Origin of the sequence: Lysinibacillus sp. 1 U-2021 (genome assembly GCF_029916965.1) — a bacterium.
GTDB lineage: Bacteria > Bacillota > Bacilli > Bacillales_A > Planococcaceae > Lysinibacillus > Lysinibacillus capsici.
Genome location: NZ_CP123966.1, coordinates 2,533,837 through 2,591,507, shown reverse-complemented (window position 1 = coordinate 2,591,507; position 57,671 = coordinate 2,533,837). Strand labels below are relative to the sequence as shown.

Sequence of the window (57,671 nt, the reverse complement as noted above, 5' to 3'; positions counted from 1 at the left end):
ATCGGAGCAAAATTGGTTTGCTCATTAGTAGGTTATGTCCTCTTCACTATCCTTTTCACGAGTATAGCCATTTTCAATATTAAGGATGAGCTGATCGCGAGCGCTGGACAAATTTTATTAGTTTTGGTAATAATCGTTATTATATTGACAATTTTACAATTAATGCTATTTATCGTTCTTTTATTCTTTTTAGCTTTTTATTTGCAATTGAAGCGCATAATAGGTCGTTTTTCAATTGTGCTGACAATGATTGTGTTTTATGTAACCACAGCTGGTTGGGCGCGGGTAACGGAGAGTCAGCTGTATCGAACGATCTTCCTCCATGGGGAAGTTTCGCTTCAAAACATCGAACACTATCTACCAAAAGCGAAAGAATTGACGATGGAATGGATGCTTGGCTCGATATATGTCGTTGAGGAAATAGCCATTACGTTATTACTACTACTGCTGTTTTTAGCAGCATCGAAGTGGCTTGAAAGGGTGGTTTTACGATGACGATGGATTTTTCGCGTGACAAACCCATTTATAGCCAGCTTGTCGATCGAATTTGTGGAGACATTTTGAAGGGGAAGTTGGAGCTAGGTGATCGACTTCCCTCCGTTCGAGAATATGCAGTAGAAACAGGTGTCAATGTCAATACGGTGCAACGTGTATACAAGGAGTTAGAGGCAATGAATATAACGGAAACCAAACGAGGACAGGGTACATTTATTACGAGCAATGAGGAGCGCATTGAGTTATTGCGGGAAGAGATGAAAAATCAGCTGGCTGAAAATTTTTTAACATCGATTGAGGCATTAGGCTTTTCGAAGGAAGAGATGCTTGTAGTTTTGAAAAATAAAGCGTGAGGTGAAGGGATGTTACAGCTATCAAATGTATCTTTTCAATATAAGAAAAAGCCAGTTTTACAGGATCTATCCTTCTCCTTTCCAATTGGACAAATCATTGGACTAGTTGGGGAAAATGGTAGTGGTAAATCTACGCTTATGAAAGTTTTGGCTGGTTTACTGAGACCCACTGCTGGTGAGATCACACTAGAGGGTAAGCCAGTCACACGTAGAAGTGCTGACAAAATTGCTTATTTACCAGATACAGATTTATTTTTTGAGTACTACACGGGTGAACAGCTTTTCCAGCATTATGCTTCGCAATTTGAAGATTTTTCCTATGACAAAGCCTGTATCGTCGCACAATTTTTACAGGTAGATAAACGCACAAAGCTACGCCAATTATCAAAGGGTAATCGTGGTCGCATGAAAATGGCTGCCACCCTTGGACGAGAGGTTCCTTATTATGTCATGGACGAACCATTTGCTGGGCTAGACCCAATTGTGAGAGAGCAGTTGATTAAAGGCTTAATTCAATTTACGGACATCGAAAATCAAACGATTTTGCTATCTACACATGAATTATATGAGGTAGAGCCTATTTTAGATCAAATTATTTTATTGCAGGCAGGATCAATCATGGCCTACGAGAATGTGGAAACATTACGCGATGTGGCTAATAAGGATGCAGTTGAGTGGATGAAAGGGTTTTATCGTCCTTCAGTAAAAGACAGCTAAAGGTGAAGAAAGAATCGTCAATAAAGCAATGTTGTCGTGCCAGACTGCATAATGCTCAGGCGAAATAGATTAGAAAGGGTGAAAAATATGACAGAACCGATTGTACAATTGCAAAATTTATCGAAAACTATTCGAGGAAAGCAATTAATTCAACAGTTAAACATTGATTTATATCCAGGCCAAATTACAGGATTTTTAGGACCGAATGGAGCGGGGAAAACAACAACAATCCGAATGATGACAGGGCTTATGCATCCAACAGAGGGCAATGTCATCATCGACGGGCTTTCACTGAAGGAGCATTACGAGGAAGCCATTAGTAAGGTTGGTGTGATTGTTGAAAATCCAGAAATGTATAAATTTATGTCAGGCTATAAAAATTTACTACATTTTGCACGTATGCATAAAAATGTAACAAAGGAACGAATTCAGGAGGTCATTCAACAAGTTGGGCTCGAAAATCGTATACATGAAAAGGTCTCTACGTATTCACTTGGTATGAGACAACGACTAGGATTAGCCCAGGCGTTATTGCACAGACCGAAATTTTTAATTTTAGATGAACCAACGAATGGCTTAGACCCTGCTGGTATTCGTGAGTTTCGTATGTACCTGCGTAAGATTGCTTCAGAAGAGGGCGTATCCGTCTTTGTCTCAAGTCACTTATTATCAGAAATTGAATTAATGTGTGATCGAGTGGCCGTGATTCAAAATGGGCAGCTAATTGATCTGCGCGATATTCACAATGAAAGCTCATCGTTTTATTATGTGGAGGCTGAGCCAAAAGAGCAGGTGTCTGCTTATCTGGAACAGTGTGACTTTAACTTTGTAGCAGAGAATCAAGGCTATGTGGTGGAAATGAAGAAAGAAGATGTTCCAGCTATGACTACACAACTAGTCCAAGCGGGTATTCAATTATTTGCCGTACAGCCACATCAAAAAACATTAGAGGATCAATTCTTAGAAATGACTGGAGGCGGACAAATTGCTGAAGCTAATTCAAAATGAGTGGATGAAATTATGGCATAAAAAAGGAACATGGGCAATGGTGGCTATGCTGATTGTTGTCATTATTGTTCCTGCTGGAATCACCAAATATTATGAAGTAAAATCCCCGACGGAAGGCTCATGGCAGGACATAGAGCAGGAGGCCATTCAATCCTATAAAGAGACGCTAGCAGGTGAGGATTTAACGGAGGAAGATAAAGCATACTTTCAAGAGCAGATGGCTATTTCTGAATATCGTTTAGCGAATGATGCACCAAGTCAAAAAGATAGTAGTCTTGCAAGCTTTATGTCCTTTACAAGCGGTATGCTTACGCTTGTTACTTTATTTACAGTCATTACCGCAGCTAGTATTGTATCGAGCGAATTTTCAACAGGGACGATTAAAATGCTCTTAACGCGTCCAATGTCCCGTGCCAAAGTGTTGACGTCAAAATTACTGACAACATTCCTTTTTGGTTTGCTATTGTATGTGGTCAATGTGGTGGTAAGTGCCCTTATCGGCTTAGTCTTGTTCGGCATGGGAACAGGTGTGGAATTAGAAATGGTCAATGGACAGATCGTTGAAAAGGCCGTATGGAGTGATTTAGCCTATCATTACCTATTATCTGGTGGCGATTTTGTGATGTCTACATTATTTGCCTTTTTGATTGGTTCAGTATTCCGTTCAAGTTCATTAGCAATCGGTTTAACGATGTTCCTTTCTTTTACAGGCGGCATGATAGTTATGTTCTTAAGCCGATACGACATCGTCAAATATATTTGGCTCACACATTCTGATTTAACACAGTATGAGCATGGTGGTGGCTCCATGATTGCTGATGTGACGTTGCCCTTCTCATTAACAGTACTTGCTATTTACGCAGTAGTTTTCCTTGTCATTAGTTATTCAACCTTTATGAAACGTGATGTCACGGCATAAGCTAAAGAAGAACTGTGCCCTAATTTTGGATTAGGGTGCGGTTTTTTTGTTTAACATCACGAAATATTAAAAAAGTATTTATTTTTTTTTGAATTGCGCCTATAATAATAGCAACTTAGTGAAAACGCTTTTTTTTTTACTAAAGTGGTCTAGACAACTATACCAAAGGGGGATAAAGAATGTTTGCTTTCTTACAAAAAATTGGTAAGTCGCTCATGTTTCCAATCGCAACATTACCAGCAGCAGCATTACTATTGCGTTTAGGTTCAGCGGATATGCTTGGGGCCATACCGAATGAAGCCATCCAGTACATTGCTAGTATTATGGCCGCTTCTGGTGATGCTATACTAGGGAATTTACCAATTATTTTTGCTATCGGTATTGCGATGGGATTTGCACACGATAGTGGTGGCGGCGCAGCTCTAGCGGGTGCGATTGCGCATCTTGTTTTAGTCGCCGTTTTAGAGACTGTTAACGAAGAATTAAATATGGGTGTGTTTGGTGGTATTATTGCCGGTATTACGGCAGGCTTATTATATAACAAATATTATAATGTGAAATTTCCAGAATGGTTATCATTCTTCGGTGGACGGCGCTTTGTACCGATTATTACGTCCATCACCATGGCAATTTTAGGTAGTATTTTAGCGATTGTTTGGGGACCAATTCAAGGTGGCATTGATGCTTTCGGCAATTGGATGATCGGTGCAGGATCACTTGGCGTAGGGATGTATGGCTTTTTCAACCGTCTATTAATTCCAGTGGGTCTCCACCATGTAATCAATACAATTATTTGGTTTGATTTCGGTGAATTTACAAATGCTGCAGGCGAAATCGTGAAAGGGGATATTAACCGTTTCCTAGCAGGAGACACAACAGCTGGACATTTCCAAGCTGGTTTCTTCCCAATCATGATGTTTGGCTTACCAGCAGCCTGTCTAGCAATGTATTTTGCAGCGAAAAAAGAAAAGCGTCCAATCGTTGGAGGGATGTTCGTTTCCATCGCTTTAACAGCCTTTTTAACGGGTGTTACAGAGCCTATTGAATTTTCCTTTATGTTCTTATCACCAGTTCTTTATGGTATTCATGCTGTATTAACAGGTATTTCATTGGCTGTGGCCTATCTTGTTGGGTTCCGTGATGGCTTTGGCTTCTCTGCAGGCTTAAGTGACTACCTACTAAACCTTGGTCTGGCAGATAAACCATGGCTCTTATTACCTTTAGGTTTAGGCTTTGGGGCGATTTACTTTGTAGTATTCTATTTCTTAATCAAAAAATTAGACTTAAAAACACCTGGACGTGAAGACGATGAGGATGAGGATGGCGAAGTAAATGCTATTGCTGATGATATCGATTTACGTGCATATTATACAATTGAAGCATTAGGTGGAAAAGACAATATTAAGCAGGTGGATTATTGTACAACCCGCTTACGCTTGTCTGTACTGGATTCTGCTAGCGTCGATGAAAAAACATTGAAGCAAACAGGTGCAAGAGGAGTTATGCGTATTAGTAAAACCAATGTCCAAGTAATCATTGGGACATCCGTGGAGTTTTTAGCTGAAGCCATCAAAGAACGTTTGAAAAAAGGCAATCCAGCACCAGCCAATGCAGGACTTCCAGTTGCACAGCCTGTCCTGGAAGAAACGGTGAAGAATGACACGGTGACATTCCGTGATTTCGAAATGCCAATGACGGGCGATTTATTACCTTTAACAGAAGTGCCTGATGAGGCATTTTCAGCAGGCTTGATGGGCCCAGGTTTCGGGATACGTCCGACAGATGGTGCAGTCTATGCACCATTTGATGGTCAAGTAGTGATGGTGTTCCCAACAAAGCATGCAATTGGCTTAAAATCTGATACGGGCATTGAAGTATTAATTCATGTTGGCTTAGATACAGTCAAACTAAATGGTGATGGTTTTGATCTGTTCGTTACAGATGGTCAAAAAGTTAAGCGTGGGGATGCGTTATTAAAAGCAGACATTGTACAGATTGAAGAGCAAGTACCTTCTGTCATCACACCAGTTGTCTTTACAAGCTTAATGGGGCAAGAGATTACACTTGAAAAGACTGGCTATCAACGAGCAGGCTCAACGAATATTATTACAATGAAGAAGTAACGACTAATGGGGCTGTTAGCGAAGGTATACAGAGGCAATGCGCTATTGCACACGGATGCCTTTTCGACAGCCCTTGTTCAAGAAGGAGATGTTTTTCTTGAGTTTACTCATTCGAAATATCACAGTAGTGAATGGCAATGGACGAGATGAGCAGGTTGATGTATGGATGAAGGATGGTAAAATTGCGCTAATTGCTCCTCAGCTTGATATCCACGATGTAGAACAGCTTGATGGTTCAGGGAAGTTTTTATTGCCAGGATTTATTGATATGCACATTCATGGATCCGCTCAAATGGATACGATGGATGCTTCTGATGAAGGGCTTCATACAATGGCTCAATCCCTTTTAAAAGAAGGAACGACAAGCTTTTTAGCTACAACGATGACACAAAGCTATGACAACATTGAACGAGCTATTGAAAATGTAGCACAGTTCCAGCCACAGCCAGACGAAGCAGAGGTACTCGGTATTCATATCGAAGGGCCATTTGTTTCAAAGCAGCGAGCAGGGGCACAGCCGCTTGAATATATTGTCGAGCTAGATTTGGCTATATGGACAAAGTGGCAGCAACTAAGTGGCCATAAAATTAAGCAAATTACGCTAGCACCAGAAGAACCAAATGGCATGGCAGCTGTGCAAAGTATTTCTGCTAGCGGTGTCATTGTTTCAATTGGTCACTCGGATGCGACCTTTGAGCAAATGCAACAAGCGGCTCAATTAGGTGCCACACAGGGGACACACTTATATAACCAAATGCGTCCATTCCACCATCGAGATCCAGGTGTAGTTGGCGGTGTCCTGTTGCTAGATGCGATTAAAGCAGAACTGATTGTTGACTTTATCCATATGCATGAAGGCGCGGTGGAAATGGCCTACCGCTTAAAGGGAGCAGACGGGCTTATTTTAATTACCGATGCCATGCGCGCAAAGGGAATGCCTTACGGAGCATATGATTTAGGTGGTCAAACAGTTCATGTGACAGAAGCAGGCGCTCATTTGTCAAATGGATCATTAGCAGGCAGTATTTTAAAAATGGATCAGGCTGTACGGAATATGCATCACATTACGAATTGTACGCTGGAGGAGCTTGTCAAAATGTCCAGCTTTAATGCTGCCGAGCAATTGAAGCTAGGTAATAAGGGTCAGCTTATACAAGGCTTTGATGCGGATGCAGTGATTTTAGATGAACAATTAAAGCTCCACCAAACGATTAAGGCGGGCAAGGTCTTATATGATGCAAATTCAAGTGGACAATAGTTACTAATATGCAGCAGGTATACAAACATCTTGCATGAAACGATGGAAATGAAAAGGTGATAGAACATGAATACCTATTTTCAACAAGTAAATCGATATTTAACAATGGTGGCACAGCAGGAAAGCAACCAACTTATGCATATTGCCAAGCAAATTGTTAAACGTCTCACAAAGGGAGGCATTATCCAGCTCTTTGGCTCTGGTCATTCCATGCTATTAGCACAGGAATGTTACTACAGAGCAGGTGGCTTAGTGCCTGTCAAACCGATACACATAGAATCGTTAATGCTACATCAGGGTGCACGGCAATCCTCACAAAATGAAAAAAAACAGGCTTTTTTAGCCTTCTATAAGGATCAGATGCAATTTGATGACCAAGATGTTTGTATCATCATTTCAACCTCTGCCAATAATCCAGTGCCCATTGATATGGCTATCTATGCAAAGGAAGCGGGCGCTTTGACCATTTCACTGCAATCACTGGAATATCAGCACCAGCCATCGCGCCATCCGTCAGGCAAGCGTTTAGAACAAGTAGTAGATGAAGTTTTGAATACGCATGTGCCATTAGGTGATGGTGTGTTAACCGTTGACCAATTGCAGTATGCCCCTGTATCAACGGTGTTAGGTGCGACTTTATTAAATGCTTTATTCGCTCAAATCATTGAGCTTATGCATGCACAGGGCACTAGTGTACCAGTGTTTGGTAGCAGTAATTTAGGGGAAACTAATAACGATGCGCTTATTGATCAGTATGGTCAGCGTATTCATTTCTAGGATACAAAGGAGGATATGTGGTGAAAGTAAAAAGATTTTCCTCAATGGATGATTTATATTCACATGCAGTAGCGACCATCGTTGAAGCCAAAAATAATGGCGCCACAACGTTCGGGTTAGCTACTGGTGGAACAATGGAACCACTATATGCTAAAATCTGTAAAACAGATATTGATTTTTCACATTGTATTAGCTTTAATTTGGATGAGTATGTTGGGCTTGAGGCAACTCATCAGCAAAGCTACGCCTATTATATGAACAAACATTTATTGAACCAAAAACCATTTTTAGCATCGTATTTACCAGATGGATTAGCAGTAGATCCTTTAGTGGAAACAGCTCGCTATGAAGGATTACTGCAACAATATCCCTTAGATTTCCAACTGCTTGGTATCGGTCAAAATGGTCATATCGGCTTCAATGAGCCTGGTACGTCATTTGCTTCTTTAACACATCTTGTAACACTCGAGGAATCTACTCGTCAAGCTAACGCGCGTTTCTTTTCATCCATTGACGAAGTGCCAACACAGGCATACACGATGGGTATTCAATCGATTATGCGGGCAAAATGCATTTTGTTACTCGCAGTGGGAGAAGCTAAGCGTGAGGTGTTAGAGCGTTTACTGGCATCTGATTATACAGAAGACGTACCTGCAACTGCTTTATCAAAACATCCAAATGTAATGGTTTTAACAGACTTACAAGAAGAGGAGAATAAATTATGAAAACACAACAATTTACAGTAGTCGATCCTTTAGGTATTCATGCACGACCAGCGAGCCAGCTTGTGGCAAAAGCAACACCATTTTCTTCATCTATAGAAATACGCACAGAAGAAAAAGCAGCTAACTTGAAATCAATCTTAGGTGTGATGGGATTAGCCTTAAAGCAAGATTCACAATTTACACTTGTTGTAGAGGGGGAAGACGAAGAGCAAGCATTAGCAGCACTAACGACACTCATCACGGAAATGGGGCTTGCACAATGACACGACTCACTGGTATTGCCGCTTCAGACGGCATTGCCATTGCGAAAGCATATCGTTTCGTCCAACCAGATTTAACATTCGCTAAAACAACTGTTCATGATATCGAGGCAGAGCAGAAACGTTTAGCAGCCGCTCTTGCCAAAGCAGAGCAAGAACTGATTGTCATTCGACAGCAAACATTCGAAAAATTTAGTGCAGAAGAAGCCGCAATTTTTGAGGCACATTTATTAGTGGTTCATGATCCCGAATTAATTGGGCCTATCAATCAAAAAATTGCAGACGAAGCGGTAAATGCGGAGTATGCATTGCATGAAGTAAGCAATATGTTTGTGGCATTATTTGAAGGTATGGATGACGAATACATGAGTGCCCGTGCATCAGATATTAAAGATGTGACAAATCGCATATTAGCACATTTACTCGGAGTACATATTCCAAATCCAAGCAATATGAACAAACAGGTAATTATCGTAGCGAATGATTTGACACCTTCAGAGACAGCCCAATTAGATCGCAACTATGTTCTCGGTTTTATTACCGATATTGGTGGGCGTACATCCCATTCGGCCATCATGGCTCGTAGCTTAGAAATCCCAGCAGTCGTAGGGGCAGGGGTTGCTACGACAACAATTCAGGATGGCGATACTATAATTGTTGACGGTTTGACGGGTCAAGTCCTAGTGAATCCAAGTGCCGATGTGATTGCAGACTATCAGGAAAAGGCACAAAAATATCGGGTACAGCAGGCGGAATGGTCTACTTTAGTGAATGAGCAAACCGTTTCTAAAGATGGCGTGCATGTTGAGCTAGCGGCTAATATTGGATCGCCAAATGATTTGGATGGTGTATTGCGTCATGGAGCAGAGGGAATTGGCTTATATCGAACAGAGTTTTTATATATGGGCAGAGAAAATTTACCCTCTGAGGAAGAACAATTTACAGCGTATAAAACAGTCTTGGAAGGAATGAAGGGCAAGCCAGTTGTTATTCGAACACTCGATATTGGTGGCGACAAGCACCTGCCATATTTACCTTTGCAAGAAGAAATGAATCCATTCCTTGGTCACCGTGCCATTCGTCTATGTCTTGACCAGCAGGAGTTATTCCGCACACAATTGCGAGCACTACTGCGAGCATCTGTCTATGGAAACTTAAAAATTATGTTCCCTATGATAGCGACCATTCAAGAATTTCGTGCGGCTAAAGCCATTTTGCTTGAGGAAAAGGAAAAGATGATAGCTGGAGGGATTGCAGTAGGCTCTTCCATCGAGGTCGGGATGATGGTTGAAATTCCCTCGACAGCCGTAATGGCAGATACTTTTGCCAAAGAAGTGGATTTCTTCTCCATCGGCACAAATGATTTAATTCAATATACAATGGCGGCAGATCGGATGAATGAAAAAGTTTCTTATTTATATCAACCCTATAACCCAGCCATATTACGTTTAATTCAAATGGTCATTAAAGCTGCCCATCAAGAACAAAAATGGGTAGGAATGTGTGGAGAAATGGCTGGCGATGAGCATGCTGTTCCACTATTGCTAGGCCTAGGCTTAGATGAGTTCTCCATGAGTGCTACGTCTATTTTAAAAACGAGGGCCTTGCTAAAGCAATTATCTGTCCCAGAGATGCAGGCTTTAGCAACAGAGGCATTACAGCTAGCGACAGCTGAAGAGGTGCTAGAAAAAGTAAAGCAAGCTGTGACATAAGATAGAACAAAAACCCATCTACTTATTGGTAGATGGGTTTTTTTAGCATGATGGGCTGAAAGAGTCAATGAATATCGGTATTTCTAATAAATCCTCCACGATGGCATCCGCTTGAACATGTTGCCATTGTTTATCTTTTTTCCAAATGCCCTTCATTCCCACATGTTGAGCACCTTTGACATCATTCACAGGATGGTCGCCGATAAAAACGCATTCATGAGGAAGGACATTTAGCTTTTCGATGGCATTTAAAAACAGTTGAGGATCGGGTTTTTTCATTCCTGCCCATTCAGAAACGAAAATGACATCAAAATAATGTTCAATGGCTAATGCCTTTATAGTGTCCATCTGAAAATGCCCATAGCCATTCGTAATTATGCCTAAAGCCAACTGATCCTTTTTCAATTGTTCTAGCATAGGGATAAGGTTAGGAAAAGGGACACAGCTATATTTAAATTCGTTTAGGTAATCTTGAAGAAGTTCTTCCCACGTAATAGGAACAAGTTGAAATTCTTCTACTAATTGCTGATAGACATGGTCCTTCCAAACGTAGCCCCGCTTATCTAATTGGATAAAACGAGTTATATATTGTTCTTTTGGAATGGAGCCTAGTACCTCCTTTAACCGCTCATATTGCTGCTCAATGAAGAGTTCGACAGATGCATCTCTATTTAATAATGTTCCGTCTAAATCAAATAATGCCGCTTTCATCATCATCCTTTTCACCCCTCCTATTTGATCATAAAAAAAGTAGCTGAAGTAAGGCTTCAACTACTTTTTAGTTCATTAGGCATGCTTTGAAATGATTTGCTGAAGCTTTGCTTGCAGTGTCGGTAGGTCATGCATCGTAACCGTTGTGCGAACATAGCTTTCATCCATATCTAATGCTTCAGCAAAAAAGCTACCAATGCCCTTTACTTTGCGATCAATTTGCATGAAAATCTCTGCAGAATGGTTGGATTGAGAAAGGAAAACTAATTCAAGCTCATCTAAATGGCCTCTATATTGTCCAGTGGGTACAAATTCAAATTCCTGGACAAATGGATAGTAGCCGCGGAAGCGTGAAGGAGCTTGTTCACATTCAGCTTCACGTAAACGGAAACCTAATCCACGAATCGCATCTAATATATGACCTGCTAATGCTGTTGGCTCGACACGAATATAATCCTTATCACTCGGATCGACCGCATTTTTAATATCAAGGCCCGTTTGAATCCATACCTGTGTTTTACCTGCACTAATTGGTGTTTCAAATGGCAATGTTAGTGAAATAGGGAAGATTTTTTCCTCGCCCGCGCCCAGTGTGAAAGGCTCTGTTACTTTAACCTTCTGCAGTGCGGCAACCTCTGTATGTTTGTGATCATTCGACTCACGGATATACGTCGTATTGACGGATAGGTAAATCGTGTCGACCTGTTGCTCAACTTGACCGCCACGTACAATGATTTCCCCCTGCATGACCTCTCCAGCACGATAAGTATCCTTCTCCAATCTTGTATCCACTGTCGCTGAACCTATACCAATACTTGCTAATGCTTTATGAAAAAAAGACATCTTTCATTCCTCCTACTGACATCGTTAGCTATACATACGCTTATGTTGAAAAAAGGTTTCAAGACTTACAAATTTTTCGTTATACTAGTTGAAAACGAAAGAGGGATGGCGATGGAGACAGAGTGGCTACGCACATTTATAGTGGCAGCACAAACTGAAAACTTTCGAGAAACAGCTGAAAAACGATTTATTACACAATCGACTGTAACGAAGCATATCCAACATTTAGAAAGGGCATTGCAAACCCCATTATTTAATCGACAGAGCAAACAGGTGACGTTAAATCAGCAGGGTGCTTATTTTCGTCTGCAGGCACAAAAAATCCTGTCCGCTTTAGATGAAGGGCTACAACAAATGGATTCCTTCGTAAAAGGCTACACCGCTAAGCTTACGATTGGCGTTGCTCCGCAAATAGCGAATTCAACATTACCAGCTATTATTACAGCATTTCAGCATCGAAAGCCCTCTACTCAGATAGTGATAGAGCTTTTAAAATCCAATGAAATTGGGGAAGCGGTATTTACTGGTGTAATCGATATGGGCTTATCCAAATTAACCTCAACTCGTGAGCTTCACACAGTGATGCTCGCACAAGAAGCATTGCATTTAATTGCTCCTATTGCTAAAAAGGAATATGATGCTTTCACCCTTTTACAGCAGGAAACGCTTCTCACACATGAATATGCGCCCTATTGGCAGGAAGTACAACAGGTGCTACAGCAATTTACTAGCCATCAAACAATGCATATTAATCAAACAGAGGTGATCAAGCATTTCGTCAAGCATGGTCTTGGTATTGCCTTACTGCCTAAGAGTGTAATTGAACCAGATTGTCAGCAAAATCTTCTGTATAGCTATTCAGTAAAAGAATTTTCTCATATTGTATCGAATACTTACTTGCTTGCAAAGTATGTCTCGGCTGATTATGATGATTTTTTAGTAGCGTGTAAAAGCGTGTATGGGTAAAGCCGTTTTCTGCACTGTTTATTCATAATGTACCTTTATACTATTTTAGTATAAATGATAGATAGAGGGTGTTTATATGTATAGTTTGTTGTCTAGCATAAGTCAGTTTATTAGTGAGCCTCTTACGCAATTTGTACAAGGCTATGAGCATTCTGCCATGATGATGGCTATTCTTCTTGGCTTGATAGGCGCCTTTGCTCCATGTCAGTTAACAGGAAATATGAGTGCCATTACATTTTACGGCAATCGAACACTTCAAAAGAGCGGTAATTGGCACGAAATTGTGTTTTTTATTGGGGGGAAAGTGGTTGTTTTTAGTGTGCTTGGCTTTTGTGCTTGGCTTTTTGGGCAATCATTTGAAACAAAGATGACCGTTTATTTTCCGATCTTTCGTCAGGCTATTGGGCCGATGATGCTGCTAACAGGGCTGGTGCTAATCGGTTTATTCAAATTAACCTTTCTACAACGCTTCACATCGCTGCTGCCGCCTGTAGTAAAAGAGGGGAAATTTGGCTCGTTCTTAATGGGTGCTAGTTTTTCTATTTCCTTTTGTCCCACTATGTTTGTTCTATTTTTTGTATGGTTAATGCCCCTTGTGGCGAGCACTTCCTATGGGTTGCTTCTACCTAGTATTTTTGGCGTAGCGACCGCTGTACCGCTCATCATCATGCTTCTGTTGATCTATGTCTTTGATGCCAAGCGTATTATCCTACGAAAAAGTATGAAAATGGGAAGAGCTATTCAACTAACAGCAGGTATCCTATTAATTTTAATCGGAATAACGGACACCATTACATATTGGAGTATGTAAGACATGTATAATAGAGTGAAAATGAGAAAGAGAGATACAGTATGATCGCTATATTATTATTTATTCTTGCGGGAATTGGTGAAATAGGTGGGGGCTATTTAATTTGGCTTTGGTTACGAGAGGGTAAACCTTTTTATTGGGGCATTATGGGCGGTATTGCACTTGCTCTGTACGGCGTTGTTGCAACATTCCAGTCCTTCCCTACCTTTGGCAGAGTTTATGCAGCCTATGGTGGGGTATTCATCGTGTTGTCTATTTTATGGGGGTGGGGCATTGATGGCAAAAAGCCCGATCATTTAGACTTTATTGGCGCAGGGATATGCTTAATAGGCGTCATTGTAATATTGCTGCCTCGCTCTTAGCATTGAAAAAAGGTTACTACAACAGAATAGTAACCTTTTGTAATCTATTTTTTACGAGCAATAAAGCGCAGACGATAATAATCAATGACCCATTCATTCTGTTGGAAACAAGTTGGCTTTAATAATTCCTCACATGTCGCATAAACCTGCTCTTTCTCATCAACCTTTAAGTGCTGTAGAAGATTTTCACTAAACATGACCAACCAGTTGCGAAGCCCATCCTGCCCTTGAAGTGGTGTAGGGCGTTTATAGAGTGTGATATTCTCGACCTGAAAGCCTACATTTTCTAATTTTGATTGATATTCCTCGACGCTTGGAAAATACCAAGGGAAATAGTGGTCGATATAGGGAAATTGTAAAGATTCCATACTTTTTTGCAGGGCCCAAACGATGGATGCAATATTGCCTTGTCCACCCATTTCAGCTACAAAGCGTCCACCGCTCTTTAGTGCACCATAGACATTTTCAATAACTACATCAGGCTCCTTCATCCAATGAAGTGCGGCATTGGAGAAAACGGCATCAAATTGCTGAGAAAAGTGCATCGCTGTAGCTTCTATCGTTTGAAAATTTATGGCAGGATATTTTTGCTGAGCAGCTAAAATCATCGTAGCCGACGCATCTACTCCGAGCACAGAAGCTCCAAGTGCTGATATGTCATTAGCCAAATCTCCTGTACCACAACCCACATCTAAAATATATTCATTTTTTTGTGGCGCTAGTAGATCGATTAAGCTTGTACCCAATTTTGACACGAAATCATGCTTTTCATCATATAAATGAGCATTCCATTTTGTTTTTGTTGTCATCATTTTTCATCTCCTTTAGTAGAGCATAGCAAAGGAGGTCATCCAACAGAAATGCGAAAAATCATGAATTTTGATTCCAAATTGGAATGATAGCTTTCTCTCCAACAGCTAGCTTTACACACTATCAAATTTCCGATTCGATAAGGGATTTACGCATAGTCAAGGTAGGAAAAAATTTTATCAAAGGAGAAATGGGATTTCTCAATGATTTGAAAAAATGATGTCCATAAAAATGTTGAGTAAAATAAAAAGGTAGCTGATGTTTTTTCAGCTACCTTTTGTTATGGTTAAAGCTTTGTTAATGTTTTGCCACTCCAGCCAAACAAGATCGTAAGAATTGGTCCAAGTAAACAGAAGAAGGTGAACGGTAGGTAATCCAATGTGGAAATACCGAGGACACTTGCGATAAAAATACCACAAACACTCCAAGGCACAAGTGGGTTGACGACCGTACCTGCATCCTCCATGACGCGTGAAAGGTTTTTTGGTGCAAGGCCAACCTTTGCAAATTGTGCTTTAAATGCCTCACCAGTTAATAGAATGGATAAGTACTGTTCACCGATCAATGTGTTGACACCGATGCCCGTGATGGCAGCACCCGTAATAACAGAGCCAGCACTTTTAAATAAGCTTTCGACCTTCGCTAAAATGCTTTGAATAATGCCTAGTGTGAATAAAAGGCCACCCATTGTTAAAGCAAGTAAGACAAGCGCGATTGTAAATAGCATACTATTCATCCCACCACGAGTGAGCAAGGCATCTACCTCTTTATTACCAGTTTGAGAGACATAGCCATCAAACAGAATTTTGAAGACATCTGAAGCGGGAACTGGGTCAAGTAAAGAGCCAAGACCTACTCCAATAATGGACACAACAGCCAATGTAATGACTGCAGGTGCCTTGTAAAAAGTCATGATTACGAGAACAACAATTGGCAATAATGTATACCAATGAATAAGTCCTGTAGACAGTAAACCCCCTTTAAATTGCTCCACTGTCTCAAAGGATGTAGCAGCTCCTGTTGGGGAGATAATAGCATAGAGCACAAAGGAGATAAGAAAAGCAGGGATGGTTGTCCATCCCATATTTTTAATATGCTCAAAAAGGTCTACACCAACTGTACCAGAAGCAAGATTGGTTGTATCGGATAATGGAGACATTTTATCACCAAAGAAGGCCCCAGAAACAATCGCTCCAGCTGTAATGGTCAGCGAAATATCCATAGCTCCGGCAATGCCCATAAATGCTACACCAACCGTCGCGACAGTTGTCAGCGAGCTTCCAATTGAAATACCAACGATACTACAAATTAAAAACACAATAGCAAAGAAAAAGTTTGGCGACACAGTTAAAAAGCCATAATAGATTAGGGTTGGGATTGTTCCACCCATAATCCAGCTGGAAATTAAAATGCCAATAAAAAAGAAAATAAAAACGGCGCCAAGTCCAGCGCTAGCACCAGCAATCATACCACCCTCAAGATCGCGAAAGGGTACTTTTTTCAGTAATCCATAAGCCAGTAAAATGGCAATCACAAGAAAAATCGGGATATGCGGCGTAGCCTTTAAATAGCCAATACTATAAGCCATTATGGCGATAATTAAAATAGTGATAAAGCTTGCCTCAAGAAATCGAGGGTTACTCTTTGCTTCTATTCGAAACATATGAATCCTCCTAATAAATACTTCTGCGCTTCAATGCGGTGAAGCCCAAAAGTATTATAGCACGCTAATATTTTTTGTCAATTGACTGAAAATTGGCGGTCTCAATGAAAGAAATAATCCCAGGCATTTTTCAAAATCAATAAACATGTCATGACAATAAAGATGACACGCATCATGCTCGTTCCACGCTTCAGCGCAAATTTGGATCCAAGGATTGCCCCAAAGATCATGACAAAGCCCATCGAAAAACCATAGAAAAAATGAACTTCTCCTAAAACTAAAAACATGATTAATGCTGCTAAATTTGAGGTGAAATTAAAAGCTTTCGCATTACCAGCAGCTTGGAGAAAATCATAGCCCATCATTAATAGAATAAAAATAAAAAATGAACCCGTACCTGGTCCAAAAAAGCCATCGTAAAAGCCAATAGCGGCAAATGCACCTATATAGGCTAAATGTTTGGCTGTACTAAGTACACGCTCTTGATATTGCTCTCCCCAATCTTTTTTAAACATGGTATAAGCAGCTACAAGGACGAGCATAACAAGCATAAGTGGTTTTAAAATAGCGGGGGATACAAGATGGACAGTAAAGGCACCGAGTAAAGATCCTACAAAGATAAAGGGGAGGATTTTTCCGATTTTCTTGATATCTACTTTACCTGCACGTAAAAAAGTTAGCATACTTGTCCCATTACTAATCGTATTGGCCAGTTTATTTGTGGCAATGGCTGTACTTGGAGGTAAACCAACAGCCATTAATGCAGGTAAGGAGATAAGCCCACCACCTCCGACAATGGCATTTAAAAAAGAGGCGATAAAAGCAAGTAGTAATAATATAGTAAGTGAAAATAAATCAATATCCATATGTAAGCACCCATCTTTCATCATCGTGTTTTAACATAGCGTACTGCGGAAGTCAAAAAATAACAATGAAATTCCAGCTTTTTCATGTAAATTTCGTTTACAATTCCTTAACATTTCACAAGACAAACAAATAAGAAGAAAAAAGTTTATTTCAAGTATTTTTATAAAAATAAAAGAAAAAATGGTCATTTTTAAAGAAAAAATAGTGATTTTTAATATTTGATTTCCAACGTTTACAACTTGCGAAATAGCTTAAAAATAAATGTGGCAAATTTTATATTACAGTTTTGTAAAATCAACATCTTAGTGTTTAAAATTTTGTAGAATTGTGTAAATGTTTTGTTATGATGGTTCAGAAATTGACAATATTTTTTCAACAGGAGGAACAGGATGTTCAACTCAAATAAGCAAGATCCATTTTTTCAGTCACTATTAAAAATCGCGAAAAACGTGAATGAGGGTATCTATTATGCACATAATGCCCGTATTCAAGATATAGATGCGCTAAAAGAAATTGCAGATACAATGAAGCAATACGAAACAAGTGGCGATAAATTAATCCATGAGCTAATTGTTATGCTGAATAAATCTTTTATGACGCCAATTGAGCGTGAAGATATTTTAGCATTAGCCAATAAATTAGATGATGTAATTGATGGAATGGAAGGCTGTATTGCGCACTTCAATATGTACAATCTAACAGAAGTAACAGAGCCAATGCGCCAATTCCTCACATATATTGCGAAGAGTACAGATGAAATGGTACAAGCCATGGAACTGTTAAATAGTAAAAAGCTTGTGGAAATGCGTAAACATGCTATTCAAATTAAGGACAATGAACGTGAATGTGATGAAATTTTCCGTTCTTCAATGAAGCAATTATTCATCCAAGAAAAAGATCCAATGCGTTTGATTGTTTTCAAGGATATTTATGAGCAATTTGAAGACATTGCGGACAGCTGTCAAACAGTAGCAAACACAATTGAAACAATAATTATGCGTAATGCATAAGATGGAGTGTACGAAATGGATACGATCTTATTAATCACCATATTAGTCGTTATTTTCGCACTTGTGTTCGACTTTATTAACGGCTTCCACGATACAGCAAATGCGATTGCTACTTCTGTATCTACCCGTGCCTTAAAGCCACGTACTGCGGTATATATGGCAGCGGTAATGAACTTCGTCGGAGCGATTACATTCGTTGGGGTAGCCAAAGCCTTAACAAAAGATATTGTGGACCCATTTTCTTTAAATGCCTATGATGGCGATATTACAGGTTCTGTTGTTATTTTAGCAGCCTTATTATCTGCCATTACATGGAATTTACTAACATGGTATTTTGGGATTCCATCAAGTTCTTCTCATACATTAATAGGTTCTGTTGCAGGGGCAGCTATTGCCGCAGCAGGATTTGATATTTTGAACTATGCTGGGTTTATTAAAATTCTTCAAGCACTTATTTTTTCACCATTACTAGCGTTCGCAGCTGGTTTCCTGATGATGACATTATTAAAAGTCATATTCAAAGATATGAATTTATATCGAACGAATAAAGGCTTCCGTACAATGCAAATAGGGACAGCAGCCTTACAATCCTTTACACACGGGACAAATGATGCGCAGAAGGCAATGGGGATTATTACCTTGGCGCTAATCGCCGGCGGCCTACACCAAGGAGATGATATTCCTTTCTGGGTACGTTTTGCTGCAGCAACTGCGATGGGTCTTGGTACATCTGTCGGAGGCTATAAAATTATCAAAACGGTTGGCGGTAAAATCATGAAAATCCGCCCAGTAAATGGGGTAGCGGCAGACTTAGCTTCTGCATCGATTATCTTTGGTGCCACATTAATCCATTTACCAGTTTCTACAACACATGTAATTTCTTCATCCATCATGGGTGTCGGAACAGCACACCGTGTTAAAGGCGTTAAATGGGGGATGGCACGTAAAATCGTTACAACATGGGTCATCACGATGCCAATCTCTGCTGTCATGGCAGCATTGATTTACTATATTCTAAGTTTATTTTTCTAGTTCGCTAAGGAATGCACAATCACAGTGCATTCCTTTTTTTAATGGGATAAAAATAAAGGATGTAGCGGATAGAACCAGCAAAGTGGCGGATAGCCCAGGCAGGAAGAAAACTGCTTCGATGAAATCGGTAGCCTCCTCCCCTTGTGTAAAGAGCAGTTTCGCTCTAAGGTAATTATAAAGAAAGTGTAAAGTTCGGAGAAAATCGTTTTTTCCGTAGTAAGGTGAATGCAGGAGGAAAATGATGAAGGAAAAGTTACTACTGATTGAGGATGATATAGCGATTGGGCGCATTGTGAAGGATACGCTGGAGCAGGAGGGCTATTGTGTGACATGGGCTACTACGGGCCTTGAGGGACTGGCAGATTTTCAAACGCAACCTTTCGAGTTAGTACTAGTGGATTGGATGCTGCCAGAAATGGATGGACTAACGGTTTGTCAAAATATCCGTTGGGAGAGTGATGTGCCGATCCTAATGATGAGTGCCCGCAAGGAAGATGCGGATAAGGTGGAGGGCTTGCAGGGGGCAGACGATTATCTCGCTAAACCATTTAGCTTAGAAGAATTAAAGGCACGGGTTGCCTCTCATCTTAGACGCTGGCGACGCTACCGCAAGCAAGACGTGATAGAAGAGCATACTGCCTATGCGAATGGCTTAACAATAGATTGGCAACGAGAAATAGTAAATGTTTATCAGCAAGAAATTGCATTAACTCAAAAGGAGTTTGCTCTTGTTAGGCTGCTAGCTAAAAACCCGAGTCAAACCTTTACAAAAGAGGAACTGTATCAGCATATTTGGCAGCAAGCAACGTTAGAGGACACTCATACTGTCACAGTGCATATCAAGGCACTGCGAGAAAAGCTCAAGGATTCTGTGAAAAATCCAAATTTCATTCAAACTGTGTGGGGTAAGGGCTACCGTTTTATTGGTGAACCATTATGAAAATAAAAGCGTGGTTACTGATTATGTTTTTTATTGTAATGGTATTACCCATAGTAGGAGCTTATAGCCTTTATGTGTGGATTAATGCTTATTACCAAGACAAAAATGTGGCGGAGTACTTTGACAAGTGGACAGAGCTAAATCAGGTAAAAGATGTCGTTGACAATCCAATGCTTTATCAAAAAAATGCCAATCTAAAAGAGGTTGAGGAACTTACCAATGAGCAGCTGGCGATTACCCTCTATACGAAATCTGGCTATGTTTTATATTCCTCCAACCCTTTGCTAACGGGCTATGTAGGGAAAGAGCGCATGTTAAATGGTTTATATGATTTACAGCAAGCATACAACGCCTTTACATACAAGGAGCCTGTATATCTAAAAGGTGATTTGCTTGGCATCTATGAAATTCAATTAATACGAACAGATTGGGTAAAGGGTGTAGAAAAGCGTTCATGGCTTGTCATCGTAAGCACGATCCTGTTGTTTCTTATCATTTATTTAACTGTCATCTTGTTGCTTCATCGGAAACTGAATCGGCCATTAGGTGAACTGATGCAGCACATGCGTCATTTTGCGAAAGGTCAGCATGTTACATCAACTCTAAGCGTAAGAAAAGATGAGATTGGGGCACTCGCCAAAACATTTGAGGCGATGCAGGTTGAAATTGAAAAGACTCGGGCTTCCTTAAAAGCGGAACAACAGCAAAAAGAAATGATGATTGCAAGTATTTCCCATGATTTGAAAACACCCCTTACAGCCATCCAAGCCTATGCGGAATCTTTACAAAATAAAGGCTTATCAGAACAGCAGGAGGCAGAATATCAGCAGGTCATCGTTACGAAGGCAGATCGGATGAAGCATATGCTAGAGGATTTAATGATGTTTACCTTACTTCAATCAACGAACTATACATTAGAGCTCATTGCTGTGGATGGAGAAGAATTTTTTGACATGGCCTTGTCTGACTATGAACCGTTATGTGAGGAAGAAGGATTTACATTAAAAGTCTTCTGTGCTGTGGATGGGCTCTATGCTGTGCACCCTAAACAACTTCAGCGTGTCATTGATAATTTATTGAGCAATGCCTGGCGTTATGGGGAAAAGGGGACAACAATCGGCTTAGCGGCAGTCAATGTTGGAAATGATCCCGAATGGGGCTTTGATTTCTTGAAGTCTACTTTAAACAAGCAAGAAGGTATGTATATAATTGTGCAAAATCACGGAAGAGGCATACCACAACAGGACATTGTAAAATTATTTGAGCCCATGTATCAAGCAGATTATGCGAGATCAAAGGCTGGTGAACGAGGAACAGGACTAGGCTTAAATATTACAAAACAAATTATTGAAAAACATGGGGGTACTGTCGAACTGCTTTCTAGAGAGAATATTGGAACAGCGGTAATTTGCTGGCTACCACCTTATAAAGGAGTAAATGAATGATGAATTGGAAAAGATCTTGCCGAGCAGCAGGCTTAATTGCTGTTATGACATTTAGCTTGGTGGGCTGTAATTCAGAGGCAACTTATACACCTCAGGAAATTATCGACCAAGCCCTTCAAGAATCGAAAGAGCCACTCACTTATTATGGCGAATATACGTTAGATATGGGAGAGCTAGGTGGTAAAGCTCAAGTGAAGGAATGGGTAAAGGATAGCAATAGACGGATAGAAATGACAGGCGATAATGGTGAACATGTTATCACAGTCAAAAATGATGCTAAAGTGATTAGCTATGATGTCACTGAAAAGACAGCCTACACAATGGATTATTCCCAACCTGAATTAGACAGCTTGCAATCACCTAAAGATCAGGTACAGCTTATTTTTAATATGGTTAAAGATACGCATGATATTAAGATAGCAGGAGAAGAGAAGGTTGCAGGTAGAGATACCTATAAAATCGTCGCAAAAACGAAGAATACGGAATCGTTATTTGGCGATATGGAAGCTTGGATTGACAAAAAAACTTGGTTGACGTTAAAAATGGAGTCAAATAATGCAGGCAATCAAATGATTACCGAATATTCAAAGATCAATTTTGATGAAAAAATCGATGATCAACAATTTATACTAGATCTACCAAAGGATGTAATGATTCAGGAAATTAACGGACAGGACACTTCAGAATCCATCTCATTGGGCGACGTAAAGCAGCAGCTTGAAAAGTTTTTATTAGTGCCAGAAGTAAATGGCCTTACGTTAGATAATATATCCATGGTTAAAGGGATAGAGGATCGACCAGAATACTCGTTTGATTATAGCTTAGATGGAGAGTTAGCTTTTTTTGTTACGATTTTTAAAGCAGATGCGAGTGTTGCAGATATTGGTCCCATTCTAAATGAAAAAGAAATAGATATTCGAGGACAAAAAGGCGCTGTTATGGATGGTGAAAATTTCCGTTCCCTTGCTTGGCAAGAAAACGGCTACCAATATAGTATGGTTGGACAAAATCCAGAATTAACAGTTGAGGATCTTTTAAGCTATGCGCAACAAATGACCGTTGTACAATGAGGTGATACTATGAAAAAAGCGCAAGGACTAAAATGTCTGGCATTATTTTTATTTACCACTATTTTCTTGTATGGGGTAGGAGAAACATATGAGGTGTCTTGGCTACAATTTCACTTTACGGGACAATATCAGGATGTAGGCTTTTATTTCAGTTTTACATCCCTCATTCCAATAGTAATTGGATTGTTAATGGTGGGTCTCTATGAATCATTGTTAAAAAGATTCATCTAAATAATTTGGAGCAGGATCAGAGTGGAGGATCCTGCTTTTTTTATGGTAGAAATAGAGTTGGTATATTACAATATTTATGTAAAGAGGATATTAATAGGAGGTTTCTTCAATGGCTACATTTCTACATGGCTTTGCTCAACAACTCATTTTCCCCTTGTTTATGATTTTATGCTTTTATTTCACATTAACTTATTTTCATCATCTAAAGACAGGCGATGATCGTGGTATTAAGAACACAAAATGGGCTGCAGTGGTATGTTTAGCTTTCGCTTTGGTTGCACCAGCGCTTTATAATGTGATTACGTTTATGGTCATGATGAGGTAAAGTGATAATTTTGGCACAATACGTACATAATGTAAGGTAACAGGTTTAGTCCTTCTAAAATGAGGGAATATACATTCATCCTAGGATATTGTAGGTGGTACATATGTTTGACAATTTACTATTTCAGTTACCTTTTATTATTTTTATCGGTTTATTTTCACAGTGGTTAGCATGGCGTTTTCGCATGCCTGCCATTGTCATTATGAGTATCGCTGGGCTAATTATTGGTCCGTTTACAGGGTTAGTGTCTCCAAAAGAGACATTTGGCCCTATTTTTCATACCATTATTTCTCTGGCAGTTGCCGTTATATTATTTGAAGGAAGTTTAAGCCTTGATTTTCGAGAAATACGTGGCTTTAAGAAGTCCATATTGCGCATTTCCACAGTAGGGGCAGCCATCGCTTGGATTGCAGGCTCTACTGCCGCGCATTTTGTTGCAGGGCTATCATGGCCAGTCTCTTTTGTCATTGGTGGATTATTTATTGTGACAGGTCCAACCGTTATTTTGCCTTTATTGAGACAAGCAAAATTGAAGGAGCGACCAGCAGCTATCTTAAAGTGGGAAGGCATCGTTGTAGATCCTTTTGGCGCATTGTTAGCGCTATTTGCGTATCAGGTCGTTTTGGGTATATATCATTTAGAAGGTGGGACATCTCTTACCGTTTTCTTTGTTTCCGCCTTTTTAGCCGCCCTGTTAGGAGGGGTCGTCGGTTATGTAATGGGGCAATGCTTGGAGCTTGGTTTAATTCCAGAGTTTTTGAAATCACCTTTGTTGCTCGCTACTATTTTACTTGTTTTTGCCCTAAGCGATGCCATCATGCACGAGACGGGCTTACTGGCTGTGACAGTGATGGGGCTTGTGATGGCAAATATGCATTTAACAAGTCATCATGAGCTGTTGCATTTTAAAGAAAATATTTCGGTTATTTTAATTTCAAGTGTCTTTATTATGCTGACGTCGTCTTTAACCATCGATACGTTATGGCAAATCGTTGATTGGCGTATGTTACTATTCGTGCTTGCAATGATGTTTATTGTTCGACCGTTATCGATTTGGATTGCGACCATTAATACGGGCTTAACATTGGAAGAACGGGCCTTAATTGGGTGGATTGCACCGAGAGGGATTGTGGCATTAACCGTTTCAGGTTACTTTACAACGGCACTACAGGACGTAGGTTTTCAAAGTGCACAATTATTAACAGCGCTCACATTAGCACTTGTTTTTGCGACAGTGGTTGCCCATGGCTTTAGCATTGGCTGGCTTGCTAAAAAATTAGATCTACAAGCTTCCACGGGGAAAGGTATTGTAATTGTAGGCGCTTCTCCATTTACAACAGAGCTCGCAACGTCCCTGCAAAATAACGGAATTGATGTGTTGATGATGGATCGTGCATGGGAAGATTTATCTGCTGCTCGACAAAATGGTATTAAGACGGAAACAGGTGATATTTTAAGCGAGCATACTGAGTTTTATGTTGATTTAACCCCCTATGATCAACTAATTGTAGCAACAAAGCAGGACGCCTATAATGTCCTTGTTTGTGCAGACTTTGTTCCAGAATTAGGGCGTCTCAATATTTTTCAAACGGCTTTACATTCTACAGACCCTAAAAATTACTCAAGGAAGTACGGGGGACAGCTTCTTGTCGATGCACAGCATGATATTCATCAGCTCAATGAACTGATAGAGCAAGGTGCTCAACTTCGCCAAACGAAAATTACAGAAGTATTTACATGGAAGGATTATGTAGAACAAAATCCTCATGCCGTCTTGGTGTATGCTATAACACAGGATGGAGCTATCGTGTTGGATATGGTCAATAAATATGACGATATAAAACATGAACCACATACTATTATTAGTTTAATTCGCTAAAACCAGCCACCTGTTTGTGCAGGGCGGCTGGTTTTTTGATGCAAGGGAAAGGAGACTAGTTGACTGAAAATGACCATGCTTGCAATTAGTGTTCTGCCTGTTTCATACAATGCAAGAACAGCTAGCTTAAAGAGAGCAACTCCATATTCCAATGATAAATAATGGTAATCCCACCCCAAGAGAGCATTTAATTAGGAGATTTTTCTAACCCATTTCTACTAAAAATCGCAGTGTTAAATGGCTAGCCATACTTTCCTCCTCATTACGCAATCTGCTGTAAATGTGTCTTCTTAAAAGCGTCATCATATTTTAAACCATAGCCAAGTGCGCGATCTAAGAAAATATGTGCGAGCCAAATCAGGGCAGCCATCAGAGGTATTGATGTAGTCGTTAGTAAACCAATCACCATCAACATGGCAGGTAGCACAAAACTATGCCCCATATTATAGAAAAGAGCGCCTATTTTTGTATTGATGAGATAGCCAACCATGGTGATGTCTGGGAGCAATAAAAACACAATAAAATAAAGCCATGGAAAATTTAGATGACCATAGAAAGAAGCTGTGATGATGAAAGCAAGGATATATTCGATTGAGATGATTTTACGTAGTGACATTTAACCACGACCTTCCAGTAAATTTTGATACATATCCTCAATGAGTAAGGCAATTTTTTCTTGATTTTCTTCAAATTGTCCGTCAGCCATTAACGTTTTTGTCAGTTGTAATGAATGAAGCGCATGCTGATAGAATCGTAGTTGCTGCTCAATCTGGGCAATCTTTGTGGAAAATAGCTCTACCGTTTCTTCATTACATGCTGTTGAAATAGGCTTTTGTTCGAGTGTCAGTAAATGTTTAATTTCTTGGAGCGAAAAGCCTAGCTGACGTAAAACGATAATAAACTTCATTGTATGTTCACACATGGCATCATACACACGGTAGCCATTGTCTTGTTTTTGCGGCTGTAAGAGTCCCTCTTTTTCATAGTAGCGAATTGTATCAGTTGTTAATTGAAATTTCTCGGCGAATTGTTTAATTTTCATGTAAGTACCTCCTAAATTCATCCTAACATTGGAGTATGCTCCAAGGTCAAGGTGCTTGAGGAAAAAAATTTAAAAAAATGAAACGGTCATTTAGTGGCAGTCGTTTATAGTGTAAGAAGGGGAGGTGGACGGCATACTTGAGGAAATAATCGAAGAACATGCAGTACATTTATTACGTCTCGCCTATTTTTATGTGAAAAACCGACAAACCGCAGAGGATATTGTGCAAGAGGTCTTTATTAAATTTTCTCAGCGTGGTTATGAAGAACGCGGGCAGTTGCGCGCGTATTTATCCACTCTAACGATTAATCAAAGCAAGGATTATTTAAAAAGCTGGCATTATAAGAAATTACTATTACAAGAAAAAATATTTCCTGTTCAGGGGAATAAACAACGAGATGAGCTCGTGGCAGCAGAGGAAAGGTCCCACATTGGGGCAGCTATTTTAAAGCTTTCACTTACCTATCGGGAACCCATTATCCTTTATTATTTTGAAGAAATGAAGATTCGTGATATTGCCCAGCTACTTGGCATTGCAGAGAATACGGTGAAAACAAGACTGAAGCGGGCAAGAGAAGCATTAAAGCCTCATCTGAAGCAGGAGGAATGGGAGGTGCTTAGACATGAATGAGATACAGAAGGAATTACTCAAAGTTGCTGGTGATATGACAGCAAGCAAAGAAAGAGTCAAAAAACATGTACTACAACAGTCTATCAATAGAAGGAGGCCTTTTCGTTTCACCCTTTTAACCGTCGTACTGACACTTTGTGTGGTGGGGTTTATGATGGTGCAGCTTCTTACGAACGAAACAGAGCAAACATCCTCACTATTTCATGAAAGACAGCTTGAGCATTTCGAACGTATTAATCGGCTAATGTGGCCAGGGAAAGAGCAGGAATTTTATAAAGAGGAAGCCTATCTATCGTATGAGAAGCTCGTTGCCGCCTACTATTTTGCGAAATATTTAGGAATTGATTATTCAAAGGCAGAACTAGAGGTGGAGAGAAAGAAGCAGGTAGAACAATTGGAAATGCTTGAACAAGCATCTGAATACGAAGCACTATTTCAGGGATTAGCACCGAAACAGTATGTTGAAACTTATCTTGAGCCCCTTCTGCCGATGTATACAACGCGATCAAAGCTATATGCCTTCTATAAAGAAAAATATCCAACTTTTTATGCTTACCAAGAAGTAGCCAATATTGATGCCAAACGCTATTTCCAAGCGCATTATACTGAGCAGGCAACAGCCTTTCAAGAGGAGCAAAACATCGTATTACGGACCAGTTCACATGGCTCTTCAATGGTCGGAACAGTTGCAAAGGTTGAAGCGAATGTTTTCTTATTTATTGAAGGGGTGATTCCTGAGGACCTTGATCATATGGCAGAAGAACAGCTTGCTGAAAAATATGAACAGGCCAATTGGTATCCTGTGCTGGATGATTTTCCTGTCAAGCAGGGGGATTATATAACGTTAACTTCTATGGGAACAGGCAGTACGGAGGAAAACGGGGTCGTAAGAAAATATGGTTTATTATCTAAACTGGAAAAACTAGAGCCAACCATTACTCAAAAGCTTGAGCTAGAAAATGACAAAGAGGTCGCTCAGTTTTTACAGGATATCCCTTGGCAGCCCGCAAATTATATGAAAAGGCCACCCGAATATTCATTTGAAGTAGAAGGCGTCCGTATTGAAATGTGGAAGGGCTATGGCGGTTCAATTTATCTCCAAAAGGCTGGTAGTGGAGAAATTCACCTTAGTGCCAACAGAGCGAAGGCATTAATAGCCATCCTAGGCATAGAACAATCTTAACAAGTCTCTTGAAAGAGGCTTGTTTTTTGTTTAGGGGAAAATTATAGTGAAAGTACCATGTTAAAATAACCTTTAATTGAATGTAGGAAAAAATACACAGTGATTTTCTTTATTAGGCTGAATTACTTAATGTCAAAAAAATAAATGAGTCTAAAGAATTGTAATATTTTAAGGTCGAAGGTAGTATTAAAGAAGTAAGGATGAAGAAAAGGAGGGGCGGTATGAACGCACAAGAATTTGAAGAACTATGGATTACGCTTAATGAGTTATATAATGCGGATCGTTTTTTAGAATATATAGAAATAAGTAGTGCCGCAATTGAAAGTGCCATTAAGCTTGAAATGTATGATAAGGCTATCCTTCTATTACGTTATAGCTGTGCCAGTTATTTTCAAACGGGTGATTTACAGCTTTCTATAAGTGTCCTTGAACAATATCGTGAGTTAACCTTTCAACATGGCAATGATATTGATCTAATTCAATATTACAATTTAGCAGCCATTTATTGGGGAACATTTGGTCATTTAAAGAAATCAGAAGAGTTGATGTTGAAAGGCTTAAAAATTGCTGAAACAATCCAGCACGTGGAGAGCATGGGGAAAATCTATAACAATCTAAGCGACTTAGAAATATCCATGGGAAGCTATCGGACAGCTAAGGAATTTGCCTTAAAGAGTTTATATTATGCGAATGCGTTTGAAATGAAGCATAAAGAGCCTTATACAGGGATTATCCATCCGAAGACAAACCTAGCTGTTGCACTTATTTGGCTTGAAGAGTTTGAAGAAGCCAATACGATATTACAAGAATTAATGGCAACGATTCATCTTCCACCCTATTCGAAAGTACAACTTGAGGTCCTTAATGCCTATGCCTTCCTGTGTGAAAGACAGGGACGTATAAGTGAGGCCATAGATTTATATCAAAAGACAAAGCATTATGCTTTACAAAACAATGACCTTTCTCTACTTCAACTAATCTATAATTCTTTAGTGAAGCTAATAGAGGAGCAAGGCAATAAAATTGTATTGTGTGCGATACAAAAGGAATATATTAATATTTTGTTAGAAATCCAGCGTGAAAACTATTCACATGTATTGTTTGAAATGGAATATAACGATCATAAGAAGCAGTTTGAAAAAAATGCCTATATTGATCCTCTGACGAATATTTACAATCGTCGCTATTTTGATGAACAGGCCAAAAAGATGGTCGAAAAGGCGACTGAAAATCATCAGCAATTGGCCCTGATGATGGTGGATTTAGACCATTTTAAAGAAATCAATGACATGAATGGCCATTTATTTGGCGATGATGCTTTGACGAATACAGCCAAAACTTTACAGGACTATTTTCAGCCCTTTGAGTCTATTGTTGCCCGTTTTGGGGGGGATGAATTCATTGTGTTGAGTCAAGTAAAGGAGGGAGAATCAGTGCAAACATTGGCTGACAACCTGTATCAAACCTTAACGGCACTGTCACTGACAGTGAATAATCAAACTGTTCAGTTGGAATTTAGTATTGGTGTCAGTACGAATGATCATGGCAAAATTCAGAAAGTAGAAGAGCTTATCCAGCATGCGGATGAAGCGCTCTATAAATCAAAGCGTAACGGCCGCAACCAAATTACGCACTATAATCATTATTGCGATGTGGGAAATGGTATTTAAAAGAGAGAGAGGCATATCTACGTGGGAAGTGCCTCTTTCGTAAACGTGTTGCTAGTGTGATGGATTAAGCAAGCCATAAAACACAATATCTTCAAAAGTACCGTTTTTATAAATATGATTCTTTAATGTTCCCTCATAGTGCATGCCACATTTCTCCATAATTTTCCCAGATGCAGGATTAGATTGGAAATACCGGGCATAAATACGATGATACTGTTTCTCCTGAAAGGCAAATTCAATCATCGCTTGAGCAGCTTCTGTTCCGTAGCCATTACCCCAATAGGGCTCTCCAATCCAATAAGCGATTTCTCCTCTTTGATGTTGGGATTGATTTGACAGTCCTATCGCTCCATATAATTGTCCACTTTGTTTGTCTGTTATCGCAAATTCGTAACTTCGATTTTCCTCAAAGTTTTGTTGATGCGTGGAAATCCATGATAATGCACATTCTAAAGTATAAGGATAAGGTAAACTCAATGTGCTTTTATAGATCGCATAATTGTTACATAAAACACTTACTTCCTGTGCATCTGCTTGTGTAAAAAGTCGAAGTATTAAGCGTGGCGTTTCTATCGTCTTTTCGGTTGGTGAATAAATCATCGAATACCCCCTTATCATTGGTTGGATTGATTATAGCACAATAAAAAGTAAAGTAAACCAAATAATGGGTTTTAAATCGCATCTTGAATTGGAATAAAAATTTATTGAAAAACGATAAATTATATGATAAATTAAACAGGAGAATAAATAAAAGAGGTGCGTAAGATGAAACGAGAAACGCTCTTTTTAAAGATAGCTGTTTTTCTAATAGGTATACCCGTTCTTGCCTTATGTGTATGGGTGGTGCCTCGTGTTGCTTTGAATACAGTGGAGCATTCTCCCATTTTAACCATTGTTGCATTAATCGGCGTCTATGCAACGGCTATTGCTTATTTTGTTGCGCTATTTACGACGATCAAACTATTAAGCTATATTGACCAAAACATTGCATTTTCAGAGCTGTCTGTCAAAGCTTTAATCAAGATCAAATATTGTGCAATTATTATTAGTAGTGTTTACGTGGTTGGCATGCCACTGATATACTATGCTGCGGAAGTAGACGATGCCCCAGGTCTTATCCTTATCGGAATGGTCATTATTTTTGCTTCCTTTGTCGTGGCAGTCTTTGCTGCTGTGCTGCAAAAGCTTCTAAAAAATGCCATCGATATCAAATCAGAAAATGATCTAACGGTTTGAGGTGAATACTATGGCAATGATCATTAACATTGATGTAATGCTGGCGAAACGAAAAATGAGTGTAACAGAGCTTTCAGAAAAAGTTGGCATCACGATGGCGAATCTTTCGATATTAAAAAACGGCAAGGCCAAAGCCATCCGCTTTTCAACATTAGAGGCTATTTGTGAGGCATTGGATTGTCAGCCTGGCGATATTTTAGAATATCGGAAGAACGAGGAACTACAAAAATAAGGATCTGCATAAAGCAGATTCTTTTTTTTTGTAGAAATTATTGCCAATATAAGTCGTCCTATGCTAGGATAAAGAAAAGAGGTATCGACAGGCAGTCGGTCAATTATAAGGAGTTGTCTTATGAGGGAAATAAAAAAAGCGGAAGAACGCAGAAATGAAATATTAGATGCAGCGGATGAATTATTTGCACAGAAGGGATTTGATGGCACGAGTACGAGTAATATATTGGAAAAAGTAGGCATTGCTCGAGGGACACTCTATTATCATTTTAAATCTAAGGAAGATATTATGGATGCGCTCATTGAGCGTTATACAAGCACGATGCTAGCAAAGGCGAAAACCGTTGCGGCAGACAAGACTATAGCTGTAAATGAGCGGATATTGCGCGTTGTCATGGCATTGAATATGCAAAATGAACAGGGTGGACAGGAAGTGATGGAGCATGTTCATAGACCGCAAAATGCTTTGATGCACCGCAAAATACAGCAAGTGATCATCAATCAAGTGCCACCAATCCTTACCGCCATTATTCGTGAGGGCATTGAGCAAGGTATTTACCAAACGCCTTATCCCTATGAGTGTATGGAAATGATTATCGCTTATACCAATACGGTATTCGATGATGATCTCGTCTTGATAACAGATGAGGAAAGAGCTGCCCGTATTCCGGCATTGATTTTTAATATTGAACGAATGCTAGGGGTGGAAAGTGGTAGCTTATTGTATATGATGCAAATGTTTGGAAATAAAGAAGAAGGCACTACGAACTAAGTTTTTTTAGGTCTTGTTAGGTTTATAGCGGTAAACAATATACAAAGAGGTGACTTATGTATTGGAAAATTGTGCGAAATGATATGGCAAATAGCAAGCTAATTACAGGTATGACCATGCTATTTGTGGCGGTAGCAGCTTTACTTGTTACACTATCAGCAGTACTTATGGTCCATTTGACAAGCGCAATTGACACACTGATGAAACAAGCAGAAACGTCTCATTTTCTTCAGATGCATGCAGGGGAAATCGATCAAGTGCGGCTTACTGAATTTGCAGAGCAAAATAAATATGTAGATGAATATCAAATGAATGAATTTCTAAATGTGGAGGGCTCGAAGATCCATATTGCGGGTACCACATTGGCACATAGTGTGCAGGACAATGGTTTCAGCACACAAAGTGAGAAATTTGATTATTTACTTGATCTTGATGGTCATGTGATTGAAGTGGCAAATGGTGATATTTATGTACCTGTAAGCTATTGGAAAGACGGCATTGCCGACTTGGGGGATACTGTCATCGTTCATGATCAAACCTTTACAATAGCAGGATTTCTAAGGGATTCACAGATGAACTCAATGCTGGCTTCCTCCAAACGCTTTCTTGTCAGTGAACAAGATTATGCAGCAATCCAGGAAGCGGGAACAGTTGAATATTTAATTGAGTTTCGTTTGAAAAATTTGGCGAATTTAAAGAATTTTGAAGAAGCCTATACAAGTGCAGGGTTAGAAGCAAATGGACCAACCATTACCTATAAGCTTTTTCAAATGCTGAATGCCATATCAGATGGGCTTATGATTGCTGTTATCTTGCTCATCAGTGTCCTTGTAGTCGCTATTGCGTTTATGTGTATTCGATTTACATTGCTCACTAAAATTGAAGAGGATACTCGAGAAATCGGTGTGATGAAAGCAATTGGCCTACGAGTGGCAGATATTCAGAAAATGTATCTAGCCAAATATGGCGTTATAGCTGTGATTGGTTGTATGCTCGGTTTTGCCTGTTCCTTCTTCCTTCGAGATATTCTATTAGAAAATATCCGTCTGTTCATGGGAGAAACGGACAATGTTTCACTCATTTGGTTGTTCACAGGTCTGGGGTTGTTGCTCGTGTTTATCGTGATTATGGGCTATGTACAATCGGTACTGAAACAGTTTCGCAAGCTATCAGCCACGCAGGCTCTGCGCTTTGGCACAATGCAAGGAAAAGGGCAACATGCAAAATTATTGAACCTCAGCGCCAATAAAAGGCTACCGATTAATCTTTTCCTTGGCATAAAGGATGTGCTATCACGAAAAACACTTTATGCGACAATGCTTGCAGTATTAGTATTGGCAACATTTATTATCATCGTCCCTCAAAACTTACACAATACAATTGCAGCTAAAAGCTTTATTACGTATATGGGTATTGGGAACAGTGACATCCGAATTGATATCCCACAAGGCAAGCAAAATGAACAACAGGTGGCAGCGGTGGTGGATAGGCTTGAGCATGATACAGCCATTAAGAATTACACTGTTTTGACAACAAAAAAATTCACAACGATTGCCCAGGACGGAACAGCGCAAAACCTAAAAATAGAACTGGGTGACCATACGATTTTCCCCTTAGAATATGCACACGGAGAGGCTCCAGTTGCTCCTAATGAAGTGGCACTTTCGGTGCTCAATGCAGAGGAGCTTCAAAAAAAGGTTGGCGATAGTTTAGCAGTGGTCATTAATGGACAGAAGAAAAATTTGAGGATTAGCGGTATTTATTCAGATATTACCAATGGAGGCAAGACTGCGAAGGCAGCTTTCTCTGACCATTCTACGGATAGCATGTGGAGTGTCGTCTATAGTACGATGGCAGATCCATCTCTTGTTGCAGATAAAAGGGCGGAATATGCAAAAACCTTCTCATTTGCCAAAGTGTCAGGTATTGATGATTATATTTATCAAACTTTTGGTACGACGATTCATGCCATCGAAAAGGCAGCTCGTGCAGCACTCGTCATTGCCTTATTGCTGTGTGTGCTCGTGACATTATTATTTATGAATATGCTGATTGCGAAGGATCAAGCGCCCATCGCTATCATGAAGGCATTGGGATTCACGAATGTCGATATAGCTACACAATATGCTGCACGTTCGATTTTTGTATTACTGCTTGCTATCTCGATGGGGACGTTGCTCGCAAACACGTTAGGTGAATATTTAACTAGTACGGTCATTGCCTCATTCGGGGCGGCTTCGTTTGATTTTATGATTAATCCACTAGCAGCGTATGTTTTTTGCCCACTAGCGCTTACAAGCGTTGTACTGCTAGCCACGCTATTTGGTACGTCAAGGGCAGGGCAGGTAAAAATTATTGAGCATATAAAGGAGTAGAACCTATGAATATCGTAAGTGGTGAGCAAATAGCAAAGACGTTTCAGGTAGGCAAAGAACAGCATCCCGTTTTACTGGATGTATCAGTTGCCATCAATCAAGGGGAGTTTATTGCCATCATGGGCCCATCAGGCTGTGGTAAATCGACACTGTTGTATGCCCTTAGCGGGATGGACAGTGTTGATCAAGGTCAGGTCATCTTTGATGGAATGGACTTAACGACATTAAGTGACAAAGAACTGGCTGATTTGCGTAGAACGAAAATGGGCTTTGTCTTTCAGCAGCCGACCTTTCTAAAAAGCTTAAATATCCTCGATAATATCCTGTTACCTGTGATGCGTGATGAGCGAAAAAATGTCAGGGCCTTGACAGAAAGGGCACTACAGATCATGAGCAAAATGGGGATTGCAGACTTGGCAAAGCGAGATATTACACAAGTGTCTGGTGGGCAGCTTCAACGGGCAGGCATCTGCCGGGCCTTGATTAGCAACCCGCAAGTGATCTTTGGAGATGAACCAACAGGCGCATTGAATTCAACGTCTGCTCAGGAAATCATGGATTTATTAGCCTCCATCAATAGTGAAGGCACTACGGTGATGCTTGTGACCCATGATCCAAAGATTGCCGCAAGAACAGAGCGTATCCTTTTTATGTCTGATGGTGCTATCGTGAATGAATTGAGATTGCCTCGATTCACAGGCGCCGATTTAGACGATCGAATGGTCAAAGTTGTCTCTACTATGCAAAAAATAGGTATTTAGCTTGAAGAAATCCGTAATGATTTAAAAATTACGGATTTTTTTTGATAAAATGAATCGCATTCGTTACGGCGACCGTCAGTAGTGTAGAAAGTAGGTGAGGGCAATGATGGCTATTGAACAGATAATCGAGGAGCACGGTGATTACTTACTAAAGGTCGCCTATCTATATGTAAAAAATAAGGCAACGGCGGAGGACATCGTGCAGGATGTGTTCATCGCCTTTTATCAAAAGCAGGGACAGTTTCGTCAGGAAGCATCCTTACGTACATATTTAGTGAAAATGACGGTTAATCGAAGTCACGATTATTTACGAAGTTGGAAAAGTAAACGACTGACATTGTTTGAAAAGATCACGGGGCGCACAACAGCTATGACACCTGAAAAGGAGATACTAGAGAAAACGGTAAAAAAAGAGCTGGTGGAGGCACTGTTTACATTATCAGTTGCCTATCGAGAGGTCTTGATTTTGTATTATTTTGAGGAGATGTCGACAGTGGAAATTGCACAGCTTGTACACTGTCCGGAAGCAACGATTCGCACAAGATTACAGCGAGCTCGTAAACAATTAGCAACAGCAATGGGTGACTTTGATTGGGAGGTGCTACGCCATGAATCAATTTAAAGAGGAACTATTAAAGGAGCTACAAGATGTCAAGCTCTCACAGCAGCGCAAACAGGTAATCGCGGAGAAAGCACGACGAAAAGTTCAACGTAAAGCAGATGGTCAATGGACATATCGCATCGTGTTCGCAACCTTTACTATTTTTGTTATCGGTTTTAGCTATATCCTGACACAACAGAAGGGGCAACAGGGTTCAGGCCATCAGGCGGCTAGCCTACAGTCCGATAATTGGCATTGGTGGTCACTATTTGCTTCGGATTATGTAAGAGGAATGATTTTACTGAGCATTTTTATAGGCGCTACATTTATTGTCAAACGCTATCTATTGAAAAAGGGGTATGGTTTACCTGTTTGTATTGAATGTGAGGAGAGTTGGTCTGAGAAGGATGCCCGTAAATTATATCGCAAAAATAGTGTAATTGTGTGCCCTCATTGTGGACAAAAACAATACCGCACAAAAAAATCCATGCAAATCAGTGGTGTAATGACGATGCCAGTGCCGCTGCTGATTATGCTGCAACATGTTTTCCATCATTTTGTTATCGGTCTCATTTTCTTTTTAGTGGGCATGTTCTTCTACCATTATCAAATTGCGCCATATGTGTTTAAGCTACAAGAGAAAGATCCGATGAATGAACCGTTATGGTAATGATTTTGGCAAGAAATTGCTAGGCTAATCTAGCAATTTCTTTTTTTAATCTAAAATAGATTGACAATGGTTTTCATTTGCTTTATCTTTGTGTTAACTTATTTTTATTATTAGTTAACGCAAAAGGGGAGGCTTTTTACATTGAAAAAAGGAAGTACATATCAATATGTGTTAGCAGCATTTGGAGCAGCAATAATCGCAGTTTTAGCACAGGTAACAATCCCACTACCACTTATCCCGATTACAGGTCAAACGCTAGCGGTTGGAATTATCGTGACGATTTTAGGGACAAGATTAGGCACGTTATCTGTTCTATTATATATTTTACTAGGGGCAGCAGGTTTACCTGTATTTAGCGGTATGTCAGGTGGACTAGGAATTTTAGTTGGTCCAACAGGTGGATATATTGTAGGCTTCCTTGCCACAGCCATTATTATGGGCTTATACTTAGATAAATTTGGTATTACATTTACTCAAGCTATTATTGCGAATATCATTGGGATGATTGTGACATTAGCGTTTGGGACAGTGTGGTTAAAAATTGTAGCAGATTATACATGGACAGCTGCCTTTATGGGTGGTGTTGCACCATTTATCGTGGTGGGTATTGTCAAAGCGGTACTTGCAGCATGGATTGGTGTAATTGTTCGACGTCGCTTAGAAAGAGCGCACTTAATTGAAGCAATAGCATAGGACATGGGAGGAATTGTTTTGGCAACATTATGGACAGGTGGTAAGATTTACACGATGGCTCAGGTTGGTGAAACAGTGGATGCAGTCCTTGTTGAAGATGGAAAAATTGTGGCGACAGGCTCAGTAGAGAGCTTGTCGCCACTAGCTGCTTCTATCCAACATTTAGAGGGCAATATCATGTATCCAGGCTTTGTCGACAGTCATTTACATATTATTGGCTACGGAGAAAAGCTCAAGCATCTTGATGTATCGGCGGTTACGAGTAAAGAGGCATTACTTGTGAAAATTCAGGAGCGAATGGCTAAAGCGTCAGCACATGAATGGGTCATTGCGATTGGACTAAATGAAAACCAATTTGAGGAGCCCATTTTCCCGACCTTAGCAGAGCTAGATGCCCTTGGAGATGCTCATTTAATCATTAAACGGAGCTGTCATCATTTGATCTTAGCCAATTCTAAGGCACTCGCTTTTGCAGGAATTACAAATAGGACTCCTTCGCCAGAGGGGGGTGTCATTGACAAAGTAGATGGTCAGCTCACAGGGATCCTAAAGGATGCTGCCTTGTATTTAATTGTTAACCAGATGCCACATATTACACCTGCGTATATTGAGGATGCACTGACAAAGGCGGTGACCTCATTGCAATCCTATGGTTTAGTAGGGGGACATTCAGAGGATTTAAGCTATTATGGACCGCCAAGCCAGCCGATTCAGGCTTATCGCAAAATAGTAGAGGCACAGCAATCCTTTAAGGTGCATGTATTACAGCATCATACAGTTTTTGAAGAGGTTGCGAAGATGGATTTAGCTTCCTCACCATTTTTGGAGTTTGGGGCGATGAAAATTTTTATTGATGGAGCCTTTGGAGGTCGTACGGCTGCACTACGTCAGCCTTACTGCGATGATTCGGACAATGCAGGGATGCTTATTCATACAACTGAGCAATTAACAAGCTATGTTCAGCTGGCACGTCAATATGGACAAACCGTTGCCGTGCATGCCATTGGGGATTTAGCAATCGACACGATTTTAGACGTTTTTGCGGCATATCCTCCTCAGGAAGGTCAGCTTGATCGCGTAATTCACTGTAGCTTAGTCGATGAGGAACTATTAGCCAAGCTAGCTGCATTACCAGTGGCAGTGGATATGCAGCCGCAGTTTGTACAGGGAGAATACCAAGCAGAGCTATCGAGACTTGGAGAGGAGCGCGCACAGGGCTTACATCCTTTAAAGTCGCTTCTTGACAGAGGGCTGATTGTCGCAGGCGGCAGTGATGCGCCAATTGAAGTGCCAAACCCGTTGCATGGTATTTATGCGGCTGTCACTAGAAGAAATTTTGGGGAAACACATGATGGCTATAACCCTCATGAGAAAATTTCCCGATTTGAGGCAGTCCGTTTGTATACAGTAGGAGCGTCTGAAATCATTGGACAGCAATTGATGCGTGGCAAAATTGCAGAAGGCTTTGCTGCAGACTTTACGATTTTACAAGAGGACGTTTTTACGGTAGAGATGGAGCAGCTTCCACACATTCAAGTCGCATGTACGGTTGTGAATGGTCAGATAGTATATGAAAATCGCTGAGAAGGTTATCCTTCCCAGCGATTTTTTTATGGGACTATTGTTTGTCAGTTAATTGTTTTACTTGTTGTTCTAGGGTCGACACACGTTTTGATAAGTCCTCTACTTGCTGTTGCATGGTTGGTGGAGGAGACACAGGGGCAGTAGATTTCATTTTTTTGATCATATGGATCATCACGAAAAAGATCGCTAGAAACATACATAAAAGAACGGTTGTACTAATGATATCACCAAGGTTGAATTTCATGTTTGCGCTCCTTTCTGTAGTGGGTATCTAGTTATATACAGGGTGACATGCTAAAAAGTTTCAAAAAAATGGTGAATGTCACGATTAATACAAAAATTGACGTCTACTTTGGTGTAGAGGAGTGCTATTTTATTGGCTTCGAGGAATGGGTCATAGCAGTCAAAACATACGTTAGTAGTGAGCGATTTTAACAGCATGATAGGGGTGAGTATGTGCACAAGGCAGGACAAGTAATGCGACAGGCTGTCCATAATATTTATGTTTATCGATTCGATTATGTACAGGTTTTCGCATTAATTAGAATCTTTCAGTTTTTATTAATGATCCCTGTAACCTCTATCGTTTTGAAGCTCATGCTACGAGTAACAGGGTTTACACATATTACTGAGCAAAATTGGCAAAGCTTTGTGACGCATCCCTTTGTGATGATAATGATTTGTCTATTAATTTTGCTGTTTTTATTATTTGTATATTATGAGATGGGCTTTCTATTTCTCATGGCCTTTCATCAGCAACGAGGACTTCGCTACCGATTTCTTCCTTTATGGCAACAATTAAATCGCAAGGTTGTCTATTTTTTTAGTGTGCAAGTTCTATTTCTCATCGTCTATTTAGCACTATTAATGCCACTAGCTTCCTTTATGCTACCCCTTACATTGACTCAATCCATCTCCCTACCACATTTTCTAACTGAAGAAATCATGAGTAGTCGAGCGGGTAGGCTAGCATATGCTGCGGTGGCAAGCATCATCGTGATGATAGGTATTCGAAGTATCTTAACGTTACCTATCTTTACAATCCAGCCGAACATCTCTATTTTGCGTTCTTTTAAGCAAAGCTGGCGATTTTCCAAGCGTGGTTTATTTGAACTAGTCGTGCTACTAGCTATGCTTTTAACAGGTCATTTGTTGATGATGCTTGGTATCACAGTGGTCGCTACGTTTCCGCTCTATTTAATTGAACGTTTAATGCCAAGTGCAGCCTTGGTTACGGCTGGGCTGACACTAGCCTTTTTAGAAATGGTCTTTGTGGTGCTATTTAGTTTATTACAGGCGATGTTTTCACAAGTTATGGTCGCCATCACGTATAATACGCCAGTGATGGGCAAAATCAGCGCCACTATACATCGGAAGCGGCGTTATAAGCCACTGCTGTTGATCAGTGGCATTGTGTTTCTCGTGCTAAGTATGATGAATATCAATTCATTAGAGAAAAGTGTCTATGCGCCAGATACCAAAATTATTGCCCACCGCGGCTATGTAGCAGGCAATGTAGAAAATACAATTAGTGGATTGGTGAGTGCAGCCAATGCGGGGGCAGATTTAATTGAAATCGACATTCAACAAACGGTGGATGGGGAATTCGTCGTCTTCCATGATCGAACATTACGAAGGTTAGCAGGTAAAAATGGTGTTATTGCGAATATGACTCTGAGCGAACTAAAAACGTTAACCATTCATCAAAATGGCTTTAGCGATAAAATTGCTTCATTAGATGATTGTATTGAAATTGCCAAAGCGTTAGATGTGGCGCTTCTAATCGAATTAAAGGTGCATGGTCAAGAAACAGAAGATGTTTTACCTAAATTAGTAGAGAAGCTACGAAAATACAAGGTGCTAGATTCCTATTATGTGCAATCCGCTGATGGACAGAAAATGACGCAATTAAAAAAATTGGTGCCGAATTTGCGAGTCGGTATTGTCTATGCACTCAATATTGGACCGATGGAGGAAAATGTTGATTTTATCGCACTGGAGGAATCCTGGGTAACGGAGCAGCTTATCGAAGAATTGAAGCAACATCCGACCGATTTATTTGTTTGGACACTCAATGACGACCGCTCCCTGCAAACCTTTATCGAAAAAAATGTCAGCGGCGTCATCACTGACCACCCCGACGTCGCCCGTGAGCTAAGAACCCAGCAAAGCGAAAACCAGTATTTCTTACAGCGCATCCTGAATCGTCTGAGATTTATCTTTTGATCGGGGGAGAATAAAATTGCGAAGAAGCGAATATCCGCGAAAGCAAAGCACCGCCATCTAGTAAATCGAATATTCAAGAGAAGTCGCTCGCAAATCGCTATCGCTCAAAATGAGGAAGCAAAGCTCTAGCCATAAAAATGGAGACAGTTTGTAACCTTTTTCGTGTGAACACGACTACTTTATTGAATTCGGGAAAATGAAGGAGATGCTTTTTGTATGAAAATGACGAAAGTCGTACCATTTGCTATGTCAGCATTATTAGTAGGGGGCGCGATTGGAGCTCCAACTGCATCAGCGAACGAAGGAGAGGCTACTGTGATTAACGCAGAAACTTCGGAGCAACAAGTGCAGCCTATTTTTATTAAAGTGACAGGTACAGTTGAAAACGTAGAAGTACGTGAAAATGCCACATACTATACAGTGGTTGATGGTGACAATACAAATATTGTGATTGCCAATAAAGACTCATTAGTTTTTGACAATATGGGAAAAGAAGCCAAGCTTCAAAAAGGAAATAAGGTGTCAGCTTACTCATATGCCAAGAAGCCGATGCTTGCGATTTATCCACCACAATACAACCCAGAAGTAATCATTGTAGAAACAGAAGAAATGGGTAGCGTGGAAGTGGATTTCTTCAATAAAGATTTAGTGGATACTGAAAATAACCTCAAGTTAAATGTTGGGGAAGACACGAAGCTAGCAAGTGCTACTGGCAAAGCTGTGAAAGTGGACGATTTAAAAGAGCAGCATTTAGTGGTGTTCTACACAATTGCAACGATGAGCATCCCTGCTCAAACACCACCATCAAAAGTGATAGTATTAGATACAATTGAGAAGGAAGAGCCTGTTGAAGTGGATCCAGCTCCAACACCACAACCAGAACCAGCTCCAGTTGATTCAGCGGTTCAAGAAATTATCAATAAAGACTTTTACGAAGTAGATGGGACAAAAATGGTGCCGCTACGCTTAATCGCTGAAAAGCTAGGCTTTAAAGTAGAAGTAACGCCAAAAGGAGCCATTGTTTCAAAAGGAGCCCTTTCGTATACAATTACGCGAGGTCAAAAAGAATATGGTTATAATAAAGCGCTTCGCCAATTTAAAGTAGCCCCTGCTTTATTAGAATCTGGCAAAACATACGTACCTGTTGAATTTGTAGAGGAATTAACAAAATAATCTCGTCATCTCCCTTTATGGTTTCTACCATGAAGGGGGATTTTTTATGGGAAAAATAGTTGTAGAAAAATATTTTAAAAAAGGTTTTAGAGAGCAGTTGGAGACAACTGAAATTGGTTTTTTGTGGAGTTTTCATATTACGCTTAAGAGAAATAAGTGGCTTTAGAGAGAAAAAATCATACAGAAAATAAGATTCAGAGTATTGACAATTGTTAAACTATTATTTAAAATTCAAAACAAATCCACATAAATACAGAAATAAAGTGTTGGATTTGTGGATTTTGTTGGATTTAACTTTGTGTTTGGAGTGATGATGTATGTCTCTTTCGTTTGAGGAACGTAAAAAAGTGATTTTAGATATTTTAGATTTAGAAGGAAAAGTGAAGGTAAGTGATGCAGAGCAGCTATTAAATGTATCAGGCGAGACTATACGTAGAGATATGGATCGATTGGAGAAGGAAGGGCTTCTACACAAAGTCTATGGGGGGGCTGTGAAGGCAAAGGAAAAGTATGAGAGGACCTTTGAACAGAAAACGTCACTTAACAATATAGAGAAGAGAAGGATTTGTAAGGCTGCTGCAAGTATTGTGGAAGACGGTGATGTTATCTTTATCGGTCATGGTACAACAGCCTATGAAATCGTTCGTTATTTAGGTGATAAGCCCAACGTCATTGTCGTCACAAATTCACTCCCAGTTCTATCATTAGCCGCAGAATGCTTTCAAGGGAAGGTGCTCTTTGCGGGAGGAGAATATGAACATCGACAAAAATTTATGGGAGGTCCATTAGCTGATTTATTTTTTAATCAACTAAAGGCAAATAAAGCCTTTGTTGCTGCAGGCGGAATTTCGTTAGCAGATGGTATTACCGACTATGATATTACGGGCGCAGCGATTTCAAAGAAATTAATAGAGCGGGCAGAAAATACGATTATTTTAGCAGACCATACGAAATTTGGTGTCTCTACATTTGCACATATTTGTCATTTAGAGGACGTTTCGATGGTGATTACAGATCAAAAGAGCTCCACACAATGGCAGGAACGATTACAGCAGAAAAAAGTGGAATTATTCATTGCAGGTGAAATGTTGGATGACGTCAATGTATAGGAAGGTGGAAACTATGGACTATTTTGCAAATAAACAGGCAACCTTACAAAAATCAATTGACTGGTGGAATCCAGGAAAAACGAAACAGTGGCAAATCGATGGTGTTGATGTCGTTATCGGTAAACGAGAGGGCTATTATTTCTACGATGTGGATGGCAAAAAATTAATGAATGCGCATCTCAATGGCGGAACATATAACCTTGGCCATCGTAATCCAGAAGTCATTGCTGCATTAGTGGAAGGAACCAATTATTTTGACATTGGTAATCATCATTTTCCATCTACTGCACGTGCACAGTTAGCTGAAAAATTAGCAGCCTGCACACCAGAAGGCTTAACATATTCTATTTTCTCTAGTGGTGGAAGTGAAGCAATTGATGTTGCTCTAAAGTGTGCGCGTTATGCTACAAAACGTAAAAAAACGATTTCCATTAAAAATGGATATCATGGTCACACGGGTCTTGCAGTTTCGCTTGGCAATGAACGCTATTCAAAACCATTTTTAAGTGAGGGCAGTCCCCATGAATTTGTGCACGTACCATTCAATGATCTTGTGGCAATGGAACGAGAGCTTGCTAAAGGGGATGTAGCTAGCGTAATTATCGAGACTATTCCTGCGACATATGGTTTCCCCTTGCCCACTGCTAATTACTTGGCTGATGTCAAATCACTTTGTGAACGATACGGGGCATTATATATTGCAGATGAGGTGCAAACGGGCTTAATGAGAACAGGTAAGCTGTGGGGAATTGAGCATTATGGGGTGAAACCGGATATTCTGGTGACAGCAAAGGGTCTAAGTGGCGGTATCTATCCAATTGCAGCTACAGTGGTCAATGAACGAGCAGGTGGCTGGATGGAAGAAGATGGACTAGCCCATATTTCTACATTTGGTGGAGCAGAACTAGGTTGTGTAGTGGCGATGAAAGTATTAGAAATCTCCCAACGTCCTGAAGTAGTAAAGAATGTAGAATATGTTGCTCGTTATCTACGAAATGGTTTAGAGCGTATTCAACAACAATATCCTGATTTCTTTGTGGGTATTCGTCAGCTTGGCGTTGTTATGGGCCTAGAATTTAATCATCCTGAAGGGGCTAAATATGTGATGAGCTCCTTGTACAAACATGGTGTATGGGCCATTTATTCAATGCTGGATACACGTGTGTTGCAATTTAAGCCAGGGCTATTATGTGATAAAGCGTATTGTGATGAATTGCTTGAAAAATGTGAGGCGGGCATAAAAGAAGCAGCGCAGCTTGTGAAATTTGCACGCTATTAAAGGAAAGAAAGCTTGTCAATTTAGTAAACAGGGGGTTTTCTAGATGGGTCAAATGGATTTCATAGATTTAGAATGGGTCCTTTCCAACTTTCATCAAGCAGCAAATGATGCATTAAAGGAGTTTAGTTGTTTACTAGTATCATCTTGTAAAATGATTGATTATTCCGAAAATGCGACGTATCTCGTAGAAGATGGGCAGGGCAAAAAATATATTCTGAGGATCAGCCGACCAAATTACCATAAAAAAGAGGAGATCGAAGCGGAGATTGCCTGGTTAAACTCGCTCCATGAGCAATCTCCTATTGATGTATCACTACCGATGCGAGCAGATGACGGTGACTACGTACATGCTCATTCGTATAATGACACGATCTATTATAGCACATTATTTACATTTTTGGAGGGCAATGCTCCTGATGAGAATAATGAAGATGACTTAATTCAGCAATTTGAAACATTAGGCGAAATTACAGCCATGTTTCATAAACACACAATCGAGCAGCATGATTATTACCAAGCCTTTCAGCGCATGACATGGGACTATGACACGATTCTAGGTCAATCTCCAAAATGGGCGAGATGGCAGGATGGACTAGGAATGACCCCTGCACGAATCGCTTTATATGAGGAAGCATCACATATCATTCAAAAGAAGCTTGAGGCATTTGGGAAAGAGAAAACACGATTTGGTCTTATCCATGCGGATTTACGCTTAGCTAATTTACTCATCTATGGGGACGAAATTAAAGTGATTGATTTTGATGATTGTGGTTTTGGGTGGTTTTTATATGATTTAGCCACATCGGTGAGCTTTATTGAGCACATGCCGTATCTTGATGAGTTGATCGCTTCATGGGTTAAGGGCTATAGCAAAATTCGATTATTAACAGACGCAGAAAAAGAAATGATTCCAACTTTTATATTAATGAGAAGACTACAGCTTATTTCGTGGATTGGAAGTCGTGATAATGAGACAACGCGCTTACTTGGTGAAAATTACACGCTTCAGAGTGATGATTTAGTGAAAGCTTATGTAGAAAAGTATCAAGACTGTACCAACTAAATAACGATAAAAGGTGGCGAATAACATGTCTTCGAAAAAGGATGAAATCATCGTATTAAAGAAAGCCCTTACACCCATCCATTTATGGACAATTGGCGTCGGCATTGTGATTTCTGGTAACTACTTTGGCTGGAATTTTGGTTTAAGTCAATCTGGTTTTTTAGGAATGCTCATTGCCACATTATTTATGGCGATTATGTATTTAACGATGACCTTAGGTATTTCTGAATTATCGACGATGTTACCTTATGCGGGAGGACCTTACTCCTTTGCTCGACGGGCGATGGGGCGTTATATCGGTTTTATTACAGGAGTTGGTGTCGTGCTGCAATATGTCATTGCCGCACCAATTATCGCGATTGGTATTGGGGGCTATATCAGCTTTTTGTTTCCAGCCGTACCGACAGTGGTGGCAGCTGCCTTTATGTATGCTCTGTTCATGGGGGTTCATATTATTGGCATTAAAGAATACGCCACAATCGAAATGGTGCTTGTCTTTATCGCTTTAGGCTTACTAGTCTTAATGTATTTCGTTGGTTTACCGCAAATTAATGTGGGCCATTTATTCCCTGAGAATGGCGATCTTATACCAGGTGGATTTAAAGGCATCTGGTCAGCATTGCCCTATGCGATGTGGCTATTCCTAGCAATCGAGATGTTGCCTATGTTATCGGAGGAGACGAGAGATGTGCAGAAGGACATGCCGAAGGGGTTAATTTCAGGTATGGTGACCTTGCTGATTTTATCCATTTTGACAACAACTGTTGCCATTGGGCTAGCTGGCATCGATGTCATGACGGTTGCTGAAGATCCATTGCCAGCAGCGATTGCCGCTGTTTTTGGAAATACGTATTGGTTGGCGCAGATTTTAGCATCTGTTGGCTTAGTAGGACTAATTGCAAGCTTTTCGGGTGTGATTTTGGCTTACTCTCGTCAGGTCTATGCTTTATCACGTGCAGGCTATTTGCCAAGCATGTTATCGAAGATGCATAAAAAGCGTCAGACACCCTATATGGCCATTATTTTGCCAGGCTTTATCGGGTTAGTGTTAGTCATTTTATTTAATCCAGATGATTTAATTTTAATTTCTACATTTGGGGCATTAGTATCGTATATTACGATGAATTTATCGGTGTTGATTTTGCGTAAAAAAGAACCTCATTTAATACGTACCTTTAAGACACCGCTGTATCCTTTTACGCCTATTGTCTCACTTGTGCTAGCCGTCATTGCTATCTTTGCGAGCTTCTTTGCGAATTTGACTTTTTTCATCGTTTGTTTGGCTGTTTTTGCTGTGGCAACAATCTATTATTGGGTGTGGGCAAGACACCATATTAACGAGGATGCACCAGAGGAACGCTTTGCGAAGGACGCTACAGTGCAAGTAGAGGTGCAAGCACCAGTATCGCCAATAGAGGCTATACGAGAATAAATAAAGGGATGGGTTTTCCTATGACAAAAGTGGAATGGGTCATTTTTGATAAGGATGGAACAATCATAGAAATGGATTCTTTATGGATTGCCTGGGCCAAAAATTTATATGCTAATTTAACTGAAAATTCAGACTTAGAGATCTATTTTTCCTTACAAACTTTTTTAAGAAACATAGGGGTTAATGACAATGGAACAACGATTGACCCAACGAGTCCTCTAGCTATTGGAAGTATACAAGAAGCTGAGACGATCGTGGCGTTCTTACTCTATCAGCAGGGAATCCCATGGAGCAAAGGGGTAACACTTGCGAGAGCAGCTTCCAACTTAGCCACATCGCAGCAGGAAAATAGCAAGGTACAGGTATTACCAGGTATTCGTAATCTCTTAATAACCTTAAAAAATAAAGGGAAGAAATTAGGGGTGATTACAGCTGATCAAACGGCACGAGCCAAATCTCATTTACAACAGCTAGAGTTATTAGCTTTGTTTGATTTCGTTCTAGGAAGTGACCAAGCTACATCCAGTAAGCCCTTCCCAGACTTAGCATATGTGGCAAAGGAACAATTTCAAGTATCGCTTGAGAAAGCCGTGATGATTGGCGATTCGAATGCAGATATGCTCTTTGCTAAAAATGCTGGCATGTGCTTTTCTATTGGCATCATTCCTAGTGCCACATACCCAAAGGATTATTTACCTGATGCAACCGCAATTATTGAAGCGTATAACGAATCTGTTCTCACCATGCTAATCGAAAAGGAGTGAGCATATGGACAATCAGCTAATTGCCAAGATTACTGAATTGGTATTGGAAAAACTAACGCAAGGCTCTCAGCCTGAACAAGCTTCTAAAACGTTATCAAATGAAGAATTACAGGAATGGCAATCATTTCGATTAATAAAAGAAAACCAACATCAGACGCAGCAAACAACTGCCCCTGCATATGTAGCATTATCTACGCATGAATTACAGCATTGGCAAAGTCTGCACCAGCAATCATCAGGCACTGTCTCTGTAGCTAATTCGAGCGACTTAATTGCCCTAAAAAAATTTACATGACGGGAGGTTCATCATATGGTGAGAGACCAAGATTTGGTTTCGATACAAGAGGCAAGAGACGGAATAGCAGCCGCTTCGATTGCGCAAAAAATGTATGCCAGCTTTACGCAAGAGCAGGTCGATCGAATTGTCGAGGCCATTGCCCAAGCTGCTTATAAACAGGCAGAAAATCTTGCTGTATTAGCTGTTACGGAAACAAAGATGGGCATTATTGAACATAAAAAAATAAAAAATGAGTTGGCTTCTCAAGGTGTCTATGAAGCCATTCGGCATGAAAAGACAATCGGCATTATACATGAGGATAGGATAGCAAGGCAGGTGGAAATTGCTTATCCATTCGGTGTTATTGCGGCAGTTACACCTGTCACGAACCCGACTGCTACAGCCATTTTTAAAACGCTAATTGCCTTAAAGGCGCAAAATGCCATTGTCTTTAGTCCTCATCCAACAGCAGTCAACTGCACCATCGAGGCATTGAAAATTTGTCAGCAGGCAGCCGTTCGTGCAGGGGCGCCAGAGGGACTTATTCAATGGATTAGCCATCCAACAATAAAAGGAACAGAGGAACTTATGCATCATCGTGATGTACAGCTAATTTTAGCTACTGGTGGAGCAGGGCTTGTCAAAGCAGCCTATAGCTCAGGGAAACCAGCCTATGGTGTTGGCCCTGGGAATGTTCCTGTCTATATTGATCGCACAGCAAATGTGAACGAGGCAATGAAGCAAATTATCGATAGTAAATCATTTGATAATAGTACGATCTGTGCCACAGAACAAGCTATTGTCGTACATCAGGAGGTCAAAGCGCAGGTGATGGCTGCTTTAGCAGAAAATGGGGCCATCCTTCTAAGTGGACAGGACAAGGAAAAATTAGCAAAGGTGATTTCACCAGTAGCTCGTACATTAAATAGCCAAATTGTTGGAAAGCCAGCAACCGTAATAGCCCAAATGGCTAATATTGATGTCCCTCGGCATACACGCGTATTAGTGGCGGAGGAACAGGAGATTGGGAAGGAGTATCCATTTTCCATGGAAAAGCTTTCTCCCATCCTAGGTCTTTATACGGCTCGTTCTCAGGAAGAAGCCGTAAAGATTTGCCGTCGCTTGTTTGACGTTGGAGGGAGAGGACATAGCCTGGCTATTCATGCACAGGATGAACATTTTGTTAAGCAGTTTGCCGCTCAAATGCCCGTGTCCAGAATAGTAGTCAATACTTTAGCATCTGTTGGGGCTGCAGGCGGTACGACAAGTTTAACGCCTTCCTTTACATTGGGCTGTGGGGCCTATGGGGGAAATATTACGAGTGATAATATTTCTGCACATCATTTATTAAATAAAAAAAGAGTGGCCTATGGTGTGAAGGCACTAACGATTCCTCCCCCAAAGCATCCACAAAATATACAGGCTCCAGCGATGCAAGCAATTGAAGGGGTGTCTATTGACAGGTTGTCCATCGAAAAGATTGTAGAGGAAGTACTCACAAAGCTAAGTAATTAGAGGAGGAAAAGGAAATGAGCGTAGAGATAAATGGAGCTTTAGGCATGATTGAAACAAGAGGCTTAATCGGATCAATTGAGGCGGCAGATGCCATGGTGAAGGCAGCAAACGTCAATATTGTAGGGAAAGTACATGTTGGTGGCGGCATTGTGACGGTGCTGGTGACAGGTGATGTCGGGGCAGTCAAGGCAGCGACGGATGCAGGCTCTGAGGCCGCACGTCGAGTAGGTGAGCTATTATCGGTACATGTTATTCCACGCCCTCATTCGGAATTATACGCAATTTTACCTAAGTGAAAAGTGAGGGATTGTGATGACAAACAATCAAATACATGTCACTGAAGTTACAAATCAAAGTATCCCGATTGCGATTTCTGCCCGTCATTGTCATGTTAATGAGGAGGATTTCTATTATTTATTTGGTAGAGACGCAGCGTTACAGAAATGGAAGGAACTTTCCCAGCCAGGTCAATTTGCTTCACAGCATGTTCTAACGATAAAGGGACCCAAAGGCCAAATTGACAAGGTTCGGGTTTTAGGCCCATTTCGCACTGCAACCCAAGTCGAAATCAGTCAAACGGATGCCATCAAGCTTGGCGTAACACCACCAATTCGTATGTCAGGCGACTTAGAAAAATCTGAATCAATCACATTGATTGGACCTCATGGAACTCGCCATAAAACACAAGGATTGATTATTGCACAAGCACATATTCACATGGCTGTATCCGATGCTGCTGCCTTCAATGTCCAAGATAAGGAAGTTGTGACGGTTGAAATCTGTGGGGATGGACGTCAGCTACGATTAATGAATGTGGTAGTGCGTGTCTCCTCAGCATTCGTCCTTGAGATGCATGTAGATACAGATGAAGCGAATGCCGCAGCTGTTCAACAGCATTCAATTGGCAAGCTTATCAAAATGGAGTGACAGGTATGGATATAAAAGAATTACAGAGAATCATCGAAGAAGTAGTCATATCGATGATGGATAAAAAGCATAAAAGACTTTTGCTTGTCCATTCTCATACGACCATTTCTAAGAAACAGGTGGACGTATTACAAAGCTATTGCCATGTTGAGGAGTGGCAGGCAAATGAAACCACAAGTCCCACTCAGCTATTCTACGATGCTATTGTTTTTCTCGAAGTCGATCAAGCATTTATCGTCAGCAGTGCCCAAGGCTTGCCTACTACACCGGCAGCCTTGTACCTGTCTGAGCTGCTGGTTAGCAATCAAACAGCAATTTTAATTCCAAATGAAAAATTATCTGCTGTTGTCACAGCAAAGGAACCGAATCCTTACATGAAAATGTTGCTGCATCATATAGAGCGCTTAAAGGAGTTTGGCTGTGACATTCAGTTATTTGCACAGCTTATTCGATTTTTAAAGCAGCAAGAGGAACCGGCTCGTTCGACTATAGTGGCAAACTATTTGACAGCAGAGATGCTTCAATCGTACAAGGGGAAACGGCTGACACTACCTGCCCACACAAAACTTACACCACTAGCACAAGAAATAATTCAGGAAAAGGGAATGACGATACAAAGATATTAGCAGGAGTGTTGTTACATGATGAAATCGATTGGTATTGTGGAGACAAGAGGACTTGCGATTTCAATACGAATCGCAGATGCTATGCTTAAAGCAGCGGATATTCGAATACTTCGACAAGAAACCATCGATTTGGCTCTAGTAACCATTGCCATTGAAGGGGACACAGCGGCCATTCAGGAAGCGATAGCCATTGGTACACAACTAGCTAAAGCAGCCAACCAATGGATTGCCTCTTCAACTATTTTAAGGCCAGATATCGCGGTGAATGGATTAGTAACAGAAATTGCGAAAAAGCCAAGTACTTAAAATGAATAAAAGGAAAGGTGGAGGAACGAGTTGAAGGTCGATTTAACGGGGAAGGTTGTCATAGTTACTGGTGGTAGTAAAGGAATTGGGAAGGGGATTGCTACCGTATTTGCTGAACAGGGTGCTCATGTGGTGATTGCAGCAAGAGGTATGGAAGCTGCCACAGATGTAGCAAATCAATTACAAGCGCAAGGATTCTCCGCTTCTGCTGCCACTGTTGATGTTGAAAACTATGAATCTGTTGAAAGCATGGCTACGGAGGTTGCTAGCTCTTTTGGTTCCATCGATATTTTATGTGCCAATGCTGGTATTTTTCCCTCGAGGAAACTAGAGGACATGACGACGGACCATTGGGATCAGGTATTAAATGTCAATGCCAGAGGAACGATGTTTGCTGTCAAAGCTTGCGTGCCCCATTTAAAGAAAGCGAATGCTGGCAGGGTCATTATTACCTCGTCGATAACGGGTCCAGTGACTGGCTATGCTGGATGGACACATTATGCCGCAAGTAAGGCAGCTCAATTAGGGTTTATGCGGACTGCGGCTCTTGAATTAGCACCCTATCATATTACGGTCAATGCCGTGTTACCAGGAAATATCGCAACAGAAGGCTTAGATGGTCTTGGTGACACCTATCTACAGAAGATGGCGAAGGCGATTCCATTTGGCAGCCTTGGTCGTGTGGAGGATATAGCGTATGCTGCATTGTTCCTTAGTAGTAAGGAGGCAGGCTTTATTACGGGTCAATCGATCATTATTGATGGTGGCCAAACATTACCTGAAGATGCAGAGGCATTTTAATAGAAGGAGGGATACGAAATGAATTTAGGCGCATTAGGAATGATTGAAACAAAGGGCTTAGTGGGCTCTATTGAAGCAGCTGATGCAATGGTCAAGGCTGCCAACGTGAATATTGTGGGTAAAGTCCATGTGGGTGGCGGTATTGTCACGGTGCTTGTTCGTGGGGATGTAGGGGCTGTGAAAGCCGCAACAGATGCAGGAGCAGCAGCTGCACAACGTGTTGGAGAGCTATTATCTGTACATGTGATTCCGCGACCACATGCAGAATTGGAAGCGATTTTAAAAATGCAATAATGAGTGAGGTGGCTATATGAATGAACAAGCAATAATAAAAATTGTTAATGATGTCATAGCCGAATTACTACCTAAAAAAGAAGCAGCGCCTACACCCAATGAAATTCCTATAGGTATCTCAGCAAGGCATATTCATTTACAACAAGAGCATGTCGAGCAGCTATTTGGCAAAGGTGCTACGCTGAGTGTAAAAAAAATGTTAGCTCAACCCGGTCAGTTTGCAGCACATGAAACGCTACAGGTGGTAGGACCAAAAGGAAGCATCCAAAATGTACGTGTATTAGGTCCAGCTCGCACCTTCACACAAATTGAAATTAGTCATACAGATGCCATTGCCCTAGGAATTCAACCACCTTTGCGTGAATCGGGAGAAATTGCTGGCTCAGCTAGCTGTATACTGGTAGGACCTAGAGGAAGTTTGATTTTACAAGAAGGGGTCATTATCGCACAAGCACATATTCATATGGCACCTGCTGATGCACAGCAGTTAGGAGTTCAGAACGGTCAATACGTCTCCGTTAAGGTGCAAGGGCGACGTCCCATTACCTTTGAGCAAGTGAAAATTCGTGTGGCTGATCACTATCATTTAGAAATGCATATTGATACAGATGAAGCAAACGCAGGCTTCATCCAACAGGGTGAAACGGGTACAATTATAACAGGCAAGATGGCAGGAGAGCCTTACAATAACTTCGTCAGCCCTCCAATTGAAATTAACCACAAGATAATAACGGCAAATGATGTAAGCCGTTATCAAGGTGAGACAGTGATAGTCCCCAAAGAGGCAAGGTTGACGGCACTGGCGAAGGAGGCCGTGGAAAAATTAGAAATTGAACTTCAGTTTCACGAAAAAGGATGAGGATGCATGCGGATAGGAACAGTGGTTGGGAATATCTGGGCAACACGTAAAGAGGAAGGGCTACAGGGATTGAAATTACTCATTATCCAGCCAATAAAGCTGGATGGTCAACTGAGTGATGAACAAATTGTTGCTGCAGATCGTATAGGTGCAGGTGTGGGAGATAACGTCATTTTAACAATGGGCAGTGCTGCTGTACGAAGTTTTTCTACGACCAGTATTTGTCCAATTGATGCCATTGTAGTTGGCATTATAGATGGCACAGATGAATCGTGAGGTGAGCACAGTGACAGAAGCGATAGGAATGATCGAAACGTATGGCTTGATTGGCTCCATTGAAGCTGCAGACGCCATGCTAAAAGCAGCCAATGTCCAATTAGTGAAACAGGAGCTAGTAGACGGTGGTATCGTAACCATTATTGTCGAGGGAGATGTTGGTGCAGTACAGGCTGCGGTTGATGCTGGTAAAGCGGCAGCAACGCGAACGAGCAAGCTACTAAGCGCACATGTAATTCCACGAGCAGCCAATGAAGTATTCACAGCGATTATTGATGAAACAAAGCCGATAAAAGCGACGGAGGCAGCAGCCAAAAAAACAAGCACTCGCCAGAAGCCTCAACAAACAAAACTTGTAGAGGATGAGCAGGCAGATAAATAGTCGATGGATCTTTAGCAATCAATCTATGTCGTTAGGAGGGGGAGGCATATGAGCTTTAGGCGACCCAAAATTGCCATCATTGGCGCTGGACATACAGGTGCAACCGTAGCGTTAATGGTTGCACAGAAACAGATCGGGGATATTGTGCTTATCGATTTACCAGACTTCGAAAATGCTGCGAAAGGGAAGGCATTAGATATTCTCCAAGCTGGACCAATAGAAAGATTTAACGTACAGGTGACGGCTACTTCAAAGTATCAGGAAATAGCTCATGCTGATATTGTGGTTATCACGGCAGGTATTGCAAGAAAGCCTGGCATGACACGGCAGGATTTAATTCATACAAATGCGGCAATCATCCGCACGGTAAGCGAACAAATCAAACGTTATGCGCCAACTAGCTATATTATCGTCTTAAGTAACCCTGTCGATGCCATGACTTATGTTTGTCTGGAAACAACGGGTTTTCCCAAAAATCGTGTCATGGGACAATCAGGTGTTTTAGATACAGCGCGCTTTAATACCTTTATCGCACAGGCTCTTCAGCTTGCTGTCGAGGATATATCGAGCTTCGTCTTGGGCGGACATGGCGATGAAATGGTGCCTCTCGTTCGCTATACGTATGTCGGAGGAATACCATTAGAAAAATTAATGCCACAAGCACAGATTGAGCAATTAGTGGAGCGAACGCGAAAAGGTGGAGGCGAAATTGTCTCCCTACTTGGCAATGGCAGTGCTTACTATGCCCCAGCCGCCGCCATTGTCCAAATGATTGAAGCGATTGTGAAGGATCAACGGAAAGTAATGCCCATCATTACGTATTTACAGGGCGAATATCAAGTAGACAATGCCTGCATCGGTGTCCCCGTTGTGTTAGGGGGAGCTGGTATTGAAAGTGTAATTGAATTGCATTTAAACGAAGAGGAACAGCAAGCATTTAATCATTCGGTTCACCAAGTTTATCAAACATTAGCCTATATCAAATGATGCAAGCGCATGACACCATCTAATAGTGGCATGTATTAGATGGTACTGTACATAGTTGAGGCACCTTACGATGTTGTAAAGGTGCTTTTTGTTGTGCAAAATTTTCTTTTAATGGAAGATCGTTTTCTGTACAATTAAAAAAGTTACTACTGACCACAAAGGAGGATACGATGAAACAAGCACTCATCATTATCGATATACAGGAGGCTTTCTTTCTAGATGGCCAGCAAAATCTTTGGAACAGTGAAGCTATTATCAAAAATATTAATGCCTCCATTACATGGGCACGGCGTAACGAAGTACCCGTTATTTTTATTCAGCATACAGACGCAGATGATGTGGATTTTGCATTAGGTCAACCAGGCTGGGAACTGTATCATGGATTACTTAGACAGGCGGAGGATCAAGTGATTCAAAAAACAACGTGGGACGCTTTCTATCAAACGGAGCTTGCAGCTTATTTACAAGCGCATCACATCGACCAATTGATTTTCGCGGGTGCTCAAACAGAGTTTTGTCTTGATACAACAATCCGGAGTGCTTTTAGTCATGGCTACCATCATAATATTTTAATAGAAGATGCACATAGCACCTTAGATAGTCATGTACTGGCAGCACCACAAATTATTCAACATCACGAATCCATTTGGCATAATCGTTTTGTGAGGATTCAGTCAATTGGAGGATTCCAACATGCTGATTGATCAGAAAGAGCTCCAGATAAAAGAGCTATCCTATACAATTCGCTGTGCCCGACGGGAAGATGCCCAAGCCTTATCAGATTTACGCTTGCAATTAGACGGTGAAACGGAAAACTTCGATCGTGAACAGGGCGAGGCATTGATTGATCGAGCAGGCTTTGAGCAGCTTATTCAACAGGATAGCGAAAGCTCAAAAAATTTATGTTTAGTAGCGGTTGTCGGTGATCGGATCGTTGGGTTCTCAAGATGTGAGGGCTCTCCACTCAAAAGGCTTGCCCATAAAGTAACCTTTGGTGTTGGCGTCAGTAAAGAGTTTTGGGGCTATGGCATAGGAAAAGCCTTGCTGCAAGAATCCATTGATTGGGCAGACGCCAATGGTATTCGCAAAATAGCACTCGAAGTGTTAGAAACCAATGAGAAAGCGATACAGCTCTATAAAAAAATGGGCTTTTTAGTGGAAGGCATTCTGAAAAATGATAAATGCCTTGCAGATGGCAGGTTCTATCACACGATCATAATGGGAAGATGGCAGGAATAGCATCGGAGAAGGAATTTAAAACAGCATGACAAATTTTATGTATATCTTTTGTTTGATTGTCTGGGGTCTTAATTTTATTGCAGTCAAAATTCAAGGAACGCCAGTCAGTTTAGAATTATCTTTAACCTATCGTTTAGTCATGACAGCCCTTTTATTTTTCATCCTTGCTTGGTTCTTGAAACCACAGGGTAAACCACAACAGGGCGACGTACCTTTTATCATCGTTTTTGGCGTTTGTAATTTTGCATTCAGCTATTTAGCGCTGTATTATGCGACGATATGGAGCTCGGCTGCTATTGTCACATTAATTTTTTCATTAAAAGTTATACTAACACCCATCGCCCTACGGATATTTCTCAAGGAGCCATTGCATCGTCGTGTTTTAATTGGCGGTATTTTAGGCGTCATCGGCGTGGGGGTGCTGATTTATCCAACTTTACATAATATGGAGTTAAAAGGAGTGTTAATTGCCTTTGTAGGGACTATCCTAACAGCCATTGGGGATGCAAGCTCTGCCCGAAATGCCAAGCATCAAATCAACCCGATTTATGCGAATGCCATTGGTTTTGCAGTGGGTAGTGCAGTCATGTGTGCCATTGTTTGGCTACAGGGACAAACAGTCACAATACCCAAATCCTTTACCTACTTATCAGCGCTCTTGTATTTAACGCTTATTGCATCCTTTTTCGCATGGTTATTTTACTTAAAACTAGTCGAACGAATTGGAGGGGCAAAAAGTGGCTATATGGTTGCATTATTCCCCGTGATTGGCGGTATTGCGTCTGTTGTCATCGGCGAATCAACACTCAGTATTTATTTAATCTTAGGCTGTCTTTTTAGCTGCATTGGAGCTGCGATTGCCTTAGGCTTTAAAATTAAGCCTATTTTACGATGAACGAAAACCCCTTTCCCTTCATAAACTAGAGAAGAACGCTTGAAAAGGGTGAGGGACAAAATGTCATTCGTTCCATTGAATGCAATGGGTATCAGGAGAGAAAAAGATGAGGATCACTGGGACATTGATCGCTGGGAAAATGATGGTGGCAGAAGCCTAGAGGCGTAAGGGAGACAGAAATTTGTCTCCCTTTAAATATTTTTGAAACCTTTTGATCAATTGCTCGTATGATAAGTAGACAAGTTTTCATTGTCAGTTACAAAAAAGGGAGAAATGATTTTTTTGAACCATTGAACAAAACGATTACTATTCATTATTTACGTGATTGTCATTGCGGATGCGTACTATACAACGCTCTATATTGAACCAAAAACACCGCCGCAACACCAAACCATTAAAGCAACAGCTATCACGGTAGACCAACTACGGTAGCAAGCCTCACAAAAGGAAGCGGACAACCCGTCGTTTGAAGCCTTTTTC

Annotated in this window: 65 protein-coding genes (1 of these 65 running past the window's edge); 56 read left to right on the top strand and 9 right to left on the bottom strand. The window is 40.6% G+C overall.

Annotation, left to right across the window (positions count from 1 at the left end):
• From QH639_RS13405 to ptsP, 11 genes are all read left to right on the top strand, one after another.
• Positions 1-495, top strand: the 3' portion of a protein-coding gene (locus QH639_RS13405) for a hypothetical protein (protein WP_237900324.1). It extends 282 nt beyond the left edge of the window; only the last 495 of its 777 coding nucleotides appear in the window; the start codon falls outside the window, past its left edge; it ends in the stop codon at positions 493-495.
• A complete protein-coding gene (locus tag QH639_RS13400; RefSeq protein ID WP_048390347.1) occupies positions 492-848 on the top strand; it encodes a GntR family transcriptional regulator in 357 nt (118 codons plus the stop codon). Before QH639_RS13405 ends, QH639_RS13400 begins: the two co-directional genes overlap by 4 nt.
• Before the next feature lie 9 nt (positions 849-857).
• A complete protein-coding gene (locus QH639_RS13395; protein ID WP_281114649.1) occupies positions 858-1,565 on the top strand; it encodes an ABC transporter ATP-binding protein in 708 nt (235 codons plus the stop codon).
• An 87-nt stretch (positions 1,566-1,652) separates the two neighbouring features.
• On the top strand, positions 1,653-2,573 hold the full coding sequence (locus tag QH639_RS13390) for an ABC transporter ATP-binding protein (RefSeq protein WP_259419092.1): 921 nt from the start codon (positions 1,653-1,655) through the stop codon (positions 2,571-2,573).
• Positions 2,551-3,492: an ABC transporter permease gene (locus tag QH639_RS13385; RefSeq protein ID WP_259419091.1), complete on the top strand. Its 942-nt coding sequence runs from the start codon at positions 2,551-2,553 to the stop codon at positions 3,490-3,492. The genes QH639_RS13390 and QH639_RS13385 overlap by 23 nt, the downstream gene beginning before the upstream one ends.
• Before the next feature lie 179 nt (positions 3,493-3,671).
• Positions 3,672-5,615, top strand: coding sequence for an N-acetylglucosamine-specific PTS transporter subunit IIBC (gene nagE / locus QH639_RS13380; RefSeq protein ID WP_259419090.1), 1,944 nt, complete (start codon positions 3,672-3,674; stop codon positions 5,613-5,615).
• Between the two features lie 97 nt (positions 5,616-5,712).
• Complete coding sequence (gene nagA / locus QH639_RS13375; RefSeq protein WP_259419089.1) at positions 5,713-6,873, top strand: N-acetylglucosamine-6-phosphate deacetylase; 1,161 nt, start codon at positions 5,713-5,715, stop codon at positions 6,871-6,873.
• 66 nt (positions 6,874-6,939) lie between these two features.
• Positions 6,940-7,650 (top strand): sugar isomerase domain-containing protein, encoded by a 711-nt coding sequence (locus tag QH639_RS13370; protein WP_281114648.1) that lies wholly within the window; start codon positions 6,940-6,942, stop codon positions 7,648-7,650.
• Between the two features lie 20 nt (positions 7,651-7,670).
• A complete protein-coding gene (locus tag QH639_RS13365; protein ID WP_237900336.1) occupies positions 7,671-8,375 on the top strand; it encodes a glucosamine-6-phosphate deaminase in 705 nt (234 codons plus the stop codon).
• A complete protein-coding gene (locus QH639_RS13360) occupies positions 8,372-8,638 on the top strand; it encodes an HPr family phosphocarrier protein (protein ID WP_281114647.1) in 267 nt (88 codons plus the stop codon). Before QH639_RS13365 ends, QH639_RS13360 begins: the two co-directional genes overlap by 4 nt.
• Positions 8,635-10,347, top strand: coding sequence for a phosphoenolpyruvate--protein phosphotransferase (gene ptsP, locus QH639_RS13355; RefSeq protein ID WP_281114646.1), 1,713 nt, complete (start codon positions 8,635-8,637; stop codon positions 10,345-10,347). Before QH639_RS13360 ends, ptsP begins: the two co-directional genes overlap by 4 nt.
• A 42-nt stretch (positions 10,348-10,389) precedes the next feature.
• On the opposite strand, the gene QH639_RS13350 is transcribed toward ptsP, so the two are convergent.
• Both QH639_RS13350 and QH639_RS13345 read right to left on the bottom strand, forming a co-directional pair.
• A complete protein-coding gene (locus QH639_RS13350) occupies positions 10,390-11,061 on the bottom strand; it encodes an HAD family hydrolase (RefSeq protein ID WP_237900944.1) in 672 nt (223 codons plus the stop codon).
• A gap of 72 nt (positions 11,062-11,133) precedes the next feature.
• Positions 11,134-11,901 carry a sporulation protein gene (locus tag QH639_RS13345; protein ID WP_054550900.1) on the bottom strand — a complete coding sequence of 256 codons (768 nt, stop codon included), beginning with the start codon at positions 11,899-11,901 and terminating at the stop codon, positions 11,134-11,136.
• 111 nt (positions 11,902-12,012) lie between these two features.
• Between QH639_RS13345 and QH639_RS13340 the strand changes: the two genes are divergently transcribed.
• The 3 genes from QH639_RS13340 to QH639_RS13330 all read left to right on the top strand — a co-directional run bounded on the left by QH639_RS13340 (position 12,013) and on the right by QH639_RS13330 (position 14,040).
• Entirely contained in the window at positions 12,013-12,867 is an 855-nt protein-coding gene (locus QH639_RS13340) for a LysR family transcriptional regulator (protein ID WP_281114645.1), read from the top strand.
• A gap of 76 nt (positions 12,868-12,943) precedes the next feature.
• Entirely contained in the window at positions 12,944-13,678 is a 735-nt protein-coding gene (locus QH639_RS13335; protein ID WP_281114644.1) for an urease accessory protein UreH domain-containing protein, read from the top strand.
• 41 nt (positions 13,679-13,719) lie between these two features.
• Positions 13,720-14,040 carry a YnfA family protein gene (locus QH639_RS13330; RefSeq protein ID WP_281114643.1) on the top strand — a complete coding sequence of 107 codons (321 nt, stop codon included), beginning with the start codon at positions 13,720-13,722 and terminating at the stop codon, positions 14,038-14,040.
• Positions 14,041-14,084: 44 nt separating this feature from the next.
• On the opposite strand, the gene QH639_RS13325 is transcribed toward QH639_RS13330, so the two are convergent.
• The 3 genes from QH639_RS13325 to QH639_RS13315 form a co-directional block, all read right to left on the bottom strand.
• Positions 14,085-14,852, bottom strand: coding sequence for a class I SAM-dependent methyltransferase (locus QH639_RS13325; protein ID WP_281114642.1), 768 nt, complete (start codon positions 14,850-14,852; stop codon positions 14,085-14,087).
• A gap of 284 nt (positions 14,853-15,136) precedes the next feature.
• On the bottom strand, positions 15,137-16,513 hold the full coding sequence (gene nhaC / locus QH639_RS13320) for a Na+/H+ antiporter NhaC (RefSeq protein ID WP_281114641.1): 1,377 nt from the start codon (positions 16,511-16,513) through the stop codon (positions 15,137-15,139).
• A 101-nt stretch (positions 16,514-16,614) separates the two neighbouring features.
• A complete protein-coding gene (locus QH639_RS13315; protein WP_237900350.1) occupies positions 16,615-17,379 on the bottom strand; it encodes a sulfite exporter TauE/SafE family protein in 765 nt (254 codons plus the stop codon).
• A 390-nt stretch (positions 17,380-17,769) separates the two neighbouring features.
• On the opposite strand from QH639_RS13315, the gene QH639_RS13310 reads away from it, so the two are divergent.
• The 8 genes from QH639_RS13310 (at position 17,770) to QH639_RS13275 (ending at position 25,312) form a co-directional block, all read left to right on the top strand.
• On the top strand, positions 17,770-18,390 hold the full coding sequence (locus tag QH639_RS13310; protein ID WP_004229078.1) for a DUF47 domain-containing protein: 621 nt from the start codon (positions 17,770-17,772) through the stop codon (positions 18,388-18,390).
• A 15-nt stretch (positions 18,391-18,405) separates the two neighbouring features.
• A complete protein-coding gene (locus QH639_RS13305) occupies positions 18,406-19,422 on the top strand; it encodes an inorganic phosphate transporter (protein ID WP_004229076.1) in 1,017 nt (338 codons plus the stop codon).
• A gap of 241 nt (positions 19,423-19,663) precedes the next feature.
• Complete coding sequence (locus QH639_RS13300) at positions 19,664-20,362, top strand: response regulator transcription factor (RefSeq protein ID WP_281116199.1); 699 nt, start codon at positions 19,664-19,666, stop codon at positions 20,360-20,362.
• Positions 20,359-21,807 carry a HAMP domain-containing sensor histidine kinase gene (locus QH639_RS13295; protein ID WP_281114640.1) on the top strand — a complete coding sequence of 483 codons (1,449 nt, stop codon included), beginning with the start codon at positions 20,359-20,361 and terminating at the stop codon, positions 21,805-21,807. The genes QH639_RS13300 and QH639_RS13295 overlap by 4 nt, the downstream gene beginning before the upstream one ends.
• The gene (locus QH639_RS13290) at positions 21,804-22,877 is read left to right on the top strand and encodes a LolA family protein (protein ID WP_281114639.1); all 1,074 of its coding nucleotides are present in this window, start codon (positions 21,804-21,806) and stop codon (positions 22,875-22,877) included. The genes QH639_RS13295 and QH639_RS13290 overlap by 4 nt, the downstream gene beginning before the upstream one ends.
• A 9-nt stretch (positions 22,878-22,886) precedes the next feature.
• Positions 22,887-23,108, top strand: coding sequence for a hypothetical protein (locus QH639_RS13285; protein ID WP_221683140.1), 222 nt, complete (start codon positions 22,887-22,889; stop codon positions 23,106-23,108).
• A 109-nt stretch (positions 23,109-23,217) separates the two neighbouring features.
• Complete coding sequence (locus QH639_RS13280) at positions 23,218-23,433, top strand: hypothetical protein (protein WP_048390387.1); 216 nt, start codon at positions 23,218-23,220, stop codon at positions 23,431-23,433.
• Positions 23,434-23,536: 103 nt separating this feature from the next.
• Positions 23,537-25,312, top strand: a complete 1,776-nt coding sequence (locus tag QH639_RS13275) for a cation:proton antiporter (RefSeq protein ID WP_281114638.1) — start codon at positions 23,537-23,539, stop codon at positions 25,310-25,312.
• Between the two features lie 262 nt (positions 25,313-25,574).
• Here the strand turns inward: QH639_RS13275 and QH639_RS13270 are convergent, their stop codons facing one another.
• The gene (locus QH639_RS13270; protein WP_048390391.1) at positions 25,575-25,928 is read right to left on the bottom strand and encodes a DUF4260 domain-containing protein; all 354 of its coding nucleotides are present in this window, start codon (positions 25,926-25,928) and stop codon (positions 25,575-25,577) included.
• Positions 25,929-26,354 carry a MerR family transcriptional regulator gene (locus QH639_RS13265; protein ID WP_237900365.1) on the bottom strand — a complete coding sequence of 142 codons (426 nt, stop codon included), beginning with the start codon at positions 26,352-26,354 and terminating at the stop codon, positions 25,929-25,931. It lies immediately after the preceding gene.
• 124 nt (positions 26,355-26,478) lie between these two features.
• Between QH639_RS13265 and QH639_RS13260 the strand changes: the two genes are divergently transcribed.
• The 3 genes from QH639_RS13260 (at position 26,479) to QH639_RS13250 (ending at position 29,838) form a co-directional block, all read left to right on the top strand.
• Complete coding sequence (locus tag QH639_RS13260; RefSeq protein WP_237900367.1) at positions 26,479-26,985, top strand: sigma-70 family RNA polymerase sigma factor; 507 nt, start codon at positions 26,479-26,481, stop codon at positions 26,983-26,985.
• On the top strand, positions 26,978-28,168 hold the full coding sequence (locus QH639_RS13255; RefSeq protein WP_281114637.1) for a hypothetical protein: 1,191 nt from the start codon (positions 26,978-26,980) through the stop codon (positions 28,166-28,168). The genes QH639_RS13260 and QH639_RS13255 overlap by 8 nt, the downstream gene beginning before the upstream one ends.
• A gap of 221 nt (positions 28,169-28,389) precedes the next feature.
• Positions 28,390-29,838: a tetratricopeptide repeat-containing diguanylate cyclase gene (locus QH639_RS13250; protein WP_237900372.1), complete on the top strand. Its 1,449-nt coding sequence runs from the start codon at positions 28,390-28,392 to the stop codon at positions 29,836-29,838.
• Positions 29,839-29,889: 51 nt separating this feature from the next.
• On the opposite strand, the gene QH639_RS13245 is transcribed toward QH639_RS13250, so the two are convergent.
• Positions 29,890-30,438 (bottom strand): GNAT family N-acetyltransferase, encoded by a 549-nt coding sequence (locus QH639_RS13245; protein WP_237900373.1) that lies wholly within the window; start codon positions 30,436-30,438, stop codon positions 29,890-29,892.
• A gap of 165 nt (positions 30,439-30,603) precedes the next feature.
• Between QH639_RS13245 and QH639_RS13240 the strand changes: the two genes are divergently transcribed.
• The 9 genes from QH639_RS13240 to QH639_RS13200 all read left to right on the top strand — a co-directional run bounded on the left by QH639_RS13240 (position 30,604) and on the right by QH639_RS13200 (position 38,761).
• On the top strand, positions 30,604-31,074 hold the full coding sequence (locus tag QH639_RS13240; protein WP_048390401.1) for a DUF2975 domain-containing protein: 471 nt from the start codon (positions 30,604-30,606) through the stop codon (positions 31,072-31,074).
• A gap of 10 nt (positions 31,075-31,084) precedes the next feature.
• Positions 31,085-31,306, top strand: a complete 222-nt coding sequence (locus tag QH639_RS13235; RefSeq protein WP_004229042.1) for a helix-turn-helix domain-containing protein — start codon at positions 31,085-31,087, stop codon at positions 31,304-31,306.
• A gap of 120 nt (positions 31,307-31,426) precedes the next feature.
• The gene (locus tag QH639_RS13230) at positions 31,427-32,077 is read left to right on the top strand and encodes a TetR/AcrR family transcriptional regulator (protein ID WP_237900376.1); all 651 of its coding nucleotides are present in this window, start codon (positions 31,427-31,429) and stop codon (positions 32,075-32,077) included.
• Positions 32,078-32,133: 56 nt separating this feature from the next.
• Positions 32,134-34,452: an ABC transporter permease gene (locus tag QH639_RS13225; RefSeq protein ID WP_281114636.1), complete on the top strand. Its 2,319-nt coding sequence runs from the start codon at positions 32,134-32,136 to the stop codon at positions 34,450-34,452.
• Positions 34,453-34,457: 5 nt separating this feature from the next.
• Positions 34,458-35,213: an ABC transporter ATP-binding protein gene (locus tag QH639_RS13220; RefSeq protein WP_237900380.1), complete on the top strand. Its 756-nt coding sequence runs from the start codon at positions 34,458-34,460 to the stop codon at positions 35,211-35,213.
• A 103-nt stretch (positions 35,214-35,316) separates the two neighbouring features.
• The gene (locus tag QH639_RS13215) at positions 35,317-35,835 is read left to right on the top strand and encodes a sigma-70 family RNA polymerase sigma factor (protein WP_221683153.1); all 519 of its coding nucleotides are present in this window, start codon (positions 35,317-35,319) and stop codon (positions 35,833-35,835) included.
• Positions 35,822-36,484: a TIGR04104 family putative zinc finger protein gene (locus QH639_RS13210; protein ID WP_281114635.1), complete on the top strand. Its 663-nt coding sequence runs from the start codon at positions 35,822-35,824 to the stop codon at positions 36,482-36,484. Before QH639_RS13215 ends, QH639_RS13210 begins: the two co-directional genes overlap by 14 nt.
• A gap of 141 nt (positions 36,485-36,625) precedes the next feature.
• Positions 36,626-37,177 (top strand): biotin transporter BioY, encoded by a 552-nt coding sequence (locus QH639_RS13205; RefSeq protein WP_004229030.1) that lies wholly within the window; start codon positions 36,626-36,628, stop codon positions 37,175-37,177.
• Between the two features lie 18 nt (positions 37,178-37,195).
• A complete protein-coding gene (locus QH639_RS13200) occupies positions 37,196-38,761 on the top strand; it encodes an amidohydrolase (protein ID WP_237900383.1) in 1,566 nt (521 codons plus the stop codon).
• Positions 38,762-38,795: 34 nt separating this feature from the next.
• On the opposite strand, the gene QH639_RS13195 is transcribed toward QH639_RS13200, so the two are convergent.
• Entirely contained in the window at positions 38,796-39,005 is a 210-nt protein-coding gene (locus QH639_RS13195) for a hypothetical protein (protein ID WP_048390417.1), read from the bottom strand.
• Between the two features lie 212 nt (positions 39,006-39,217).
• On the opposite strand from QH639_RS13195, the gene QH639_RS13190 reads away from it, so the two are divergent.
• The 22 genes from QH639_RS13190 (at position 39,218) to QH639_RS13085 (ending at position 57,191) form a co-directional block, all read left to right on the top strand.
• On the top strand, positions 39,218-40,987 hold the full coding sequence (locus QH639_RS13190) for a glycerophosphodiester phosphodiesterase (RefSeq protein WP_281114634.1): 1,770 nt from the start codon (positions 39,218-39,220) through the stop codon (positions 40,985-40,987).
• Between the two features lie 216 nt (positions 40,988-41,203).
• Positions 41,204-42,160: a stalk domain-containing protein gene (locus tag QH639_RS13185; protein WP_281114633.1), complete on the top strand. Its 957-nt coding sequence runs from the start codon at positions 41,204-41,206 to the stop codon at positions 42,158-42,160.
• 317 nt (positions 42,161-42,477) lie between these two features.
• Complete coding sequence (locus tag QH639_RS13180; protein WP_004229022.1) at positions 42,478-43,269, top strand: DeoR/GlpR family DNA-binding transcription regulator; 792 nt, start codon at positions 42,478-42,480, stop codon at positions 43,267-43,269.
• A 13-nt stretch (positions 43,270-43,282) separates the two neighbouring features.
• Positions 43,283-44,548: a class-III pyridoxal-phosphate-dependent aminotransferase gene (locus tag QH639_RS13175; RefSeq protein ID WP_281114632.1), complete on the top strand. Its 1,266-nt coding sequence runs from the start codon at positions 43,283-43,285 to the stop codon at positions 44,546-44,548.
• A 43-nt stretch (positions 44,549-44,591) separates the two neighbouring features.
• Positions 44,592-45,611, top strand: a complete 1,020-nt coding sequence (locus QH639_RS13170) for a phosphotransferase enzyme family protein (RefSeq protein ID WP_281114631.1) — start codon at positions 44,592-44,594, stop codon at positions 45,609-45,611.
• Positions 45,612-45,636: 25 nt separating this feature from the next.
• On the top strand, positions 45,637-47,043 hold the full coding sequence (gene eat / locus QH639_RS13165) for an ethanolamine permease (protein ID WP_281114630.1): 1,407 nt from the start codon (positions 45,637-45,639) through the stop codon (positions 47,041-47,043).
• Positions 47,044-47,063: 20 nt separating this feature from the next.
• Positions 47,064-47,807: an HAD family hydrolase gene (locus QH639_RS13160; protein WP_281114629.1), complete on the top strand. Its 744-nt coding sequence runs from the start codon at positions 47,064-47,066 to the stop codon at positions 47,805-47,807.
• A gap of 4 nt (positions 47,808-47,811) precedes the next feature.
• The gene (locus QH639_RS13155) at positions 47,812-48,102 is read left to right on the top strand and encodes a hypothetical protein (protein WP_004229009.1); all 291 of its coding nucleotides are present in this window, start codon (positions 47,812-47,814) and stop codon (positions 48,100-48,102) included.
• Between the two features lie 15 nt (positions 48,103-48,117).
• Positions 48,118-49,599: an aldehyde dehydrogenase family protein gene (locus QH639_RS13150; protein WP_281114628.1), complete on the top strand. Its 1,482-nt coding sequence runs from the start codon at positions 48,118-48,120 to the stop codon at positions 49,597-49,599.
• Between the two features lie 14 nt (positions 49,600-49,613).
• Positions 49,614-49,895, top strand: coding sequence for a BMC domain-containing protein (locus QH639_RS13145; protein ID WP_004229005.1), 282 nt, complete (start codon positions 49,614-49,616; stop codon positions 49,893-49,895).
• Positions 49,896-49,911: 16 nt separating this feature from the next.
• Positions 49,912-50,526: a phosphate propanoyltransferase gene (gene pduL / locus QH639_RS13140; protein ID WP_237900395.1), complete on the top strand. Its 615-nt coding sequence runs from the start codon at positions 49,912-49,914 to the stop codon at positions 50,524-50,526.
• Between the two features lie 5 nt (positions 50,527-50,531).
• Complete coding sequence (locus tag QH639_RS13135) at positions 50,532-51,152, top strand: hypothetical protein (RefSeq protein WP_237900398.1); 621 nt, start codon at positions 50,532-50,534, stop codon at positions 51,150-51,152.
• 15 nt (positions 51,153-51,167) lie between these two features.
• Positions 51,168-51,458, top strand: a complete 291-nt coding sequence (locus tag QH639_RS13130; protein WP_048390435.1) for a BMC domain-containing protein — start codon at positions 51,168-51,170, stop codon at positions 51,456-51,458.
• A 30-nt stretch (positions 51,459-51,488) separates the two neighbouring features.
• Complete coding sequence (gene fabG, locus QH639_RS13125) at positions 51,489-52,259, top strand: 3-oxoacyl-ACP reductase FabG (RefSeq protein ID WP_103117888.1); 771 nt, start codon at positions 51,489-51,491, stop codon at positions 52,257-52,259.
• Between the two features lie 18 nt (positions 52,260-52,277).
• On the top strand, positions 52,278-52,553 hold the full coding sequence (locus QH639_RS13120; RefSeq protein ID WP_048390439.1) for a BMC domain-containing protein: 276 nt from the start codon (positions 52,278-52,280) through the stop codon (positions 52,551-52,553).
• Between the two features lie 16 nt (positions 52,554-52,569).
• The gene (gene pduL / locus QH639_RS13115) at positions 52,570-53,412 is read left to right on the top strand and encodes a phosphate propanoyltransferase (protein WP_066037475.1); all 843 of its coding nucleotides are present in this window, start codon (positions 52,570-52,572) and stop codon (positions 53,410-53,412) included.
• A gap of 6 nt (positions 53,413-53,418) precedes the next feature.
• Positions 53,419-53,688, top strand: a complete 270-nt coding sequence (locus tag QH639_RS13110; RefSeq protein ID WP_004228986.1) for a EutN/CcmL family microcompartment protein — start codon at positions 53,419-53,421, stop codon at positions 53,686-53,688.
• On the top strand, positions 53,678-54,070 hold the full coding sequence (locus QH639_RS13105) for a BMC domain-containing protein (protein ID WP_237900946.1): 393 nt from the start codon (positions 53,678-53,680) through the stop codon (positions 54,068-54,070). The genes QH639_RS13110 and QH639_RS13105 overlap by 11 nt, the downstream gene beginning before the upstream one ends.
• A 48-nt stretch (positions 54,071-54,118) precedes the next feature.
• The gene (gene mdh, locus QH639_RS13100) at positions 54,119-55,057 is read left to right on the top strand and encodes a malate dehydrogenase (RefSeq protein WP_281114627.1); all 939 of its coding nucleotides are present in this window, start codon (positions 54,119-54,121) and stop codon (positions 55,055-55,057) included.
• A gap of 170 nt (positions 55,058-55,227) precedes the next feature.
• Positions 55,228-55,761 (top strand): cysteine hydrolase family protein, encoded by a 534-nt coding sequence (locus QH639_RS13095; RefSeq protein ID WP_237900400.1) that lies wholly within the window; start codon positions 55,228-55,230, stop codon positions 55,759-55,761.
• Positions 55,751-56,296 carry a GNAT family N-acetyltransferase gene (locus QH639_RS13090; RefSeq protein ID WP_066037479.1) on the top strand — a complete coding sequence of 182 codons (546 nt, stop codon included), beginning with the start codon at positions 55,751-55,753 and terminating at the stop codon, positions 56,294-56,296. Before QH639_RS13095 ends, QH639_RS13090 begins: the two co-directional genes overlap by 11 nt.
• A gap of 25 nt (positions 56,297-56,321) precedes the next feature.
• A complete protein-coding gene (locus tag QH639_RS13085) occupies positions 56,322-57,191 on the top strand; it encodes a DMT family transporter (protein ID WP_237900403.1) in 870 nt (289 codons plus the stop codon).
• The last annotated feature ends 480 nt before the right edge of the window (positions 57,192-57,671 follow it).

Bases quoted from the DNA above. Each gene is read 5' to 3' on its own strand.
- QH639_RS13400 (WP_048390347.1), top strand. From the start codon at position 492: ATGACGATGGATTTTTCGCGTGACAAACCCATTTATAGCCAGCTTGTC.
- QH639_RS13395 (WP_281114649.1), top strand. From the start codon at position 858: ATGTTACAGCTATCAAATGTATCTTTTCAATATAAGAAAAAGCCAGTT.
- QH639_RS13390 (WP_259419092.1), top strand. From the start codon at position 1,653: ATGACAGAACCGATTGTACAATTGCAAAATTTATCGAAAACTATTCGA.
- nagE (WP_259419090.1), top strand. From the start codon at position 3,672: ATGTTTGCTTTCTTACAAAAAATTGGTAAGTCGCTCATGTTTCCAATC.
- QH639_RS13370 (WP_281114648.1), top strand. From the start codon at position 6,940: ATGAATACCTATTTTCAACAAGTAAATCGATATTTAACAATGGTGGCA.
- QH639_RS13360 (WP_281114647.1), top strand. From the start codon at position 8,372: ATGAAAACACAACAATTTACAGTAGTCGATCCTTTAGGTATTCATGCA.
- ptsP (WP_281114646.1), top strand. From the start codon at position 8,635: ATGACACGACTCACTGGTATTGCCGCTTCAGACGGCATTGCCATTGCG.
- QH639_RS13350 (WP_237900944.1), bottom strand. From the start codon at position 11,061: ATGATGAAAGCGGCATTATTTGATTTAGACGGAACATTATTAAATAGA.
- QH639_RS13345 (WP_054550900.1), bottom strand. From the start codon at position 11,901: ATGTCTTTTTTTCATAAAGCATTAGCAAGTATTGGTATAGGTTCAGCG.
- QH639_RS13340 (WP_281114645.1), top strand. From the start codon at position 12,013: ATGGAGACAGAGTGGCTACGCACATTTATAGTGGCAGCACAAACTGAA.
- QH639_RS13335 (WP_281114644.1), top strand. From the start codon at position 12,944: ATGTATAGTTTGTTGTCTAGCATAAGTCAGTTTATTAGTGAGCCTCTT.
- QH639_RS13330 (WP_281114643.1), top strand. From the start codon at position 13,720: ATGATCGCTATATTATTATTTATTCTTGCGGGAATTGGTGAAATAGGT.
- QH639_RS13325 (WP_281114642.1), bottom strand. From the start codon at position 14,852: ATGATGACAACAAAAACAAAATGGAATGCTCATTTATATGATGAAAAG.
- nhaC (WP_281114641.1), bottom strand. From the start codon at position 16,513: ATGTTTCGAATAGAAGCAAAGAGTAACCCTCGATTTCTTGAGGCAAGC.
- QH639_RS13315 (WP_237900350.1), bottom strand. From the start codon at position 17,379: ATGGATATTGATTTATTTTCACTTACTATATTATTACTACTTGCTTTT.
- QH639_RS13310 (WP_004229078.1), top strand. From the start codon at position 17,770: ATGTTCAACTCAAATAAGCAAGATCCATTTTTTCAGTCACTATTAAAA.
- QH639_RS13305 (WP_004229076.1), top strand. From the start codon at position 18,406: ATGGATACGATCTTATTAATCACCATATTAGTCGTTATTTTCGCACTT.
- QH639_RS13300 (WP_281116199.1), top strand. From the start codon at position 19,664: ATGAAGGAAAAGTTACTACTGATTGAGGATGATATAGCGATTGGGCGC.
- QH639_RS13295 (WP_281114640.1), top strand. From the start codon at position 20,359: ATGAAAATAAAAGCGTGGTTACTGATTATGTTTTTTATTGTAATGGTA.
- QH639_RS13290 (WP_281114639.1), top strand. From the start codon at position 21,804: ATGATGAATTGGAAAAGATCTTGCCGAGCAGCAGGCTTAATTGCTGTT.
- QH639_RS13285 (WP_221683140.1), top strand. From the start codon at position 22,887: ATGAAAAAAGCGCAAGGACTAAAATGTCTGGCATTATTTTTATTTACC.
- QH639_RS13280 (WP_048390387.1), top strand. From the start codon at position 23,218: ATGGCTACATTTCTACATGGCTTTGCTCAACAACTCATTTTCCCCTTG.
- QH639_RS13275 (WP_281114638.1), top strand. From the start codon at position 23,537: ATGTTTGACAATTTACTATTTCAGTTACCTTTTATTATTTTTATCGGT.
- QH639_RS13270 (WP_048390391.1), bottom strand. From the start codon at position 25,928: ATGTCACTACGTAAAATCATCTCAATCGAATATATCCTTGCTTTCATC.
- QH639_RS13265 (WP_237900365.1), bottom strand. From the start codon at position 26,354: ATGAAAATTAAACAATTCGCCGAGAAATTTCAATTAACAACTGATACA.
- QH639_RS13255 (WP_281114637.1), top strand. From the start codon at position 26,978: ATGAATGAGATACAGAAGGAATTACTCAAAGTTGCTGGTGATATGACA.
- QH639_RS13250 (WP_237900372.1), top strand. From the start codon at position 28,390: ATGAACGCACAAGAATTTGAAGAACTATGGATTACGCTTAATGAGTTA.
- QH639_RS13245 (WP_237900373.1), bottom strand. From the start codon at position 30,438: ATGATTTATTCACCAACCGAAAAGACGATAGAAACGCCACGCTTAATA.
- QH639_RS13240 (WP_048390401.1), top strand. From the start codon at position 30,604: ATGAAACGAGAAACGCTCTTTTTAAAGATAGCTGTTTTTCTAATAGGT.
- QH639_RS13235 (WP_004229042.1), top strand. From the start codon at position 31,085: ATGGCAATGATCATTAACATTGATGTAATGCTGGCGAAACGAAAAATG.
- QH639_RS13230 (WP_237900376.1), top strand. From the start codon at position 31,427: ATGAGGGAAATAAAAAAAGCGGAAGAACGCAGAAATGAAATATTAGAT.
- QH639_RS13225 (WP_281114636.1), top strand. From the start codon at position 32,134: ATGTATTGGAAAATTGTGCGAAATGATATGGCAAATAGCAAGCTAATT.
- QH639_RS13220 (WP_237900380.1), top strand. From the start codon at position 34,458: ATGAATATCGTAAGTGGTGAGCAAATAGCAAAGACGTTTCAGGTAGGC.
- QH639_RS13215 (WP_221683153.1), top strand. From the start codon at position 35,317: ATGATGGCTATTGAACAGATAATCGAGGAGCACGGTGATTACTTACTA.
- QH639_RS13210 (WP_281114635.1), top strand. From the start codon at position 35,822: ATGAATCAATTTAAAGAGGAACTATTAAAGGAGCTACAAGATGTCAAG.
- QH639_RS13195 (WP_048390417.1), bottom strand. From the start codon at position 39,005: ATGAAATTCAACCTTGGTGATATCATTAGTACAACCGTTCTTTTATGT.
- QH639_RS13185 (WP_281114633.1), top strand. From the start codon at position 41,204: ATGAAAATGACGAAAGTCGTACCATTTGCTATGTCAGCATTATTAGTA.
- QH639_RS13180 (WP_004229022.1), top strand. From the start codon at position 42,478: ATGTCTCTTTCGTTTGAGGAACGTAAAAAAGTGATTTTAGATATTTTA.
- QH639_RS13175 (WP_281114632.1), top strand. From the start codon at position 43,283: ATGGACTATTTTGCAAATAAACAGGCAACCTTACAAAAATCAATTGAC.
- QH639_RS13170 (WP_281114631.1), top strand. From the start codon at position 44,592: ATGGGTCAAATGGATTTCATAGATTTAGAATGGGTCCTTTCCAACTTT.
- eat (WP_281114630.1), top strand. From the start codon at position 45,637: ATGTCTTCGAAAAAGGATGAAATCATCGTATTAAAGAAAGCCCTTACA.
- QH639_RS13160 (WP_281114629.1), top strand. From the start codon at position 47,064: ATGACAAAAGTGGAATGGGTCATTTTTGATAAGGATGGAACAATCATA.
- QH639_RS13155 (WP_004229009.1), top strand. From the start codon at position 47,812: ATGGACAATCAGCTAATTGCCAAGATTACTGAATTGGTATTGGAAAAA.
- QH639_RS13150 (WP_281114628.1), top strand. From the start codon at position 48,118: ATGGTGAGAGACCAAGATTTGGTTTCGATACAAGAGGCAAGAGACGGA.
- QH639_RS13145 (WP_004229005.1), top strand. From the start codon at position 49,614: ATGAGCGTAGAGATAAATGGAGCTTTAGGCATGATTGAAACAAGAGGC.
- pduL (WP_237900395.1), top strand. From the start codon at position 49,912: ATGACAAACAATCAAATACATGTCACTGAAGTTACAAATCAAAGTATC.
- QH639_RS13135 (WP_237900398.1), top strand. From the start codon at position 50,532: ATGGATATAAAAGAATTACAGAGAATCATCGAAGAAGTAGTCATATCG.
- QH639_RS13130 (WP_048390435.1), top strand. From the start codon at position 51,168: ATGATGAAATCGATTGGTATTGTGGAGACAAGAGGACTTGCGATTTCA.
- QH639_RS13120 (WP_048390439.1), top strand. From the start codon at position 52,278: ATGAATTTAGGCGCATTAGGAATGATTGAAACAAAGGGCTTAGTGGGC.
- pduL (WP_066037475.1), top strand. From the start codon at position 52,570: ATGAATGAACAAGCAATAATAAAAATTGTTAATGATGTCATAGCCGAA.
- QH639_RS13110 (WP_004228986.1), top strand. From the start codon at position 53,419: ATGCGGATAGGAACAGTGGTTGGGAATATCTGGGCAACACGTAAAGAG.
- QH639_RS13105 (WP_237900946.1), top strand. From the start codon at position 53,678: ATGAATCGTGAGGTGAGCACAGTGACAGAAGCGATAGGAATGATCGAA.
- mdh (WP_281114627.1), top strand. From the start codon at position 54,119: ATGAGCTTTAGGCGACCCAAAATTGCCATCATTGGCGCTGGACATACA.
- QH639_RS13095 (WP_237900400.1), top strand. From the start codon at position 55,228: ATGAAACAAGCACTCATCATTATCGATATACAGGAGGCTTTCTTTCTA.
- QH639_RS13090 (WP_066037479.1), top strand. From the start codon at position 55,751: ATGCTGATTGATCAGAAAGAGCTCCAGATAAAAGAGCTATCCTATACA.
- QH639_RS13085 (WP_237900403.1), top strand. From the start codon at position 56,322: ATGACAAATTTTATGTATATCTTTTGTTTGATTGTCTGGGGTCTTAAT.